Source organism: Streptococcus sanguinis (assembly GCF_003943655.1).
GTDB classification, from domain to species: domain Bacteria; phylum Bacillota; class Bacilli; order Lactobacillales; family Streptococcaceae; genus Streptococcus; species Streptococcus sanguinis_F.
Map to the genome: position 1 here is coordinate 1 of NZ_RJMM01000013.1, position 57671 is coordinate 57671.

Annotated in this window: 57 protein-coding genes, 1 tRNA gene, 1 other RNA gene, 2 pseudogenes and 1 riboswitch (1 of these 62 running past the window's edge); of the genes and pseudogenes, 52 read left to right on the forward strand and 9 right to left on the reverse strand. The window is 44.6% G+C overall.

The annotated features are described in order from the left end of the window. The 28 genes and pseudogenes from D8886_RS06610 to D8886_RS06750 form a co-directional block, all read left to right on the forward strand. Positions 1–328: pseudogene (locus D8886_RS06610) on the forward strand (TetR/AcrR family transcriptional regulator); the annotation flags it as partial. 190 nt (positions 329–518) lie between these two features. Beyond that, positions 519–782: a phosphocarrier protein HPr gene (locus D8886_RS06615; protein WP_002929889.1), complete on the forward strand. Its 264-nt coding sequence runs from the start codon at positions 519–521 to the stop codon at positions 780–782. 1 nt (position 783) lies between these two features. Then, positions 784–2517 carry a phosphoenolpyruvate--protein phosphotransferase gene (gene ptsP / locus D8886_RS06620; protein WP_002900755.1) on the forward strand — a complete coding sequence of 578 codons (1734 nt, stop codon included), beginning with the start codon at positions 784–786 and terminating at the stop codon, positions 2515–2517. Positions 2518–2749: 232 nt separating this feature from the next. Further along, positions 2750–4174: an NADP-dependent glyceraldehyde-3-phosphate dehydrogenase gene (locus tag D8886_RS06625; RefSeq protein WP_125434723.1), complete on the forward strand. Its 1425-nt coding sequence runs from the start codon at positions 2750–2752 to the stop codon at positions 4172–4174. Positions 4175–4560: 386 nt separating this feature from the next. Next, complete coding sequence (glgB, locus tag D8886_RS06630; RefSeq protein WP_125434725.1) at positions 4561–6471, forward strand: 1,4-alpha-glucan branching protein GlgB; 1911 nt, start codon at positions 4561–4563, stop codon at positions 6469–6471. A 6-nt stretch (positions 6472–6477) separates the two neighbouring features. Then, a complete protein-coding gene (locus D8886_RS06635) occupies positions 6478–7620 on the forward strand; it encodes a glucose-1-phosphate adenylyltransferase (protein ID WP_002904142.1) in 1143 nt (380 codons plus the stop codon). Further along, positions 7610–8749 carry a glucose-1-phosphate adenylyltransferase subunit GlgD gene (gene glgD, locus D8886_RS06640; RefSeq protein ID WP_125434727.1) on the forward strand — a complete coding sequence of 380 codons (1140 nt, stop codon included), beginning with the start codon at positions 7610–7612 and terminating at the stop codon, positions 8747–8749. The genes D8886_RS06635 and glgD overlap by 11 nt, the downstream gene beginning before the upstream one ends. After that, the gene (glgA, locus tag D8886_RS06645) at positions 8746–10176 is read left to right on the forward strand and encodes a glycogen synthase GlgA (protein ID WP_125434729.1); all 1431 of its coding nucleotides are present in this window, start codon (positions 8746–8748) and stop codon (positions 10174–10176) included. Before glgD ends, glgA begins: the two co-directional genes overlap by 4 nt. 213 nt (positions 10177–10389) lie before the next feature. Beyond that, a complete protein-coding gene (locus tag D8886_RS06650) occupies positions 10390–12786 on the forward strand; it encodes a glycogen/starch/alpha-glucan phosphorylase (RefSeq protein WP_125434731.1) in 2397 nt (798 codons plus the stop codon). 142 nt (positions 12787–12928) lie between these two features. Then, positions 12929–13429, forward strand: a complete 501-nt coding sequence (locus tag D8886_RS06655) for a phosphatase PAP2 family protein (RefSeq protein WP_125434733.1) — start codon at positions 12929–12931, stop codon at positions 13427–13429. A 125-nt stretch (positions 13430–13554) separates the two neighbouring features. Continuing rightward, positions 13555–14496 carry a mannose-6-phosphate isomerase, class I gene (gene manA, locus D8886_RS06660; RefSeq protein ID WP_125434735.1) on the forward strand — a complete coding sequence of 314 codons (942 nt, stop codon included), beginning with the start codon at positions 13555–13557 and terminating at the stop codon, positions 14494–14496. A gap of 263 nt (positions 14497–14759) precedes the next feature. Further along, the gene (locus D8886_RS06665) at positions 14760–14960 is read left to right on the forward strand and encodes a F0F1 ATP synthase subunit C (RefSeq protein WP_002897908.1); all 201 of its coding nucleotides are present in this window, start codon (positions 14760–14762) and stop codon (positions 14958–14960) included. Between the two features lie 35 nt (positions 14961–14995). Continuing rightward, positions 14996–15712: a F0F1 ATP synthase subunit A gene (gene atpB, locus D8886_RS06670; RefSeq protein ID WP_125434737.1), complete on the forward strand. Its 717-nt coding sequence runs from the start codon at positions 14996–14998 to the stop codon at positions 15710–15712. A gap of 18 nt (positions 15713–15730) precedes the next feature. Next, the gene (atpF, locus tag D8886_RS06675; protein ID WP_125434739.1) at positions 15731–16225 is read left to right on the forward strand and encodes a F0F1 ATP synthase subunit B; all 495 of its coding nucleotides are present in this window, start codon (positions 15731–15733) and stop codon (positions 16223–16225) included. Then, positions 16225–16761 carry a F0F1 ATP synthase subunit delta gene (locus D8886_RS06680; RefSeq protein ID WP_002904151.1) on the forward strand — a complete coding sequence of 179 codons (537 nt, stop codon included), beginning with the start codon at positions 16225–16227 and terminating at the stop codon, positions 16759–16761. The genes atpF and D8886_RS06680 overlap by 1 nt, the downstream gene beginning before the upstream one ends. A 15-nt stretch (positions 16762–16776) precedes the next feature. After that, entirely contained in the window at positions 16777–18282 is a 1506-nt protein-coding gene (gene atpA, locus D8886_RS06685; protein WP_002895997.1) for a F0F1 ATP synthase subunit alpha, read from the forward strand. A 15-nt stretch (positions 18283–18297) separates the two neighbouring features. After that, complete coding sequence (locus tag D8886_RS06690) at positions 18298–19179, forward strand: F0F1 ATP synthase subunit gamma (protein WP_002895995.1); 882 nt, start codon at positions 18298–18300, stop codon at positions 19177–19179. 38 nt (positions 19180–19217) lie between these two features. Next, a complete protein-coding gene (gene atpD, locus D8886_RS06695) occupies positions 19218–20624 on the forward strand; it encodes a F0F1 ATP synthase subunit beta (RefSeq protein ID WP_002895993.1) in 1407 nt (468 codons plus the stop codon). Positions 20625–20631: 7 nt separating this feature from the next. Next, entirely contained in the window at positions 20632–21054 is a 423-nt protein-coding gene (locus D8886_RS06700) for a F0F1 ATP synthase subunit epsilon (protein ID WP_002915580.1), read from the forward strand. A 175-nt stretch (positions 21055–21229) separates the two neighbouring features. Further along, positions 21230–21460, forward strand: coding sequence for a DUF1146 family protein (locus D8886_RS06705; protein WP_002897901.1), 231 nt, complete (start codon positions 21230–21232; stop codon positions 21458–21460). A gap of 67 nt (positions 21461–21527) precedes the next feature. Then, positions 21528–22808 carry a UDP-N-acetylglucosamine 1-carboxyvinyltransferase gene (gene murA / locus D8886_RS06710; protein WP_061602938.1) on the forward strand — a complete coding sequence of 427 codons (1281 nt, stop codon included), beginning with the start codon at positions 21528–21530 and terminating at the stop codon, positions 22806–22808. Beyond that, positions 22801–22983 (forward strand): DNA-directed RNA polymerase subunit beta, encoded by a 183-nt coding sequence (locus tag D8886_RS06715; RefSeq protein ID WP_002917490.1) that lies wholly within the window; start codon positions 22801–22803, stop codon positions 22981–22983. Before murA ends, D8886_RS06715 begins: the two co-directional genes overlap by 8 nt. 58 nt (positions 22984–23041) lie before the next feature. After that, positions 23042–23902, forward strand: coding sequence for a DNA/RNA non-specific endonuclease (locus D8886_RS06720; protein ID WP_061602939.1), 861 nt, complete (start codon positions 23042–23044; stop codon positions 23900–23902). A gap of 177 nt (positions 23903–24079) precedes the next feature. Continuing rightward, a complete protein-coding gene (locus D8886_RS06725; protein ID WP_002904157.1) occupies positions 24080–24799 on the forward strand; it encodes a matrixin family metalloprotease in 720 nt (239 codons plus the stop codon). Positions 24800–24803: 4 nt separating this feature from the next. Beyond that, positions 24804–25169: a hypothetical protein gene (locus D8886_RS06730; RefSeq protein ID WP_061602940.1), complete on the forward strand. Its 366-nt coding sequence runs from the start codon at positions 24804–24806 to the stop codon at positions 25167–25169. 252 nt (positions 25170–25421) lie between these two features. Beyond that, complete coding sequence (locus D8886_RS06740) at positions 25422–27317, forward strand: ABC-F family ATP-binding cassette domain-containing protein (RefSeq protein ID WP_061602941.1); 1896 nt, start codon at positions 25422–25424, stop codon at positions 27315–27317. Between the two features lie 458 nt (positions 27318–27775). After that, entirely contained in the window at positions 27776–28639 is an 864-nt protein-coding gene (locus D8886_RS06745; protein ID WP_125434741.1) for an Rgg family transcriptional regulator, read from the forward strand. Between the two features lie 78 nt (positions 28640–28717). Continuing rightward, the gene (locus D8886_RS06750; protein ID WP_125434743.1) at positions 28718–29899 is read left to right on the forward strand and encodes an MFS transporter; all 1182 of its coding nucleotides are present in this window, start codon (positions 28718–28720) and stop codon (positions 29897–29899) included. 18 nt (positions 29900–29917) lie between these two features. Here the strand turns inward: D8886_RS06750 and D8886_RS06755 are convergent, their stop codons facing one another. The 3 genes from D8886_RS06755 to murT are packed head-to-tail and all read right to left on the reverse strand — an operon-like array spanning position 29918 to position 32322. Then, positions 29918–30175: a lipopolysaccharide assembly protein LapA domain-containing protein gene (locus D8886_RS06755; protein ID WP_002910164.1), complete on the reverse strand. Its 258-nt coding sequence runs from the start codon at positions 30173–30175 to the stop codon at positions 29918–29920. 18 nt (positions 30176–30193) lie between these two features. Then, positions 30194–30979, reverse strand: a complete 786-nt coding sequence (gene gatD, locus D8886_RS06760) for a lipid II isoglutaminyl synthase subunit GatD (RefSeq protein ID WP_002910163.1) — start codon at positions 30977–30979, stop codon at positions 30194–30196. Continuing rightward, on the reverse strand, positions 30979–32322 hold the full coding sequence (murT, locus tag D8886_RS06765) for a lipid II isoglutaminyl synthase subunit MurT (RefSeq protein ID WP_002910162.1): 1344 nt from the start codon (positions 32320–32322) through the stop codon (positions 30979–30981). The genes gatD and murT overlap by 1 nt, the downstream gene beginning before the upstream one ends. A 232-nt stretch (positions 32323–32554) precedes the next feature. Here murT and cdaA point away from each other — a divergent pair, with 232 nt between their 5' ends. The 7 genes from cdaA (at position 32555) to D8886_RS06800 (ending at position 39220) form a co-directional block, all read left to right on the forward strand. After that, positions 32555–33403: a diadenylate cyclase CdaA gene (gene cdaA / locus D8886_RS06770; RefSeq protein WP_002902726.1), complete on the forward strand. Its 849-nt coding sequence runs from the start codon at positions 32555–32557 to the stop codon at positions 33401–33403. Then, positions 33391–34155: a CdaR family protein gene (locus D8886_RS06775; RefSeq protein ID WP_002902728.1), complete on the forward strand. Its 765-nt coding sequence runs from the start codon at positions 33391–33393 to the stop codon at positions 34153–34155. Before cdaA ends, D8886_RS06775 begins: the two co-directional genes overlap by 13 nt. 94 nt (positions 34156–34249) lie before the next feature. Then, positions 34250–35602: a phosphoglucosamine mutase gene (glmM, locus tag D8886_RS06780; protein WP_002910161.1), complete on the forward strand. Its 1353-nt coding sequence runs from the start codon at positions 34250–34252 to the stop codon at positions 35600–35602. A gap of 65 nt (positions 35603–35667) precedes the next feature. Then, the gene (locus D8886_RS06785) at positions 35668–37440 is read left to right on the forward strand and encodes an Ig-like domain-containing protein (RefSeq protein ID WP_002910160.1); all 1773 of its coding nucleotides are present in this window, start codon (positions 35668–35670) and stop codon (positions 37438–37440) included. A gap of 117 nt (positions 37441–37557) precedes the next feature. Beyond that, entirely contained in the window at positions 37558–37686 is a 129-nt protein-coding gene (locus tag D8886_RS06790; protein WP_002895969.1) for a DUF4044 domain-containing protein, read from the forward strand. 50 nt (positions 37687–37736) lie between these two features. Beyond that, positions 37737–39047: a GTPase ObgE gene (gene obgE / locus D8886_RS06795; protein ID WP_125434745.1), complete on the forward strand. Its 1311-nt coding sequence runs from the start codon at positions 37737–37739 to the stop codon at positions 39045–39047. An 11-nt stretch (positions 39048–39058) separates the two neighbouring features. After that, positions 39059–39220, forward strand: a complete 162-nt coding sequence (locus D8886_RS06800; RefSeq protein WP_081102879.1) for a hypothetical protein — start codon at positions 39059–39061, stop codon at positions 39218–39220. A gap of 87 nt (positions 39221–39307) precedes the next feature. On the opposite strand, the gene D8886_RS06805 is transcribed toward D8886_RS06800, so the two are convergent. Beyond that, the gene (locus tag D8886_RS06805; protein ID WP_004187607.1) at positions 39308–39859 is read right to left on the reverse strand and encodes an ECF transporter S component; all 552 of its coding nucleotides are present in this window, start codon (positions 39857–39859) and stop codon (positions 39308–39310) included. A gap of 13 nt (positions 39860–39872) precedes the next feature. Further along, a complete protein-coding gene (locus D8886_RS06810; RefSeq protein WP_125434747.1) occupies positions 39873–40844 on the reverse strand; it encodes a nucleoside hydrolase in 972 nt (323 codons plus the stop codon). A gap of 120 nt (positions 40845–40964) precedes the next feature. Then, a riboswitch (PreQ1 riboswitch) is annotated at positions 40965–41009 on the reverse strand. Between the two features lie 132 nt (positions 41010–41141). Here D8886_RS06810 and D8886_RS06815 point away from each other — a divergent pair. The 4 genes from D8886_RS06815 to whiA are packed head-to-tail and all read left to right on the forward strand — an operon-like array spanning position 41142 to position 44349. Further along, positions 41142–41522, forward strand: a complete 381-nt coding sequence (locus tag D8886_RS06815; protein WP_002902733.1) for a RidA family protein — start codon at positions 41142–41144, stop codon at positions 41520–41522. Between the two features lie 54 nt (positions 41523–41576). Continuing rightward, a complete protein-coding gene (rapZ, locus tag D8886_RS06820; RefSeq protein WP_002902734.1) occupies positions 41577–42467 on the forward strand; it encodes an RNase adapter RapZ in 891 nt (296 codons plus the stop codon). Further along, entirely contained in the window at positions 42464–43441 is a 978-nt protein-coding gene (locus tag D8886_RS06825) for a YvcK family protein (RefSeq protein WP_125348477.1), read from the forward strand. Before rapZ ends, D8886_RS06825 begins: the two co-directional genes overlap by 4 nt. Continuing rightward, positions 43438–44349, forward strand: a complete 912-nt coding sequence (gene whiA, locus D8886_RS06830) for a DNA-binding protein WhiA (protein ID WP_002912116.1) — start codon at positions 43438–43440, stop codon at positions 44347–44349. The genes D8886_RS06825 and whiA overlap by 4 nt, the downstream gene beginning before the upstream one ends. Before the next feature lie 33 nt (positions 44350–44382). Here whiA and D8886_RS06835 read toward each other — a convergent pair whose 3' ends face one another. Together D8886_RS06835 and D8886_RS06840 are read right to left on the reverse strand one after the other, a co-directional pair. Continuing rightward, positions 44383–45351, reverse strand: a complete 969-nt coding sequence (locus D8886_RS06835) for an NAD(P)/FAD-dependent oxidoreductase (protein WP_002912117.1) — start codon at positions 45349–45351, stop codon at positions 44383–44385. 111 nt (positions 45352–45462) lie between these two features. Next, positions 45463–46779, reverse strand: coding sequence for an FAD-containing oxidoreductase (locus D8886_RS06840; RefSeq protein WP_002912118.1), 1317 nt, complete (start codon positions 46777–46779; stop codon positions 45463–45465). A gap of 188 nt (positions 46780–46967) precedes the next feature. Here D8886_RS06840 and D8886_RS06845 point away from each other — a divergent pair, with 188 nt between their 5' ends. The 6 genes from D8886_RS06845 (at position 46968) to rpsU (ending at position 51418) form a co-directional block, all read left to right on the forward strand. Beyond that, positions 46968–47324, forward strand: a complete 357-nt coding sequence (locus D8886_RS06845; RefSeq protein ID WP_002912119.1) for a DUF1304 domain-containing protein — start codon at positions 46968–46970, stop codon at positions 47322–47324. Positions 47325–47439: 115 nt separating this feature from the next. Continuing rightward, a complete protein-coding gene (locus D8886_RS06850) occupies positions 47440–47817 on the forward strand; it encodes a BlaI/MecI/CopY family transcriptional regulator (RefSeq protein ID WP_002912120.1) in 378 nt (125 codons plus the stop codon). A 15-nt stretch (positions 47818–47832) separates the two neighbouring features. Next, positions 47833–49290, forward strand: coding sequence for a M56 family metallopeptidase (locus D8886_RS06855; protein WP_002912122.1), 1458 nt, complete (start codon positions 47833–47835; stop codon positions 49288–49290). A gap of 377 nt (positions 49291–49667) precedes the next feature. After that, complete coding sequence (locus tag D8886_RS06860) at positions 49668–50399, forward strand: polyphosphate polymerase domain-containing protein (protein WP_125357078.1); 732 nt, start codon at positions 49668–49670, stop codon at positions 50397–50399. An 11-nt stretch (positions 50400–50410) separates the two neighbouring features. Then, positions 50411–51094, forward strand: a complete 684-nt coding sequence (locus tag D8886_RS06865; RefSeq protein ID WP_125357077.1) for a DUF4956 domain-containing protein — start codon at positions 50411–50413, stop codon at positions 51092–51094. Positions 51095–51241: 147 nt separating this feature from the next. After that, positions 51242–51418, forward strand: a complete 177-nt coding sequence (gene rpsU / locus D8886_RS06870) for a 30S ribosomal protein S21 (protein ID WP_000048054.1) — start codon at positions 51242–51244, stop codon at positions 51416–51418. A gap of 113 nt (positions 51419–51531) precedes the next feature. Here the strand turns inward: rpsU and mscL are convergent, their stop codons facing one another. After that, the gene (gene mscL / locus D8886_RS06875; RefSeq protein ID WP_002913711.1) at positions 51532–51915 is read right to left on the reverse strand and encodes a large conductance mechanosensitive channel protein MscL; all 384 of its coding nucleotides are present in this window, start codon (positions 51913–51915) and stop codon (positions 51532–51534) included. Positions 51916–52069: 154 nt separating this feature from the next. Here mscL and dnaG point away from each other — a divergent pair, with 154 nt between their 5' ends. From dnaG to D8886_RS11950, 7 genes and pseudogenes are all read left to right on the forward strand, one after another. After that, positions 52070–53854, forward strand: a complete 1785-nt coding sequence (gene dnaG, locus D8886_RS06880) for a DNA primase (protein ID WP_312023310.1) — start codon at positions 52070–52072, stop codon at positions 53852–53854. Between the two features lie 2 nt (positions 53855–53856). Then, the gene (rpoD, locus tag D8886_RS06885; RefSeq protein ID WP_002895944.1) at positions 53857–54969 is read left to right on the forward strand and encodes an RNA polymerase sigma factor RpoD; all 1113 of its coding nucleotides are present in this window, start codon (positions 53857–53859) and stop codon (positions 54967–54969) included. A gap of 119 nt (positions 54970–55088) precedes the next feature. Further along, positions 55089–55427: a metal-sulfur cluster assembly factor gene (locus tag D8886_RS06890; RefSeq protein ID WP_002897870.1), complete on the forward strand. Its 339-nt coding sequence runs from the start codon at positions 55089–55091 to the stop codon at positions 55425–55427. 81 nt (positions 55428–55508) lie between these two features. Beyond that, positions 55509–55857: a transfer-messenger RNA gene (gene ssrA / locus D8886_RS06895) on the forward strand. A 166-nt stretch (positions 55858–56023) separates the two neighbouring features. Then, on the forward strand, positions 56024–56872 hold the full coding sequence (locus D8886_RS06900) for a DUF695 domain-containing protein (RefSeq protein WP_125434751.1): 849 nt from the start codon (positions 56024–56026) through the stop codon (positions 56870–56872). A 38-nt stretch (positions 56873–56910) separates the two neighbouring features. After that, a tRNA-Ser gene (locus tag D8886_RS06905) sits at positions 56911–56998 on the forward strand. Positions 56999–57207: 209 nt separating this feature from the next. Next, positions 57208–57447 (forward strand): annotated as a pseudogene (locus D8886_RS11950) (accessory Sec-dependent serine-rich glycoprotein adhesin); the annotation flags it as partial. 41 nt (positions 57448–57488) lie between these two features. Here the strand turns inward: D8886_RS11950 and D8886_RS11955 are convergent. Beyond that, positions 57489–57671: the 3' portion of a hypothetical protein gene (locus tag D8886_RS11955; RefSeq protein WP_032909516.1), read on the reverse strand. It continues 63 nt past the right edge of the window; only the last 183 of its 246 coding nucleotides appear in the window; its start codon lies beyond the right edge, outside the window; its stop codon occupies positions 57489–57491.

Consider the following 57671-nt stretch of genomic DNA (forward strand, 5'->3'; position numbering starts at 1 on the left):
AAAGGAGGGGCTGTCTAAAGCTTTGAAGGCAGTCTTTAAAGAGTATGAAAAAAGTACATTTGTCTTTGATACAAAGAATCCTGATTACTTAAACTTTAATAATAAACTTAGTCTTGAACAGCGACACGAAATTGATGCTCAAACGGCTCGTCTGAATGAAGAAATTTTTTCTCAGTCTTTTCTAAGTTTAAAGATTGATAAGGATTTAGCTATTTCCGTTTTATTTGCAACTATGTCTACCATTACACATAAGGATCAGTTACCTGTTGATATTGAACAAGTTTTTGATTTTATGATTGAAAATTTGGTGGAAGTCATTTTTGAATAAAAGCTGAAAGATGGGGCTTTGGCTTGGAAATTCCACCTTCAATATAATAAGAAGTGCTTTCATTTCCTAAGAAATATTTTGTAAGCGAGCCATAAAATTCTTGAAAAAGATTTCAAAAGGTGATATAATATCAACTTGTAAGGGTTATCACAATAACTCAAAAAGAATTATTTAAAAGGAGAGTCTAACTATGGCTTCTAAAGATTTCCACATTGTAGCAGAAACAGGTATTCACGCACGTCCAGCAACTTTGTTGGTTCAAACTGCTAGCAAATTCGCTTCAGACATCACGCTTGAATACAAAGGTAAATCAGTAAACCTGAAATCAATTATGGGTGTTATGAGTCTTGGTGTAGGTCAAGGTGCAGACGTAGTTATCTCAGCTGAAGGTGCAGATGCAGACGATGCCATCGCTGCAATCTCCGAAACAATGGAAAAAGAAGGATTGGCTTAATATGACAGAAATGCTTAAAGGAATTGCAGCATCTGACGGTGTTGCCGTTGCTAAGGCATATCTATTAGTTCAACCGGATTTATCATTTGAGACTGTTTCAGTCGAAGATACGAATGCAGAAGAGGCTCGTTTGGATGCAGCTCTTGAAGCTTCACAGAACGAGCTTTCTGTTATCCGTGAGAAAGCAGTAGATAGCCTTGGTGAGGAAGCCGCTCAGGTATTTGACGCTCACTTAATGGTACTTGCTGACCCTGAAATGGTTGGGCAAATCAAAGAAACAATCCGTGCGAAAAAGACCAATGCAGAAGCTGGTCTGAAAGAAGTAACGGACATGTTTATCACTCTCTTTGAAAACATGGACGACAATCCATACATGCAGGAACGTGCGGCTGATATCCGCGACGTGACAAAACGTGTTCTTGCTAACCTTTTGGGCAAGAAATTGCCAAACCCAGCGTCTATCAATGAAGAATCAGTTGTCATTGCTCATGACTTGACTCCTTCTGATACTGCACAGCTGGACAAGAAATTTGTTAAAGCTTTTGTAACCAATATCGGCGGCCGGACAAGCCACTCTGCTATCATGGCGCGTACGCTTGAAATCGCAGCAGTATTGGGAACTAATAACATTACTGAGCTTGTAAAAGACGGCGATGTGATTGCAGCTAACGGTATCACTGGTGAAGTGATTATCAACCCAACTGAAGAGCAAATCGCAGCATTCAAGGCAGCTGGTGAGGCTTATGCTAAGCAAAAAGCTGAATGGGAATTGCTTAAAGATGCTCAGACTGTGACTGCAGATGGCAAGCACTTCGAATTGGCTGCCAATATCGGTACGCCAAAAGACGTTGAAGGTGTCAATGCTAACGGTGCAGAAGCAGTTGGACTTTATCGGACTGAGTTCCTTTATATGGATTCTCAAGACTTCCCGACAGAAGATGAGCAGTATGAAGCTTACAAGGCTGTACTTGAAGGAATGAATGGAAAACCAGTTGTTGTTCGTACTATGGACATCGGTGGAGATAAGGAGCTTCCTTACTTCGATATGCCGCATGAAATGAACCCATTCCTTGGTTTCCGTGCTTTGCGTATTTCTATCTCTGAAACTGGCGATGCTATGTTCCGTACACAAATTCGCGCTCTCTTGCGTGCTTCTGTACATGGACAATTGCGCATCATGTTCCCAATGGTAGCCCTTCTGACAGAATTCCGCAAAGCTAAAGCGGTTTATGACGAAGAGAAAGCTAAGCTGCAGGCTGAAGGCGTTGCAGTAGCAGACAATATCCAAGTGGGTATCATGATTGAAATTCCAGCAGCAGCTATGCTGGCGGATCAATTTGCTAAGGAAGTAGACTTCTTCTCTATCGGTACCAACGACTTGATCCAGTACACTATGGCAGCTGACCGGATGAATGAGCAAGTCTCTTACCTCTATCAACCTTACAACCCATCTATCCTTCGCTTGATCAACAATGTTATCAAGGCAGCTCATGCTGAAGGCAAGTGGGCAGGTATGTGTGGAGAAATGGCCGGCGACCAAACAGCGGTACCATTGCTCGTAGGTATGGGCTTGGATGAATTCTCTATGAGTGCGACTTCTGTTCTTCGGACTCGTAGCCTCATGAAGAAGCTGGATACGAAGAAGATGCAAGAACTGGCTCAGCGTGCACTGACTGAATGTGCAACGATGGAAGAAGTTCTTGAGCTTGAAAAAGAATATCTTGACTTCGATTAATCTGAAAAATTAAGATCAGGAAAAATTTCCTGGTCTTTTTTTGTTGTAGCTTCATAGTAAGAGGGAGCAAAAAGTGGAAACCAAAGAAAAAATTGCAAATAAGCAAGTAGAATATGAACAAACTAAGATTATCTATTTAATTTGTGAAAAAATTCCTTAAATTTACGGATTTTAGTTGAAATTTTCAGAAAATTTGGTAAAATAATATTTAATAAAATTTTGGAGGGGACACGTGACACAATATAAAAACTATGTAAATGGAGAGTGGAAAGTTTCTGAAAATGAAATTGCCATTTCATCTCCCATCAATAATGAGACTTTAGGAACTGTTCCTGCTATGACTCAGGCAGAGGTTGACTATGCTATGGCGAGCGCTCGTGCGGCTTTGCCAGCTTGGAGAGCTCTTTCAGCAGTTGAACGTGCAGCTTATTTGCATAAGGTTGCGGATATTTTGGAGCGTGATCAGGAGAAGATTGGTGAAATCCTTGCTAAAGAAGTTGCCAAGGGGATCAAAGCGGCAGTCGGAGAGGTAGTCCGGACAGCAGACTTGATTCGCTATGCGGCTGAAGAGGGGATTCGTATTCACGGTCAGGTTATGGAAGGCGGTGGCTTTGAAGCTGCCAGCAAGAAAAAACTGGCTGTGGTCCGCCGTGAGCCTGTAGGAGTTGTATTGGCTATTGCGCCATTCAACTATCCAGTTAATCTGTCAGCTTCTAAGATTGCTCCTGCCCTTATCGGCGGAAATGTCGTGATGTTTAAGCCACCTACTCAAGGTTCAATCTCTGGTTTGCTCTTGGCTCAGGCTTTTGCTGAGGCAGGTCTGCCTGCTGGTGTTTTCAATACCATCACTGGCCGCGGTTCAGAAATCGGGGACTACATCATTGAGCATAAGGAAGTAAACTACATTAACTTTACTGGCTCCACTCCAATCGGTGAACGCATCGGTAAGTTGGCTGGCATGCGTCCCATTATGTTAGAATTGGGTGGTAAGGATGCTGCAGTCGTGCTGGAAGATGCTGACTTAGAGCATGCAGCTAAGCAGATTGTTGGTGGGGCATACAGTTATTCCGGCCAGCGCTGTACGGCTATTAAACGTGTTATTGTTATGGAGAGCGTAGCAGATAAATTGGCAGCGCTGATTAAGGCAGAGGTAGAGAAACTGACGGTTGGTGATCCCTTTGATAATGCGGATATCACACCAGTCATTGATAATGCATCAGCAGATTTCATCTGGGGCTTGATTGAAGATGCTCAAGAAAAAGGAGCGTCAGCCCTGACAGAAATCAAACGTGAAGCAAATCTCATCTGGCCTGCCTTGTTTGACCATGTGACACTGGATATGAAAGTAGCTTGGGAAGAGCCATTTGGTCCTGTTCTTCCGATTATTCGTGTGACTTCCGTTGAAGAGGCTATCCAAATCTGTAACCAGTCAGAATTTGGTCTTCAATCTTCAGTCTTTACAAATGATTTCCCGAAAGCATTTGAAATTGCTGAAAAACTGGAAGTGGGTACTGTACATATCAATAATAAGACCCAACGCGGCCCAGATAACTTCCCATTCCTTGGTGTTAAGGGATCTGGAGCTGGAGTGCAAGGGATTCGTTACAGTATCGAAGCCATGACACAAGTGAAATCCATCGTGTTTGATGTGAAATAATGAGAAAGGCGGCTTTGTGCGGCCTTTTTTCTTACCTTGATGAACTTGTAAATCTAACAAAGTTATCGAACTATTTGAAAAGGAACCAACTATTTATATTTTTAAGTGCTTATTATTTTAAAATGTAAATTTACATATTGGTCTATATCTTTATGAAAATTTTCATCCTCTGCTTGTTTGGGATAGCTCCTATATTTAGCGAAAAAGGAATTAAAAGATATCGATAGGCACAAAATGCAGTGGTTTCTATCTTATTTATTACTAATTTCAGCTAATGTTCGGTTCTGGTAATTTTCCGTAAGGATATTTGAAATTTACTTGAAAAAGATATAAAAATAATGTAGAATAGTATTATAGAAAACGCTTACAAATAGAAAGGTGATCGCATGGATAAGAACGAAGCATTAAGAACCTTTACAACAGGTGAAAACTTTCATTTACAGCATTATCTAGGGGCGCATCAGGATGAAGTGGACGGCAAGTCTGGCTATTCTTTCCGCGTTTGGGCGCCTAATGCTCAGAGTGTCCATTTGATTGGAGATTTCACCAATTGGTATGAAGAGCAGATCCCTATGGTCCGAAATGAAGCGGGCGTTTGGGAAGTCTTCACAGAACTGCCTAAGGAAGGAGATATTTACAAGTACAATATCAAGCGCAGCAGTGGTCAGGAAATTTTGAAAATTGATCCGCTGGCTATCTATATGGAAGAGCGTCCGGGCACGGGAGCAGTTATTCGCACTATTCCTGAGAAGAAGTGGAAAGATGGTCTTTGGCTGGCACGCCGGAAGCGTTGGGGTTTCTTCTCTCGGCCAGTCAATATCTATGAAGTGCATGCCGGCTCGTGGAAACGCAATGAAGACGGCAGTCCTTATAGCTTTGCCCAGTTAAAAGAAGACTTGATTCCTTATCTGGTGGAGATGAACTACACACATGTGGAATTCATGCCGCTTATGGCTCATCCGCTGGGACTTAGCTGGGGCTATCAGCTTATGGGCTACTTCGCCTTTGAGCATACCTATGGAACACCAGAGGAATTTCAAGACTTCGTTGAAGAATGTCACTTGAACAATATCGGTGTCATTGTGGACTGGGTACCAGGTCACTTCACTATTAATGATGATGCTTTGGCCTACTATGATGGGACACCGACTTTCGAGTATCAGGATCACGACCGGGCTCATAACTATGGATGGGGAGCTCTCAACTTTGATTTGGGCAAGAATCAAGTTCAGTCTTTCTTGATTTCCAGTATTAAATTTTGGATTGATTTTTATCATCTGGATGGGATTCGGGTTGATGCGGTCAGCAATATGCTCTATCTGGACTATGACAGTGGTCCATGGCAGCCAAATAAAGATGGCGGCAATCGCAACTATGAAGGCTATTACTTCCTGCAGCGTCTCAATACGGTTATCAAATTAGCTCATCCTGATGTCATGATGATTGCAGAGGAAAGCTCCTCAGAAACCAAGATTACTGGTATGAGAGAGCTGGGTGGTCTTGGATTTGACTACAAGTGGAATATGGGCTGGATGAATGATATCCTTCGCTTCTACGAAGAAGATCCGATTTATCGTAAGTACGATTTTAATCTAGTGACCTTCAGCTTTATGTACGCTTTCTCTGAAAACTTCCTCCTGCCATTCTCGCATGATGAAGTGGTTCATGGCAAGAAGAGTCTCATGCACAAGATGTGGGGTGACCGTTACAATCAATTTGCGGGGCTCCGCAACTTGCTGACCTATCAGATCTGTCATCCGGGCAAGAAACTACTCTTTATGGGCTCGGAATTTGGTCAGTTCCTAGAATGGAAGTCAGAAGAGCAGCTAGAATGGTCTAATCTGGACGATCAGATGAACAAGAAGATGCAGGGCTTTACTGCTGCACTCAATGCCTTCTATAAAGACAATCGTCCGCTTTGGGAAATTGATCTGAGCTACGATGGTATCGAAATTATAGATGCGGATAACACCGATCAAAGTGTCCTCTCCTTCATCCGTAAGACGGAAAAAGGAGATATGTTAGTTTGTGTATTCAATATGGCGCCGGTAGAGCGGAAGAACTTTACCATCGGTGTTCCAGTGGAAGCCATTTATGAAGAAGTATGGAACACGGAATTAGAAGAATGGGGAGGTGTTTGGAAGGAACATAACGAAACAGTTCAGTCTCAAGAAGGACTTTGGAAAGATTATCCACAGACCTTGACCTTTACCTTGCCGGCTCTTGGGGCCAGCATCTGGAAGATCAAGCGTCGGATTGCTCGCAAAAATGTTAAAAAAGATTCCACAAAGGAGTAGTAGTCTATGAAGAATGAAATGCTAGCTTTGATTCTTGCCGGCGGGCAAGGAACTCGTCTTGGAAAGCTCACACAGAGTATCGCAAAACCTGCGGTACAGTTTGGCGGTCGCTATCGTATTATTGACTTCGCCTTGTCTAACTGTGCCAACTCCGGTATTCACAATGTCGGTGTCATTACTCAATACCAACCACTAGCTCTGAACAGTCATATCGGAAATGGTTCTAGCTGGGGTCTCGATGGTATAAACTCAGGCGTGTCCATTCTTCAGCCTTATTCTGCGAGCGAAGGAAATCGTTGGTTTGAAGGTACCAGCCATGCGATTTATCAAAATATCGACTATATCGACAGCATCAATCCTGAGTATGTCCTGATTTTGTCTGGGGACCATATCTATAAGATGGACTATGATGACATGCTTCAATCTCACAAGGACAACAATGCCAGCTTGACAGTTGCCGTTCTGGATGTGCCTCTCAAAGAAGCCAGCCGTTTTGGTATCATGAATACAGATGCTAATAATCGGATTGTTGAATTTGAAGAAAAACCAGAAAATCCTAAGTCCACCAAGGCTTCTATGGGGATTTATATCTTTGACTGGCAGCGTCTGCGCAATATGCTGGTAGCTGCTGAAAAGAGCAATGTGGATATGTCTGACTTTGGTAAGAATGTTATCCCTAACTACCTTGAATCTGGCGAAAGCGTTTATGCTTATGACTTTGCAGGCTATTGGAAAGACGTTGGTACAGTAGAGTCTCTCTGGGAAGCCAACATGGAATACATCAGCCCAGAAAATGCTCTGGATAGCCGCAATCGTCGATGGAAAATTTATTCTCGCAACTTGATTTCTCCACCAAACTTCATCAGTGAAAATTCCCACGTGGAAGACTCGCTGGTCGTTGATGGATGTTTCGTTGACGGTACAGTAAAACACTCTATCCTTTCTACTGGTGCTCAGGTCAAAAAGGGTGCAGTCATTGAAGACTCTGTCATCATGAGTGGAGCTGTTATTGGCAAAGACGCTAAGATCAAGCGGGCCATTATCGGCGAAGGTGCGATCATCTCTGATGGTGTAGAGATTGATGGTACAGAGGAAGTATATGTTGTCGGATACAACGAGAAAGTGGGGGTACCAAAAGATGAAGATTGATAAATACTCAGCAATTTTAGGAAACACAGTAGGCTTCCATGATATGTCAACTCTGACAAATCATCGTCCAGTAGCCAGCTTGCCATTCGGTGGGAAATACCGCTTGATTGACTTCCCGCTTTCAAGTCTTGCCAATGCTGGTATCCGCAGTGTCTTTGGTATCTTCCAACAGGACAATATCAGCTCTGTCTTTGACCATATTCGTTCCGGTCGTGAGTGGGGTCTATCTACTTTGCTCAGCCACTATTACTTGGGAATCTACAATACCCGTGTAGAAAGTTCTACAGTCGGTGAGGAATACTATGACCAGCTTTTGACCTACCTCAAACGTTCTGGTTCCAACCAAACGGTTGCACTTAACTGCGATATCCTGGTTAATATTGACCTCAATCAAGTTTTCCATTTGCACAATACAACAGAGCAGCCGATTACAGTTGTCTACAAGAAATTGCATAAGGAAAATATTTCGGATGTGAACGCTGTCCTAGATATTGACGAGACGGACCATGTCAGAGGACATAAACTCTTTGATGGTCGAGAAGATACTGAGCTCTTCAATATGTCTACAGACATCTTTGTGGTAGATACTCCATGGCTGATTGAAAAGCTGGAAGAAGAAGCTAAGAAAGAGCATCCGCAAAAACTGCGCTATGTCCTGCGTGATTTAGCAACTCAGGAAGGGGCATTTGCCTACGAATATACAGGCTATCTAGCTAATATCTATTCTGTAGAGACCTACTACCGTTCCAACATTGATATGCTTGAAAGCAAGAAATTCTACTCTCTTTTCAGTCCTAACCAAAAGATTTACACCAAGGTTAAGAATGAGGAGCCAACTTACTATGCTGAGTCTTCGAAAGTAGCTCGCTCCCAATTTGCGTCAGGAAGCATTGTGGAAGGTGAAGTTATCAATTCTGTGATTTCGCGGAATACCAAGATTAAGACTGGAAGCAGTGTTAAATCCAGTGTTCTCTTCCCTCGAGTGAAAGTTGGAGAAAATGCAAGTGTTGAGTACGCGATTGTGGACAAGGGAGTTGAAATTGCTGAAGGAGTGGTGATTCGCGGAACAGCAGAAGACCCAATCGTAGTCAAGAAGGGCCAAAAAGTTACAGAGGACATAATTCGATGAAGATTTTATTTGCAGCAGCAGAAGGAGCCCCATTTTCTAAGACAGGTGGTTTGGGAGACGTTATCGGCGCTCTCCCCAAATCACTGGTCAAGGCTGGCCATGAAGTTGGTGTTATTCTGCCTTACTATGATATGACCCATGCCAAATTTGGCGACCAAGTGGAAGACCTTTTCTACTTTGAAGTCAGCGTTGGCTGGCGCCGCCAGTACGTTGGGGTCAAGCGACTGGTCTTGAACGGTGTGTCCTTCTATTTTATTGACAATCAGCATTATTTCTTCCGCGGCCATGTTTACGGGGATTTTGATGATGGTGAGCGTTTTGCCTACTTCCAGTTAGCAGCCGTAGAGTTGATGGAGCGGATTGATTTCATTCCGGATGTTCTGCATGTTCACGATTATCATACAGCTATGATTCCTTTCTTGGTTAAGGAAAAATACCATTGGATTCAAGCATATCAGAATATCAAGACTGTCTTAACTATCCATAATCTGGAGTTCCAAGGTCAATTCCCTGACAGCATGCTTTGGGAACTGTTTGGAGTGGGCTATGAGCGCTATGCAGACGGAACCCTGCGTTGGAATGACTGTCTCAACTGGATGAAGGCTGGTATTCTCTATGCTGATCGAGTGACAACTGTATCACCAAGCTATGCAGGTGAAATCCGTACACCAGAATTTGGCTGTAATTTGGATCAAATCCTGCGGATGGAGTCCGGTAAGCTGGTCGGAATTGTCAACGGTATCGATACAGATATCTATAATCCAGAAACGGATCCACTCTTAGCCCACCACTTTGACAAATCTGACTTATCTGGTAAACTAGAAAACAAGCGGGCTTTGCAAGAGCGAGTTGGTCTGCCTGTGCGTGACGATGTGCCAGTGGTTGGGATTGTTTCCCGCCTGACGCGTCAGAAAGGCTTTGATTTGGTAGTGGAAGAGCTGCACAATCTCCTCCAGGAAGATGTGCAGATTATCCTCTTGGGAACAGGCGATCCAGTTTTTGAGCAGGCTTTCGCTTGGTTTGGTCATGCCTATCCTGATAAGCTTTCAGCTAACATCCTCTTTGATGTGACCTTGGCTCAGGAGATCTATGCTGCCAGCGATATTTTCCTCATGCCAAGCCGCTTCGAGCCTTGTGGCCTGTCACAAATGATGGCTATGCGCTACGGAACCTTGCCTTTGGTGCATGAAGTGGGCGGTCTGCGTGATACCGTAGAGCCTTACAATGCCTATACAGGACAGGGAACTGGCTTTAGCTTTAATAACTTTTCTGGCTACTGGCTGACTTGGACCTTCAAGGAAGCACTCAGGCTTTATGCCGATGACAAGGAAGCTTGGAAATCTCTGCAAGAGCAGGCCATGGAGAGAGACTTCTCTTGGGATACAGCCAGCCAGGCTTACAGTGATTTATATCAATCACTTCTATAACATTTACTTCGGAATCAGTGTAAACAAATCCTCTCTTGTCCATGGGACAAGGGAGGATTTCCGTGAGAATTACATTTTTATATATTATCATACTGTTTTGGAGCTCTGTTTTTAGCTTGTGGCTGAAGCGAGAGTTTCACATCTTGATTGAAAAAGTATTCCTGCGTTTAAAAACTGTTTCCCGCTATCAAGAAAGGGAGATAACCACCCACCATGGAACTGACAAAAGAACGTTTTATTCGAGATTTTAAGGATATTCTACATGAAAGACAGCTGATTAAGGTTGCTGATGCGACTTCAGTGGAGCTGTTTCAGGCTCTGGCCAGCACTGTCCGCAAGTATATCACGCCCCTTTGGCTGGAGCGCCGCAATCAGTTGATTGAGCAGCAGCAAAAGACAGCTTATTACTTTTCTATCGAGTTTCTTCCAGGACGCATGCTGGAAACTAATCTGCTCAACTTAGGTATCCTTGATACGGTCAAGGAAGGCTTTGCCGAGTTGGGCGTTGACTTTGAGGATGTTAAGAATGCTGAGTATGATATGGCCTTGGGGAATGGTGGTCTGGGCCGCTTGGCGGCTGCCTTTATGGACTCGCTGGCAACCACTGGCTATCCAGGATTTGGAAATGGGATTCGCTATCGCTATGGACTCTTTAAGCAACGCATCGTTGATGGCTATCAGGTAGAAATTCCTGATGCTTGGTTTGGCAGTCTGGGCAATGTCTGGGAAACCCGTAAGGACCATGATATTGTCGATGTTAAAATTTTCGGAAATGTCTCCCTCCATGCCAATGAAAAAGGTCGGATTGTGCCTCTTTATGAGAATTCCAAAATCTTGCGGGCCGTTCCTTACGATGTGCCACAGATTGGCTTTGGCAATGACAATGTCAACAATCTCCGGCTTTGGGATGTTGAAATTCCAGAAGAGCATGAACTGGACTATCCGACCATTGAAGCTCGTCGCCGGGTGCAAGATATCACTGCCATTCTCTATCCAGACGACTCTAGCTACGAAGGAAAAGAGCTGCGCTTGATCCAGGAATACTTCATGACCAGTGCAGGTCTGCAGACCATTATCAAATCCTACCTCAAGCAAGGTCGTCCGCTCAAGGATATTCATGAGAAGGTCTCTGTCCATATCAACGATACCCACCCAGCGGTTGCACCGGCCGAATTTATGCGTCTCTTGATGGATGAGTATGATCTGGAATGGGCTGATGCTTGGAATGCTACGGTTAAAACCATGAGCTACACCAACCACACCATTCTGTCTGAAGCCTTGGAAAAATGGGATGCAGAGCTCTTTAAGAATGTCCTGCCGCGGGTTTATCAGATTATCTTAGAGATTGACAACCGCTATGTAGCTGAAATGGCTGGGCGTGGCCTTGATCCGCAAGTCATCGAAAACACTCGGATTGTCAAGGATAATCAAATCCACATGGCCCACTTGGCTATTATTGGCGGTCACTCAATCAATGGGGTTGCCAAACTTCACACCGAACTGCTCAAAGAAGATACTTTGCGTGATTTCTATAGCATTTACCCAGAGAAGTTTAATAACAAGACCAATGGGATTATCCAGCGCCGCTGGCTGCAAATTGCGGATGAGCCTTTATCGGCTGAGATTGATAAGCTGATTGGTCAGGGCTGGAGAAGTGATATCCATGAGCTGCGCAAGCTCTTGGAATTCAAGGATGATCCGCAAGTGCTGGGCGATTTCTATCGAGTGAAGCAAGAAGCTAAGGCTCGACTGGCTGACTTCATCAAGGAATCAACAGGAGTAGAAGTTTCTACAGAAGCCATCTTTGATGTGCAGGTGAAACGCCTCCACGCTTATAAGCGTCAGCTGCTCAACCTGCTTCATATCATCAAGCTTTACTGGGACCTCAAGGACAATCCTGATAAGGATATGGTGCCACGTGTCTTTATTTTCGGTGCCAAGGCTGCTCCAGGCTACCACTTTGCCAAGTCGGTTATCAAGCTGATTAATGAAGTAGCCAATCTGGTCAACAAGGATGAAAGCCTGCAAGGAAAACTCAAGGTTGTCTTCTTGGAAAACTACCGCGTCAGCCTGGCTGAGCTCATCATTCCAGCTGCGGATGTATCAGAGCAGATTTCTCTGGCTTCCAAGGAAGCTTCTGGTACTTCCAACATGAAGTTCATGATGACAGGTGCCATTACCTTGGCTACTCTGGACGGAGCCAATATCGAAATCAAGGACGAGGTCGGTGACGACAATATTGTCATCTTTGGGATGGACAAGGACCAAGTTTATGAGCACTATGCCCGCCACGATTACTACTCACGCGGTGTCTATGAGAGCAATCCAGACATTCGCCGAGTGGTCGATACCTTTGTCAATGGTACCATTCCAAACGTCCGTGAAGAAGGCTCTGAAATCTACGAGGCCCTCATCACCCACAATGATGAATACTTCCTCTTGGAAGACTTCCATGCCTATGTAGAAGCTCAAGAGAAGATTGATGCTCTCTATCGTGATAAAGAAAAATGGGCCCGCATGAGTTTAATCAACATCGCTACATCTGACAAGTTTACCTCAGATGATACCATTGAGCAATATGCTAAGGAAATCTGGAACTTGGAGAAATAATCCTCTTCAGAAAACATGAACAATAAGAGATTGGGGCTTGGGTCTCGGTCTCTTTTGCTATCTATCTACCATCTTGTCTAGAAATATGCTATAGTAGAGAAAGTATGAGAGTTCAACTTTTAGAAAAGCAGGGTAAGCAAGCATGAAAGACTACACCATTTTTTATCAACAATTAATAGCTCCCTTTAGCAGTCGTCCTCAGTGGCTGAAGGGGCTGGTTTACTTTAATAGGGGAATGACCCTGTTCATACCTATTGTTTATGGTCTCGTTCTAATCAGTTCTTTTCTGACGGAAGGCTGGAAAGGGCTGCTTACTTTTTTCTTCTTACCAGCTATCGGATTCGGTCTGTTGTCAGCTATTCGTAAACGGCTGAATCAGCCACGCCCTTACGAAAAATGGCCAATTCAGCCCTTGTTGGCCAAGGATACATCAGGCAAGTCCATGCCCAGCCGCCATGTCTTTTCGGCGACAGTGATTTCCATGTGCCTGCTCTACTTTTTCTGGTTGCCGGGACTCTTCTGCCTCTTGCTTTCAGTAGGGCTGGCCGCAGTGCGCGTGATTGGCGGAGTGCACTATCCAAAGGATGTGCTGGTCGGCTATCTTTGCGGCATTTGCTGGGGAGCTTTACTCTTTTTATTATAAAGGACCTGTTTTCGGCAGAGAGTAGACAAAGAACCTCCAGCTATATTATAATAGAAGCAGCAACAACCGTTTCGACACCAAGGGCTATTCCTTGCTGGATGTAAAAAATATTTAAGGAGAATACTATGTCAGAACCATTATTTCTACAGTCTGTGATGCAGGAAAAGATCTGGGGCGGCACCAAGCTGCGCGATGTCTTTGGCTATGAAATTCCCAGCGACCATGTAGGGGAGTACTGGGCTATCTCGGCTCATCCCAATGGTGTGTCAACCGTCAAGAACGGACGATTTGCCGGTCAGAAGTTAGATGCGCTCTATGCCGAGCACCGTGAACTTTTTGGCAATCGTTCGGAACCTGTCTTTCCACTTTTGACCAAGATTTTAGATGCCAATGACTGGCTCAGTGTTCAGGTCCATCCTGATGATGCCTATGGACTGGAGCACGAAGGGGAGCTTGGTAAGACTGAATGCTGGTATGTCATTGCTGCAGACGAAGGAGCAGAGATTATCTATGGTCACAATGCAAAGAGCAAGGAAGAGCTGCGCCAGCAGATTGAGAGCAAAGACTGGGACCGTCTCCTGACCAAAATTCCGGTCAAGGCTGGTGATTTCTTCTATGTACCAAGTGGCACCATGCATGCTATTGGCTCAGGGATCCTGATTTTGGAAACTCAGCAGTCCAGTGACACAACCTATCGTGTGTATGACTTTGATCGCAAGGACGATGCTGGCAATCTTCGCGAGCTGCATTTGGAGCAGTCTATTGATGTTTTGACTATTGGTAAGCCTGCTAATAGCCGTCCTGTTACCATTCAGGCAGATAGTTTGACTTCTACTCTTTTAGTGGCCAATGACTTCTTTGCTGTTTACAAGTGGGATATTGCCGGTTCAGTTAATTTTAAAAAGACAGCAGATTATAGCTTGGTCAGTGTCTTGGAAGGTCTTGGTGAGCTGGAAGTTGATGGAGCTGTCTACGCACTTGAAAAAGGGGAGCATTTCATCCTGCCAAGCGATGTCACAGAATGGACCTTGTCTGGAGATTTGCAGCTGATTGTCAGCCATCCATAATCGTAGAAAAATCAAGAGCAAATAATCACTTTGCTCTTTTTTCTTTTAAAAATATCGGAAATAAGTAAAATTCTAGACAGTTTCTTCTTATTTATATAGCAGAATAGTTTGTATGTTGATAATTATTTAATTGCTTTTGGTAAAAAATTTTATATAACAAAAGAAAAAAATAAAAAACGCTTACAAGTGTGTAAAAGATTGACTATTCGATATTTTAGGAGTAAACTAAGGAAGTAATTTAAAAATATTAAGGAGAAGTCATCATGAATTTAACATATTTAGGACTTTGTTTTGCCTGCTTTGGCGTATCAATTGCTGAAGGTTTGATTATGAGTAATTTATTTAAGGCAGCGTCTCGTCAGCCAGAAATGATTGGTCAATTGAGAAGCCTCCTAATCTTGGGAATTGCCTTTGTCGAAGGTACTTTCTTTGTAACGCTGGCTATGGCCTTTGTTATCAAATAAGAAAGAATTCTCTTTAGAAAAGGGGGTGTCATCTGTTGGAAGAAAGTATCAATCCAACTATCAATGTCGGTCCTGTGACCTTTGATTTGACCCTGCTGGCCATGACTCTGCTGACGGTGTTTGTAACTTTTGGACTTGTTTATTGGGCAAGTCGAAAGATGACGATTAAGCCGTCAAGAAAGCAGAATGCTTTGGAATATATCTATGATTTTGTCATTGATTTTACCAAGGGAAACGTTGGCGAGCATTATATGAAGAATTACTCGCTTTTTCTATTCTCCCTCTTTCTTTTCGTGGCTGTGGCGAATAACTTGGGATTGATGGCTAAGGTTCAGACAACCAATGGTTTCAATCTCTGGACATCGCCAACAGCTAATCTGGCTTTTGACTTGGGATTCTCTCTTTTGGTGACGATTTTCTGTCATGTGGAAGGAGTCCGACGTCAAGGGATAAAAGGATATCTAAAAGGTTTTGTGACTCCGGGTATCATGACACCCATGAATATCTTGGAAGAATTTACCAATTTTGCTTCTCTAGCCTTGCGGATTTATGGAAACATTTTTGCAGGTGAAGTACTGGCTGGTTTGCTCCTCATGTGGGCAAATCAAGCGGCTTATTGGTATCCGATTGCCTTTATTATGAACATGGTTTGGACTGGTTTTTCCATCTTTATTTCCTGTATCCAAGCCTATGTTTTTACCATGCTAACATCTATGTATCTTGGTAAAAAGATTAATGGTGGGGAAGAATAAAAAGAAAGGATAGATAAAATGAATATAACCATAGGTGAAATTATTGGCAACTTTATCCTGATTGCCGGCTCCTTTCTTCTTTTAGTATTTCTCATTAAGAAGTTTGCTTGGGGCAATATTATCGGGATTTTAGACCAGCGTGCTCAAAAGATTTCAGACGATATTGATGGAGCAGAATCTGCTCGCAAAAAGGCAGAAGATTTAGCGCAAAAGCGCGAGGAAGCTCTGGCAGGAAGTCGTGCGGAAGCAGTTGCTATTGTTGAGACAGCTAAGGAGACAGCTGAGAAGAACAAGGCTGGAATCCTAGCTAATGCAGCAGAAGAAGCAGGACGTCTGAAGGTTAAAGCGAATCAGGAAATTGCCCAAAACAAGGCAGAGGCTATGAGTAGCATCAAAGGAGAAGTGGCTGACTTGACAGTGACTCTGGCTAGTAAGATTCTGAGTCAGGAGCTAGACAAGGAAGCTCAGAGCGATCTCATTGACCGCTATATCAAACAGTTAGGAGATGCCTGATGGATAAGAAGCAATATGCAATCATTGAGAAATATGCTTTGCCTTTTGTTCAGACGGTCTTTGAAAAAGGTCAGCAAGAAGATGTTTTTGAAAAACTGAGTCAGATTAAGGCTGTTTTCGCGGAGACCGGCCTTGCTGACTTTTTGTCACATATCGGCATCAGTGACCATGAGAAAGAGAAGAGTCTGAGACTCTTTCAAAACTCAGGTTCGCAATTGCTTGATAATCTGATTGAAATTGTCATTCTCAATCATCGTGAGGACCTCTTTTATGAGATTGTGCTGGAGAGTCAGCACCAGCTTGAAAAGATCAGCAATGAGTTTGAGGTGACGCTGCGCTCTGTTCAGCCTTTGACAGCCAGTCAGAAGGAGAAGATTCGGCCGATTATTGAGCAGAAGATGGGCCTAAAGGTCCGCTCGCTCAAGGAAGAATTGGACAGCAGCTTGATTGGCGGCTTTGTCATCTCTGCCAATAACAAAACAATTGATGCAAGTATAAAACGTCAATTGCAAGTCGTAAAAGAAAAATTGAAATAGAAAGTGGTGTGAATTTTGGCGATTAACGCACAAGAAATCAGCGCTTTAATTAAGCAACAAATTGAAAATTTCCAGCCAAATTTTGACGTCACAGAAACAGGGGTCGTCACTTATATTGGTGATGGAATCGCGCGTGCTCATGGTCTGGATAAGGCTATGAGCGGAGAGCTCTTAATCTTTGAAAATGGCTCTTATGGTATGGCGCAAAATTTAGAGTCAACCGATGTTGGGATTATCATCTTGGGAGACTTTACAGACATTCGTGAGGGAGATACCATTCGTCGGACTGGTAAAATCATGGAAGTTCCTGTGGGCGAGGCCTTGATTGGACGGGTTGTTGATCCGCTGGGGCGTCCTGTTGATGGACTTGGTGATATTGTCACGGACAAGACACGTCCAGTTGAAACGCCGGCTCCGGGTGTCATGCAGCGTAAGTCAGTATCTGAGCCTTTGCAGACAGGTCTCAAGGCAATTGATGCCTTGGTTCCGATTGGCCGTGGCCAGCGGGAGCTGATTATCGGGGACCGTCAGACTGGGAAGACGACCATTGCTATTGATGCTATCCTGAACCAGAAAGGTCAGGATATGATTTGTATCTATGTGGCGATTGGTCAGAAAGAATCTACAGTCCGTACTCAGGTGGAAACGCTCCGTCAGTATGGTGCTTTGGATTATACGATTGTCGTGACAGCCTCTGCTTCACAGCCGTCGCCTTTGCTTTTCTTGGCGCCTTATGCTGGTGTAGCGATGGCAGAAGAGTTCATGTATAATGGCAAGCATGTTTTGATTGTCTATGATGACTTGTCCAAGCAGGCGGTAGCCTACCGTGAACTGTCCCTCTTGCTCCGTCGTCCGCCAGGCCGTGAGGCCTTTCCAGGGGATGTTTTCTATCTGCATAGCCGTCTCTTGGAGCGTTCAGCCAAGGTTTCTGATGAGTTGGGCGGTGGTTCGATAACAGCTCTGCCATTTATTGAAACGCAGGCAGGAGATATTTCAGCCTATATCGCGACCAACGTGATTTCAATCACTGATGGACAAATTTTCCTCAGCGACAGCCTGTTCAATGCTGGGGTACGTCCAGCCATTGACGCAGGTTCTTCTGTATCACGGGTTGGGGGCTCTGCCCAAATCAAGGCTATGAAGAAAGTAGCTGGAACCCTGCGTATCGACTTGGCTTCTTATCGGGAGCTTGAGGCATTTACTAAGTTTGGTAGTGATTTGGATGCGGCAACGCAGGCCAAGCTCAATCGTGGTCGTAGGACTGTAGAAGTCTTGAAACAGCCGATTCATGAGCCGCTGCCGGTTGAAAAGCAGGTCGTGATTCTCTATGCTTTGACCCATGGTTTCTTAGACAGTGTGCCAGTAGATGATATTCTGCGCTTTGAGTCAGAATTATTTGCCTACTTTGATGCACATCAAGAAAGCATTTATGAAACCATTCGGACAACGAAAGACCTTCCAAGTGAGGAAGTCTTGGATGCTGCCATTACTGAGTTTATTGACCAGTCTAGCTTCAAATAAGAATCGAGGTGTCAGATGGCAGTTTCATTAAATGATATTAAAAATAAAATTGCGTCCACGAAAAACACCAGTCAAATCACCAATGCCATGCAGATGGTTTCTGCTGCTAAGCTGGGAAAGTCTGAGGAAGCAGCTAAGAACTTTCAGGTCTATGCCCAGAAAGTGCGTAAGTTAGTTACGGATATGCTGCATGGCCACGAGGCAGAAAATGCCCGTCATCACTCGATGTTAATCAGTCGGCCAGTTAAGAAATCAGCCTATATCGTCATTACTTCTGACCGCGGTCTGGTTGGCGGCTATAATGCGACCATTCTCAAGGCTTTGATGGAGCTGAAAGCTGAGTACCATCCGACGGGAGAGGACTTTGAAGTCATCTGTATCGGAAGTGTCGGTGCTGATTTCTTCCGAGCTCGGGGCATTCAGCCAGTTTATGAGCTGCGTGGTCTAGCCGACCAGCCTAGTTTTGATGAGGTTCGTAAAATCATTAGCAAGACCATTGAGATGTATCAGAATGAGCTCTTCGATGAGCTCTATGTCTGCTATAACCACCATGTCAACAGTCTGACCAGTCAGATGCGGGTGGAGCAGATGCTGCCAATCATTGACTTGGACCCTAATGAAGCTGATGAAGATTATACGCTGAATCTGGAACTGGAGTCCAGTCGGGATTCTATCTTGGACCAACTGCTGCCCCAGTTTGCGGAGAGTATGATTTACGGTGCCATTATTGATGCCAAAACAGCTGAGAATGCTGCTGGTATGACTGCTATGCAGACAGCGACAGACAATGCTAAAAAAGTCATCAGTGATTTGACTATTCAGTACAACCGCGCTCGGCAGGCTGCCATTACGCAGGAAATTACTGAAATCGTGGCGGGTGCAAGTGCCCTGGAATAAGGCCACAAATGAATTAGAAATTAAACGAGGGAAAAAACATGAGCTCAGGCAAAATTGCTCAGGTTATCGGGCCGGTCGTAGACGTTGCGTTTGCTGCCGGAGACAAGCTACCTGAGATAAATAATGCACTTGTAGTCTATAAAAATGATGAGAAAAAATCAAAAATCGTCCTTGAAGTAGCTCTTGAGCTTGGTGACGGTGTGGTGCGGACCATTGCCATGGAGTCGACCGATGGTTTGACGCGTGGTTTAGAGGTCTTAGATACTGGTCGTCCGATTTCTGTGCCGGTCGGCAAGGAAACTCTGGGCCGGGTGTTCAATGTCCTTGGGGATACTATTGACTTGGATGCGCCTTTTGCAGAAGATGCAGAGCGCCAGCCGATTCATAAAAAGGCACCGACCTTTGATGAACTATCGACTTCATCGGAAATACTGGAAACAGGGATCAAGGTTATCGACCTTCTGGCACCTTATCTGAAAGGTGGGAAAGTTGGTCTCTTTGGCGGTGCCGGAGTAGGGAAAACAGTCCTGATTCAGGAATTGATTCACAATATTGCCCAAGAACACGGGGGGATTTCTGTCTTTACGGGTGTTGGTGAACGGACGCGTGAAGGGAATGACCTCTACTGGGAAATGAAAGAGTCTGGCGTTATCGAAAAGACGGCTATGGTCTTTGGTCAGATGAATGAACCGCCAGGAGCTCGGATGCGGGTTGCTCTTACCGGACTGACTATCGCGGAATATTTCCGTGATGTGGAAGGCCAGGACGTGCTGCTCTTTATTGACAACATCTTCCGCTTTACGCAGGCTGGTTCGGAAGTGTCTGCCCTATTGGGCCGCATGCCGTCAGCCGTTGGTTACCAACCAACACTTGCGACAGAAATGGGACAGTTACAAGAACGGATTACCTCAACCAAGAAAGGTTCCGTTACTTCAATTCAGGCTATTTATGTGCCAGCCGATGACTATACTGACCCAGCACCAGCGACAGCTTTTGCTCACTTGGACTCTACGACCAACCTAGAACGGAAATTGGTTCAGCTGGGGATTTATCCAGCCGTGGATCCACTCGCTTCCAGCTCTCGTGCCCTTTCACCAGAGATTGTCGGAGAAGAGCACTATGCAGTGGCAGCAGAGGTTAAGCGGGTCTTGCAACGTTATCATGAATTGCAAGATATCATTGCTATCCTTGGTATGGATGAGTTGTCAGATGATGAGAAGACTTTGGTTGCACGTGCGCGGCGGATCCAGTTCTTCCTATCACAGAACTTCAATGTGGCAGAGCAGTTTACCGGCCAGCCTGGCTCTTATGTACCAGTAGCTGAAACGGTTCGTGGCTTCAAGGAAATCCTTGAAGGTAAGCATGATAAGCTGCCGGAAGATGCCTTCCGTGGTGTAGGCTCCATCGAGGATGTATTGGCCAAGGCTGAGAAAATGGGATTCTAAGAGGTGAATGATGGCTCAAATGACAGTACAAATCGTGACACCGGATGGTCTTATTTATGATCACCATGCTGCATTTGTTTCCGTAAAGACCATTGATGGTGAGCTGGGGATTTTGCCCCGCCATATCAATACCATCGCTGTTTTAGAAGTGGATCAGGTTAAGGTGCGCCGGGTTGATGATGACAAGCATATCGACTGGATTGCGGTCAACGGCGGAATCATTGAAATTGCAGACAATGTCATTACCATTGTGGCGGATTCGGCTGAGCGTGCGCGTGATATCGACATTAGCCGGGCTGAGAGAGCTAAGCTCCGAGCTGAGCAAGAAATCGAAGAAGCCCATGATAAGCACTTGATTGACCAAGAACGCCGGGCTAAGATCGCCCTGCAGCGGGCAATCAACCGGATCAATGTCGGAACAAGAATCTAAGAAGCTATTCTTGCCTAGAGATAGAAGTCATCCTTCATCTGACGAGACTTGGCTTCATGAATACAAACTGAACACGCAAAACTGGGGCAGGAATGTCTCAGTTTTCTTTTCCAAAGAAAAAGGGCAGGACTGTTTAGTTCGTCCCTGACTGGAGTCTTGTGGTATAATAAAAGTTATGGTAGAAGTTATTTTTAAATTATGCAGTCATTTGCTCTTTATTTTCTTTGCCTTTCATCTGCTGTCAACGGTTGTTGAGTGGGAGAGGTTTTTCAAGGTTAATGCCGATAATGCGATGAAGATTCGCTTTTTGATTCTCTTGTTTAGTATCGCCTTAGGCTATTTAGTCAGCCTTTTCTTCATTGGTATTTACGATATGAGCCGGGCGATTTTTAACGGTACTTTATAAGGTCATATTTTTGATTTTATGGTATGATAGTATGGATGATTTTAAAAATTTAGAGTAAGGAATCGGTATGGAAAAAATTATTATTCAAGGTGGAGATAATCGCTTGGTCGGAAAGGTCAAGATTGAAGGAGCAAAAAATGCGGTCCTGCCTCTTTTAGCAGCGACAGTATTGGCCAGCGAGGGCCAGTCAGTTTTGAAAAATGTTCCGGTCTTGTCTGATGTCTTTACCATGAACAATGTGGTCCGCGGTTTAAACACTCAGGTGGATTTTAATCAGGAAGAAAATACAGTTGTTGTGGATGCCACCCAGACCTTGTCTGAGGAGGCACCTTACAAATACGTCAGCAAAATGCGGGCGTCTATCGTTGTTTTGGGTCCAGTCCTGGCTCGTAATGGCCATGCTAAGGTTTCCATGCCAGGGGGCTGTACGATTGGCAGTCGGCCTATTGACTTGCACCTGAAGGGCTTAGAAGCCATGGGAGCTAAGATTACCCAAACAGCGGGTTACATCGAAGCGAAGGCAGAGCGGCTCAAGGGTGCCCACATTTACATGGACTTTCCCAGTGTGGGAGCAACGCAAAACATCATGATGGCTGCAACGCTGGCTCAAGGCACGACAGTGATTGAAAATGCTGCTCGGGAGCCTGAAATTGTTGACCTAGCTCTCTTTTTAAATGAAATGGGAGCCAAGGTCAGAGGAGCAGGTACCGAAACTTTGACCATTGTCGGAGTGGATCAGCTGCGAGGTGCCAAGCATAATGTGGTTCAAGACCGTATCGAAGCAGGAACTTTTATGGTTGCTGCGGCTATGACCAGCGGTGACCTGCTGATTGAGGATGCCATTTGGGAGCACAATCGTCCCTTGCTTTCCAAAATGCAGGAAATGGGAGTGGAAGTGACAGAGGAAGATGAAGGGATTCGGATTCGTTCCGATGTTTCGAAGCTCAGACCGGTTTCGGTCAAGACCCTTCCTTATCCGGGCTTCCCTACCGACATGCAGGCTCAGTTTACGGCGCTCATGGCTATGGCCAAGGGCGAGTCTACGATGATTGAGACTGTTTTTGAGAACCGTTTCCAGCATCTGGAGGAAATGCGTCGGATGGGGTTGCACTCTGATATCATGCGTGACACAGCTCGCATCTGGGGTGGCGGCAGTCTTCAGGGAGCTGAAGTCATGTCAACAGACCTCCGAGCTAGTGCGACTTTGATTCTGATGGGCTTGATTGCCGAAGGCGAGACCAAGGTCAGCAAGCTGGTACACTTAGACCGAGGCTACTATAAATTCCATGAGAAATTGGCAGCCTTGGGAGCCAAAGTGAAGCGTGTAAAGGAAGAAGACGATGAGTGAAAATCTTAAATATTTAGGCCGGCAGATTGGCCTTGTTTTACTGGTTCTCCTGGTAGCTGTGATTCTCTTTTTTGTGGCTTTGATGATTGGTTATAATGTTATCGGAAACGGTAAGGGATCTATCTGGTCACCAGAAACCTGGCAAGAATTAATCGGGAAGTTTACTGGAAACTAGCTCCTAGTCGAAAAGACTGGCTGAAATGAATCCAGTTTGCTAAGTTGAAAGAAAGAAGATGAAAAGAAAGACTAGTCAGAAAAGGAATTCTAAGAGCTTGCAAGGCTGGGCTGGGCTGACTCTGGCCTTGATTTTAGCTCTGGCTGGCTATTTCTGGGGACAGGATGGTCAGCAGCCACTTCAGAGTCCAAATTCAGAAATTAGAGTTGGGCAAGTCCAAGATCAGGGCACCCCTAGTCAGGAACTGGCTGAGAGTGTTCTGACGGATGCTGTCCGAGCTCAGCTCAAAGGTAGCATTGAATGGAACGGGGCTGGCGCCTTTATCGTGAATGGGAATAAGACGGATTTGGATGCGGGGATTTCTAGTAAGCCCTACGCTGACAATAAGACCAAGCTTGTTCAAGGGAAAACCCTTCCGACGGTGGCGAATGCCTTTTTATCGAAGTCTACCCGCCAGTACAAAAAACGGGAAGAAACTGGAAATGCCAACACTTCATGGGTACCGGCAGGTTGGCATCAACTCAAGAACCTCCCTGGTGAGTACAATCATGCTGTGGACCGCGGACATCTCTTGGCCTATTCGCTGATCGGTGGTTTGAAGGGCTTTGATGCCTCTACCAGCAATCCTGCCAATATTGCTGTGCAGACGGCTTGGTCCAACCAAGCCAATGAAGCGGATTCAACAGGGCAGAATTACTATGAGACAAAGATCCGGAAGGCTTTGGATAAGAACAAGCGGGTGCGCTACCGGGTAACCTTGATTTATGCTACCGAGACTGATTTAGTGCCGGTTGGGTCACATTTAGAGGCCAAGTCCAGTGATGGCAGTCTGGAATTCAATGTCTTTATCCCGAATGTGCAAAAAGGGATTCGCCTAGACTATAATAGTGGCAGGGTCAGTCTGGATAGAGGTTCTTAATTTTATACTCAAAAATGGATTTGCAAAGAGTATTCATTAGAATGAAAAGAAATGGTTGCAGATTTGTAGTCATTTTCTTTTATACTAATAGATAGAAAGAAGTCGGACTTTTCAGTCTTCTTTAAGAAAGCGGTGGTAAAATCAACGTTCTCTTACAATCTAGTAAAGGAGGTTGCAATGGGACTTATTTTTAAAAGTATCCGGTTCCTCATGCGTCTGATTGGGCGCGTGGTTTGGGGGCTTGCCTGGTCCTTTGTCCTGAGCTTTATGGTTATTGTCGGAATTTTCTATTTTACCACTTCGACAGAACCGGGTACAGAGGGACTGACGCAGGCTGTTCAGACAGCTGTTGGCAGAGTGGATCAATTTTTAAATCACCAAGGCATTTCCACGGGGCTTCACAGCAGTGAGGAGACGCAGACGGATCAGCTGACAGATGAGCATGCAACAACAGGGGCTCGTTGGGATCAGCCAAGCGCCACGATTTATATCGATACAAATAATGAAACCTTCCGTTCAGCCTATAAGGAGGCCATTGATTCTTGGAATCAAACAGGTGCCTTCACCTTTCAAATCATCAATGACAAAGACAAGGCGGACATTGTCGCGACGGAGATGAACGATGGCAACATCAGTGCAGCTGGTGAAGCTGAGTCGCAGACCAATCTTCTAACCAAGCGGTTTACCCATGTCACGGTTCGCCTTAATAGTTACTACCTGCTGGACAGTCGTTATGCTTATTCTCATGAGCGGATTGTCAATACAGCAGCGCACGAATTGGGCCATGCTATCGGATTAGACCATAATGAGGAGGAATCAGTAATGCAGTCAGCAGGCTCATTTTACAGTATCCAGCCGACAGATATCCAGGCTGTAAAAGACTTGTATCAATCGTAAGCCTATGTTAAAATCTATTTTTTACTTGATTCGACACTTTCCAGAGCAAGTTTTTCTCTTTGTTTTTAACTCAGGAATCTTTGTCTGGCTATGGAAAAGCGGCAATGAGATTGCCAACCAGCTAGGAGTGACAGCGGCTTGGGAAAATCATGTTCCGGCGCCCATTCAGCTCTTCTTCGGCCAGAATATTGAGGCAGTTCAGGGATTTTTTCACAATTCCGCCTTTATGTGGCTAGTCGGGTCCATGATTATCCTTCTGGTTATTCGTCTAATCAAGGGAATGATTAAATTTGTTGTCTTTGCGGTTCTGATTCTGCTGGGAATTTATCTGATTTTGCAGAATCAATCTATTCTCAATAGTTTTATGTAGAGGCTGGGACAAAAGTCCTAGCCTCTCAATTGTCTTTGTATTGTCAAGCAAGACGCAGTGGTTGAGTGGGCTCTACTACGCTGATTTCATCAGCTTTTACAGCCCTACTCAACTGTGCGGAGGTGGGACGACGAAATCGAATTCTAACGAATTACCGATTTCTGTCCCACTCTCTTTTTCTTTTGGGAAGCTGAGTTCGCTTTCTCTTGAATTCTGATAGCTGTGCTTCTGGAAATCTGCTATAATGGTCTTATGATTATTTTACAAGCAAGCAAGATTGAGCGCTCTTTTGCAGGGGAGCTTCTTTTTGACAATATTAACCTGCAAGTGGATGAGGGTGATCGGATTGCTCTCGTCGGTAAAAATGGAGCTGGCAAGTCAACCCTGCTCAAGATTTTGGTGGGCGAGGAAGAGCCTACTTCTGGTCAAATCAATAAAAAACGAGACCTGTCTCTGTCCTATCTGGCTCAGGATAGCCGCTTTGAGTCGGAGAATACTATCTACGATGAGATGCTGCTAGTCTTTGATAGTCTGCGTCAGCAAGAAAAACGCTTGCGGCAGATGGAGCTGCAAATGGGAGAATTGTCAGGGGAAGACCTGACTGCTCTCATGACCCTGTACGACCAGCTGTCAGAGGACTTTCGCCAGAAAGGTGGTTTTACCTACGAGGCCGATATTCGAGCTATTTTGAATGGCTTCAAGTTTGACCAGTCCATGTGGCAGATGAAGATTTCTGAGCTTTCAGGTGGGCAGAATACCCGTCTAGCTCTGGCTAAGATGCTTTTGGAAAAGCCAGAACTGCTGGTCCTGGACGAGCCGACCAACCACTTGGATATCGAGACCATTGCCTGGCTAGAGACTTACTTAGTCAACTACAGCGGTGCCTTGATCATTGTCAGTCACGACCGCTATTTCCTAGACAAGGTTGTGACCATCACGCTGGATTTGACCAAGCATTCCTTGGACCGCTATGCGGGCAATTACTCTAGCTTTGTGGTCCAAAAGGAGCAGAAGCTGGTCACTGAAGCCAAGAACTATGAAAAGCAACAGAAAGAAATCGCTGCTTTGGAGGACTTTGTCAATCGCAATCTGGTCCGGGCCTCCACTACCAAGCGAGCTCAGTCCCGCCGTAAGCAGCTGGAAAAGATGGAGCGTTTGGACAGACCCGAAACCGGCGGTCGCTCGGCCAATATGACTTTCAAAGCCGATAAAGTTTCAGGAAATGTCGTTCTGACTCTGGAAGATGCAGCTATTGGCTACGGAGAGGAAGTCCTGTCGGAGCCGATTAACCTCGACATTCGCAAGTTCAATGCGGTAGCTATTGTCGGACCAAATGGGATTGGAAAGACGACCTTAATTAAGTCACTAATCGGTCAAGTGCCCTTCATCAGAGGCAAGGAGCAGCTGGGAGCTAATGTGGAAGTGGGCTACTATGACCAGACCCAGAGCAAACTGACTGCCAGCAATACGGTACTTGACGAGCTATGGAATGACTTCAAGTTGACGCCAGAGGTCGAAATTCGCAATCGCTTAGGCGCTTTCCTCTTCTCGGGAGACGATGTCAAGAAGTCTGTCGGCATGCTATCGGGTGGAGAGCGGGCGCGGTTGCTTCTAGCCAAGCTGTCTATGGAAAACAACAACTTCCTCATCCTGGACGAGCCGACCAACCACCTGGACATTGACAGCAAGGAAGTGCTGGAAAATGCCCTGATTGACTTTGACGGCACCCTGCTCTTTGTCAGCCACGACCGTTACTTTATCAATCGCGTAGCCACCCAGATCATCGAGCTTTCTGAGACAGGCTCCACCCTTTATCTGGGTGATTATGACTACTATTTGGAGAAAAAGGCAGAGCAGGAAGCCTTGCGTGAGGAAACAGAGCAGACTAGTCTTGACAAACCTGCCCCGGCCAATGACTATCAGCTTCAAAAGGAAAACCAGAAAGAACAGCGCCGGCTGGCCCGCCGCCTAGAACAACTGGAAGCGCAAATCGAGGACTTGGACAGCCAGATCAGTCAGCTTCAGGAAGCCATGCAGGCCACTAATGACGCTGCCGAACTCATGGAGAGCCAGCAGCAAATTGACCAGCTGACTGCTGCCCAAGAAGAAGCCATGCTAGAATGGGAAGAACTGGCGGAGAAGGTGTAGAAGGAGCCAATCGAACCTGCGCAAAGATGCCTAGTTTCCATGTAAAATGAGCTCCCCAGAGCTCATAATACTTAATTCACATGTGAAATCAGCTAAAAAAGAGTAAAAAACGAATTTTTACATGTGCTCTGAGATTTTTTCGAGGAAAAGAAAGCATTCTTCATGCAATCTAAGTTCTTTTAAAGACAAGTCAGTCCGTCAGATTTTCTGAAAAGCTATTTTGGAGCAAAATGACTCTGTCAGATTTTCTGACAGTTGGTCTGAGAGCAAATCCCGAACTTTCTATTTTCTGACGAGTTCTTTTAGCAGAATCTGCCTTTTCTGATTTTCAGTCGATAAGATTTTGACGAAAAGAGCCTCGTCTGAAAATAAAATCCGAACAAGGGGCGGTGAAGATAGTTTTGAAAGAGCGACTAGGAAAGCGAAACAGCAATTAAAGGAATTGAAGTGGTAAACAAATGGAAAATTTAGGCAAAGTTTTTCGCGATTTTCGTTTAAATGGACATTATTCTTTGAAGGAAGCAGCTGGTCAGGTTTGCTCGACTTCTCAGCTGTCTCGTTTTGAGCTGGGTGAGTCGGATATGACTCTCTCGAAATTTTTAGATCTCTTGGATAATATCCATATGACTCTTGAAAATTTTATGGACAAGGCACGGAATTTCCAGCAGCATGAGCACGTGTCCATGATGGGTCAGATTATCCCTCTTTACTACTCAAATGACATCAAGGGATTTCAAGACTTGCAAGCAGAGCAGTTGGAAAAGGCCAAGGCCAGTAACACGCCTCTTTACTATGAGCTGAATTGGATTTTGATGCAGGGCTTGATTTGTCAGCGAGACAGCCAGTTTTGTATGAGGCAAGAGGATTTAGATAAGGTGGCCGATTATCTCTTTCAAGCGGAAGATTGGACCATGTACGAGCTTATCCTCTTTGGCAATCTCTATAGTTTCTATGATGTGGACTACGTCTACCGTCTGGGCAAGGAAGTCATGGAGCGGGAGGACTACTACCAAGAAATCGGTCGCCATAAGAGGCTAGTCTTGATTATAGCGCTCAATTGTTACCAGCATTGTTTGGAAAGTCGTTCTTTTGATAAGGCTAGTTATTTTGAGGCTTACGTGGAGAAAATCATTGGCAAGGACATTAAACTCTATGAACGCAATGTGTTCCTCTATCTCAAGGGGTTTGCTGCTTATCAGAAGGAGCAGAAGAAGCAGGGCATCAAGCAAATGCAGGAAGCCATGCATATCTTTGAAGTGCTGGAACTACCTGAGCAAGTCGACTATTATCAAGATCATTTCCATAAGTTTGTAAAAGTATGATTTCCCAAATATGGGAAAAACAAAGAACCTCTCTCCATTCCTGATACAATAGTTTCAGAAATGGAAGGAGGTATTTTTATGAATCGACAGGCAGTACAGCTGATTACACGGGCTGCTATTAATAAAATTGGAAACATGCTTTATGACTATGGAAACAGCATCTGGCTTGCTTCTTTAGGAGCTCTGGGGCAGACGGTGCTGGGCATTTACCAGATATCGGAGCTAGTCACTTCCATCTTATTCAATCCTTTTGGGGGAGCCATTACGGACCGCTTTTCCAGGCGTAAGGTTTTGATGGTAACAGATTTGATTTGTGCTGGTCTTTGTCTGCTGATTTCTTTTATATCTAATGACCAGCTCATGATTGGAGCACTGATTTTTGCCAATGTGGTTCAGGCTATAGCCTTTGCTTTTTCTAGGCCAGCTAATAAGTCTTATATTACCGAAATTGTGGACAAGGAAGACATCGTGGCCTACAATTCTCATCTGGAACTGGCCTTGCAGGTTATCAGTGTTTCAGCTCCAGTTTTGTCTTTTATCGTGATGCAGTATGCAAATCTTCGCGTGACTCTTCAGCTGGATGCGCTGAGCTTCTTTCTGGCTTTTGCCCTGGTTTATTTTCTGCCTAATCATGAGCCAAGCAAGCAAAAGTCGCCCATCAATCTTGGAAATATCCTGAGAGATATCAAGGAAGGTTTAGTTTATATCCGTCAGCAAAAAGAAATTTTCTTTCTGCTCTTGGTAGCTTCTGCAGTCAACTTTTTCTTTGCGGCCTTTAATTATCTATTGCCTTTTACCAATCAGCTCTATGAAAAGACGGGATCTTATGCAAGCATTCTGAGTTTGGGTGCTATAGGCTCAATCATTGGAGCCATTCTAGCCAGCAAGGTTAAGGCCAGTATGGGCAACTTACTTGTAGCCCTGCTATTGACCGGTGTTGGAGTTGCAGTCATGGGCGTCTCTGCCTTGCTACCGGTTCATCCATATTTTTCTTATTCTGGTAATCTTATCTGTGAGCTCTTTATGACTGTTTTCAACATTCATTTCTTCAGCCAGGTTCAGACTAAGGTGGACAAGCAGTACCTAGGAAGAGTTTTCTCGACTATCTACACGCTAGCAATTCTTTTCATGCCTCCTGCGACGTTTCTGATGACTCTTCTGCCGAGTGTCCACACCCTTTCCTTTCTTCTGATTGGTTTCGGAGTGATGGGATTGGCTTTGATTTCCTACCTTTATCAAAAGAAAATAGAAAAAAACTAGGCTGGAGTGATTTCCAACCTAGTTTTCTGTATGGGAATTTTTAAGTGCTTCTTTGGTTTTCTTAAGCTCTTTTTTCAGTGAGAAATTTTTCACCATGCTGATGAGAAAAGTCGTGACAGAACCCAGGAGCACTGAAATTAAAATCAATATAATCAAGGGTAGTTTGAAGCTGAACAAGATAAAGCTAACATTGACACTCTGCATATTGGCCAAGGAAATACTGGCCACCAATAGAATGGTAATTAAAAGCAGAATATAGTGCAATTTTTCTTTCATAGTGATTCTCCTGTTTATTTATTCAAACTCTGCCTTGCTTTTGATATCTCCGTATTCTTCTGGGATTTCTTGGGCTAGGATATCTTCATAAGCCGCCAGTTCAATATCTGAGCCATATTTGTTTTTCAGAGCGGTGGTCACCAGACGGTAGGCCAAGTTCGCATTGCGGGACAAGATGGGACCATGGAAGTAGGAGCCAAAGACATTTTTATAATGAACACCCTCGCAACCATCCTCTTGATTGTTGCCATTTCCATAGACAACTTTGCCCAGAGGTTTCTCGTCGTCCGAGAGGAAAGTCCGTCCTTGGTGATTTTCAAAGCCGTAGTAGGTCTCATCGAATTCATCATTATGAATCTTAATATCACCAATATAGCGATTATTGGTCTGGTTGAGGGTATAGTGACCCATGATGCCCAGACCTTCAATTCGACGGCCAGAAGCTTCGATATAGTATTGGCCTAAGAGTTGGAAGCCACCACAGATGGCTAGCACTACGCCGTTTTCATTAATAAAGCTTTCCAAAGCTTCTTTTTTAGCTGGCAGGTCACGAGCCACGATCGTTTGCTCATAGTCTTGACCTCCGCCAAAGAAGACGATGTCGTAGCTGTCCTTTTCAAAGTCATCTTCTAGAGAAACGATATCGACTTTAACTCTAGCGCCTAGCTTTTCAGCCACATACTTGAGCATGAGGACATTGCCATTGTCGCCGTAGGTATTCATGAGATTGCCATAGAGGTGGGCAATCTTTACTTCGTAGCGATAGTCCTGGTTTTCAGGAGAAGTGAGGGATCTGTATACCATTAGTTCATCTCCTTTCTGACCACTTGTCGTTCTGCCAGCAACTCACGGAATTCCAGCATGGCAGTATAAGTTGCTAAGATATAGGCATGCTTGGTTTCTTGCTGTTCAATGGCCTTAAAGACTGCTTCCAAATCTTTGACTTCGGTAATCTGATCTGCTGGATAGCCCGTTACCCGCAGTCGACGAGCAATCTCAGAGTGGCGGACACCGCCAGCAATGACATGAGGGATCTCCATCTCTAAAATCCTCTCAAAATCAGCATCCCAGATCCAGCTGGTATCAATGCCGTCTGCATAGTTTGCATTGAGCAGAACGGACAAGCTAAAGTCAAAAGGTGCCAGTCCAATCATATCCAGTGCTTGGGTCGCCCCAACCGGATTTTTAATCAAGACTAAGGTACATTCCTTATCGCCGATTTTGAAAGTTTCCTGACGGCCAAAGACAGCTCGGCTCTTGTCAAAGCCAGCCTTAATAGTAGCCGGCTCGACATCAAAGAACTGAGCTACTGATACAGCGGCTAAGGCATTGTAGATATTATAAAGGCCACCGATATTGATTTGATAGTCTTGACCATCAATGGTAAAGGCAGAGCGGTTATGCTCAAGCGTTTTTAGAGCGGTCAGGCTGTAGTCAAGCTTAGGACGCTTGAAGCCGCAGTCCTCACAGATATAAGCTCCCAGATTGGCATAGGTGTTGAGCTCATACTTTAGGATATGCTCGCACTTGGGACAGAGGATGCCCTCTGTATTGTAGTGAGCCAGCTGAGCCTGGCCTTTCTCGGTATCAAATCCATAGTAGCGGACAGGATTTTTCAGGCTGACCGAGTTAAAGAGAGGGCTGTCACCATTCATCAGTACAGTTGCTTCAGGTACTTTAGCTGCAGCATCCAGAATCATCTGGTAGGTCGTGTAGATCTCACCATAGCGGTCCATTTGGTCGCGGAAAATATTGGTGAAGACGAAGAGGCTGGGCTTGATATAATCACAAATCCGAGATAGGCTGGCTTCATCTATTTCCAGCACAGCGATATGTTTGCCAGATTTGCCTTTCTTAGCGGTCAGGAAGGTTGTGGTAATCCCCGTAATCATGTTGGCACCGCTAGGATTGGTCACCACTTCTCCAAAGGCTTCCTTGAGAATACCCACTGTCAGAGCTGTAGTCAGAGTTTTACCATTGGTTCCGGTAACAACCACAACCTCATAGTTCTTTGCTAGGTTTTGTAAAATATTTTTATCAAATGTCAGGGCAACTTTCCCTGGCAGGGTCGATCCACGCCCCATTTTGCTGAGAACAAAGTGGGAGGACTTGCCTGCCAAGAGGCCCAAGGCTGTATTTATCTTCATAAGAAATATTTTATCATAAAAAAGTAAAGAAGGTTACAGAAAAATATTGACAAACGTGATATAATGGGTTGGTAAGTCTTTAAGCATTAAGACCCACTGTAAAATAAAAAGAGAGAAGTTAATTGAGTAAACTCTAAGTGCAAGATAAAATCAGGCTGTTATAAGATTTAATAAGTTCGATTTGTTGCTACAGCTGTTGGACTTTGCTTGTAGAGGAGTAGGAAGTCTAAGTATGAATTTTCAACAACTAACCAATCTCCAATATTGGGCCAGTTTGTTTTCTGACCCTTGGAGGATTGTAATTAATATTATTGACGTCGCTATCGTCGCATGGATTCTATATTATCTAATCAAGGCCATTGCCGGTACCAAGATCATGATTTTGGTCCGCGGGGTGCTCTTCTTTATCTTGGCACAGTTTTTTGCCAATATCATCGGCTTGACCACCATTTCTTGGTTGATCAATCAGGTCATCACCTACGGGGTCATTGCGACCGTGGTGATTTTCTCGCCTGAGATTCGAGCAGGATTGGAAAAGCTGGGCCGGGCAACAGATATTTTTTCTACAACGCCCATCAGTAACGAAGAAAAAATGGTTCAGGCCTTTGTCAAGTCTGTTGCCTATATGAGTCCGCGGAAAATCGGGGCTTTGGTGGCCATTCAGGGAACCCGCACCTTGCAAGAGTACATTGCGACAGGGATTCCCTTGGATGCAGATGTGTCCGGAGAGCTGCTAATCAACATTTTTATCCCCAATACGCCATTGCACGATGGAGCAGTCATTATAAAAAACAATAAGATTGCGGCTTCCTGTGCCTACCTGCCTCTGACCGAAAGCAGCGGTATCTCTAAGGAGTTTGGAACCCGGCACCGCGCAGCTATTGGCCTTTCTGAAGTATCAGATGCGTTTACTTTTGTCGTTTCAGAAGAAACCGGTGGGATTTCCACCACGCACAATGGAATTTTCAAGCATGATTTGACTTTGGATGAGTTTGAGATAGAGCTGAGAAAGGTCTTCTTATCAGAGCAGGACAAGCCAGCGGGTTTGAAAAAACGCTTCATGGGAGGATGGAAGAAATGAAAAAACGTAAAAAAATTCTTTATATCATCTCTTCGTTTTTCTTTGCCCTAGTGCTTTTTGTCTATGCAACCTCCAGCAGTTATCAAAACAATACTGGAGTTCGACAGGTCACATCTGAAACTTATACCAATACGGTTTCCAATGTGCCGATTGACATCAAATATGACAGTGAGAATTACTTTATCAGCGGTTTCACTTCTGAAGTTTCCGTCGCTCTGACAGGCTCCAACCGGGTCAATCTAGCCAGTGAAATGCAGGAAAGCACTCGAAAATTTCGAGTCGTTGCTGATCTTTCCAAGGCTACAGAAGGCACAGTAGAAATTCCGCTAAAGGTTGAAAACCTGCCAAGCGGTCTGACTGCTACAGTGACTCCGCAGAAGATTTCGGTTAAGATTGGTAAAAAGGCTAGCAAGAAGGTTGAAGTCCGCTACCTCATCACAGACAGCCAGGTGGCTGAAAATGTGTCTATCAGTGGTGTGACCTTGGAAAATAAGGAAGCTACTGTAACTAGTGACGAGGAGACCCTTTCTAAGATTGAGTCTGTCGTAGCTATTCTCCCGACTAATGTCATTATCACTGGTAACTACAGCGGGACAGCGCCGCTGCAGGCGGTTGATGGACAGGGAAATGTTATGCCAAGCGTGGTGACACCATTTGAAACGACTATGCGTGTCAACACTAAAACAGCAGACAGCTCAGGCTCGTCCTCCTCTAATAGCAGCTCAAATACGAGCTCATCAAATAAAAACTAAATAAAATTTTGAAAATAAACTTGGATGAAGTCAGTCTGTCTTGCTTGCAGCCTAAATCTTTACATCCAGGTCTTATGAAAGGAAACTATTTATAATGGGTAAATACTTTGGAACCGATGGTGTTCGCGGAGAAGCAAATGTGGAATTAACGCCGGAATTGGCCTTTAAACTCGGTCGCTTTGGTGGTTATGTTCTGAGTCAGCACGAAAGTGAAGTTCCTCGGGTCTTTGTTGGCCGTGATACTCGAATTTCAGGAGAAATGCTGGAAAGCGCCTTGGTTGCAGGACTTTTGTCCGTTGGGATTCATGTCTATAAATTGGGTGTCATTGCAACGCCTGGTGTGGCTTATCTGGTCAAGTCAGAGAAAGCCAGCGCCGGAGTTATGATTTCTGCCAGCCACAATCCAGCTTTGGATAATGGTATCAAATTCTTTGGTGGTGACGGCTATAAACTGGATGATGAGCGTGAGTTGGAAATCGAAGCTTTGCTGGACGCAGCGGAAGACACCTTGCCACGTCCAAGCGCCGAAGGTTTGGGTGACTTGGTGGACTATCCAGAAGGGCTGCGCAAGTACCAACAATACTTGGTTTCAACTGGCTTAGAACTAGAAGGAATGCATGTGGCCTTAGATACGGCCAACGGTGCGGCTTCTACCAGCGCTCGTCAGATTTTTGCGGACCTTGGCGCTCAGTTGACCATTATCGGAGAAAATCCAGACGGCCTTAATATCAATCTGAATGTCGGCTCTACGCATCCAGAAGCTTTGCAGGAGGTTGTCCGTGAGTCTGGTGCAGCGATTGGTCTGGCCTTTGATGGAGATAGCGATCGCCTCATTGCCGTGGATGAAAATGGTGAGCTGGTAGATGGTGACAAGATTATGTACATCATCGGTAAGTACCTGTCTGAAAAAGGCGAGCTGGCACAGAATACCATTGTTACGACCGTCATGTCTAACCTAGGCTTCCATAAGGCTTTGGATCGTGAAGGTATCCAAAAGGCTGTGACAGCAGTTGGTGACCGCTATGTAGTAGAGGAAATGCGCAAGAATGGCTATAATCTAGGTGGCGAGCAGTCTGGACATGTTATCATCATGGACTACAATACGACAGGTGACGGTCAGCTTTCAGCTGTGCAATTGACCAAGGTCATGCAGGAAACTGGTAAGAAACTATCTGAATTGGCTTCTGAAGTAACCATCTATCCGCAGAAACTGGTCAATATTCGTGTGGAAAATAGCATGAAAAATAAGGCGATGGAAGTCCTAGCTATCAAGACAGTGATTGAGAGAATGGAAGCCGAAATGGCTGGTAATGGACGGATTTTGGTTCGTCCGAGCGGAACAGAGCCTTTGCTGAGGGTCATGGCTGAAGCACCAACTGACGAAGAAGTAAATTATTATGTAGATACCATTGCTAATGTTGTTCGAGCTGAAATTGGGATAGACTAATAAATGTAAAGAAACTGAGACATAATGTCTTGGTTTTTTTATATTCGTATGAATTTTTAAACACTTTGAATAAAAATGTTGATAAATTGCAATACTCTTGGTATAATAAGCTACGAAAGGAGAAAAAGATGAAAAATAAAAATACAATTATTTTTAAAATTCTTATCTTATTAACAGCTATTGTTACAGGTTTAGGTTTTGCTGCTCGAACTCAGGCTTCTGAAGTAACTGAATACAGTCAGCAAACCAGCATTACTAAGGATGGTGAGCCATTAACAAGTGACTCAACTGTTAAGACTAATGAAACCTTGTCTGTAACAACCAACTTCACATTTCCTGCGGCTCAAACGATCGCTGAAGGGGATACCCTGACTTTTAAACTTCCGGAAGAATTAAGTCTGATTACTGCCTTAAACTTCGATGTCTATGATGTTGTTAATCATACGGGAGAGTTAGTCGGTACAGCTCAAACTGACCCGGCGACTCAGTCAGTTACAGTGACTTTCAGTAACTACTTTACAAACTATACCCAAAAGAAAGAGCTATCTTTGGGCTTTAATGTTCGTATCAATAACGAAAAAGTCAAAGAAACAGGTCCTGTTTCCTTCAAATTTGGCCAGACAGACTTTTCTTTCCAATACCAGAAAGAAGAAGGAACTGCTGGTGAGTATGAAATGAAATATGGTTACCAGGACAGCACTGATCCGAGTATTGTTAAATGGCGCATTATCCTGAATGCAAGACAGGACATGCTTCGCAACATGGTGATTTCAGACACCTTTGGTGATGGTCTGACCTTGGTTCCTGGTACGCTGCGGGCGGTTCGTTATGCTCCAGTTGCTGGTGGTATCCGCAATGAAGCTCATATCCTGACGCTGCCTGTTGCTGATAACTTTACTAACAAAGCAGTCCTAACCCAAAACGCTAATGGCGATGCTAACGGTTTTACCATTAACTTTGGCGATAACTACAACTGGCCAATGTACATCGAGTACTCTACTCGCGTACCAGAAGGTACTAAAGTGGGTGATGTGGTTAACAACAAGTTATCATGGACAGCTAAAGGATTCCCAGAACGCACTATTACTAAGTCAGTCCGCTTGGAAGAGGGCTCTGGTAAAGGAAGCGCTGTGCTAGCAAAAGATGTGAAGATTCAGGCACAGAAAAAACTTGTTAATAAAGTGTTAGAGAAGGGTCAATTTACCTTTGGTCTCTTTGACGAAAACGGTGTTTTACTTCAAACAGCTACCAATGAAGCTGATGGTTCTATCAATTTCAAAGCCTTGAACTATAATGCAGCTGGTGACTACCGCTACAGCATTAAGGAAATTCCGGGCAATGATGCTAACTACATCTATGATGACAAGGAAGCTCAGCTGACAGTTACTGTTAAAGATGTGAATGGTGAGTTTTTGGGCTCTGTTAAATATGATTTGGATCCTGTCTTTACAAATACCTATAGAGGTAATGATCCAGGCAAGGCAGTTCAGCCACCTAACCCTGGAAATAACAACAATCCAAACAATCCAAATAACAACCCTAACAATAACCCAAATAATAATCCAAATAACAATCCAAATAACAATCCAAATAATACCCCAGGCAATGGTAACAATACCCCTAGTAACAGTTCCGACAATCCAAAGGGTGGAACAGACAATCCAGGGAATGGAAATAACAATTCAAACAATGGTACCAATGATCCGGGTGCTGCAGGAGGCAACAAAAAAGTTCTGCCTAAGACTGGTCAAGAAACGACACTTTGGCTGTCAGTTGCAGGTTTGGCAATCTTAGTTGGCTTTGGAAGCTATGTCTTTCTTCAAAAAAAGACTAGATAAAATTCAAAGGTTTTAAGAGTTTTCTCTTAAAGCCTTTTTGCATACTTTTCCATTTGAAAAAACGGAGCAATCGTGTTAGAATAGACCTAGTAATTTTTAAAGGATAGAGGTGTTATCGTGGCTTTTGGAGATAACGGACAACGCAAAAAAACAGGATTTGAAAAATTGACGATGCTGGTCGTGATTATCATGCTCATCGTGACAGTTGGAGCAATCTTTGCTTCCGCTCTCAGCGCAATCTTTTAATCCAAACGCTTCAGGGCGTTTTTTTAGACTAGAAAAAGAGAATAGAAAAAATGAGTATGTTTTTAGATACGGCCAAGATTCAAGTTAAGGCTGGCAATGGTGGCGATGGCATGGTGGCCTTTCGCCGTGAAAAATATGTTCCTAATGGCGGTCCTTGGGGCGGCGATGGCGGTCGTGGTGGCAATGTTGTTTTTGTCGTAGACGAGGGTCTTCGTACCCTGATGGATTTTCGCTACAATCGCCATTTCAAGGCTCAGTCTGGTGAAAAGGGCATGACTAAGGGCATGCATGGCCGAGGGGCTGAGGACTTGATTGTTCGAGTGCCGCAGGGGACGACGGTTCGTGATGCGGAGACTGGCAAGGTGCTGACGGACTTGGTAGAAAACTGTCAAGAATTTATCGTAGCGCGTGGTGGCCGAGGCGGTCGTGGAAATATTCGCTTTGCGACGCCTAAAAATCCTGCTCCTGAGATTTCTGAGAATGGAGAACCGGGTCAAGAGCGTGAGCTTCTGCTGGAACTCAAGGTCCTAGCAGACGTTGGTCTGGTCGGCTTCCCTTCTGTCGGGAAATCCACTCTGCTCAGCGTCATTACAGCGGCTAAGCCTAAGATTGGTGCTTATCATTTCACGACCATCGTGCCTAATCTAGGCATGGTTCGCACTCACTCTGGAGAATCCTTTGCAGTAGCAGATCTACCAGGTTTGATTGAGGGGGCCAGCCAAGGGGTTGGACTGGGAACCCAGTTTCTCCGTCATATTGAGCGGACACGGGTTATCCTGCATGTCATCGATATGTCAGCAAGTGAGGGACGTGACCCTTATGAGGACTATCTAGCTATCAATAAAGAGTTGGAATCCTACAATCTTCGTCTCATGGAGCGCCCGCAGATTATTGTCGCTAACAAGATGGATATGCCGGAAAGTGCTGAAAATCTCAAGGTATTCAAAGAGAAATTAGTGGCTAATTATGACGAATTTGCGGAACTACCGCAAATCTTCCCGATTTCCAGTCTGACCAAGCAGGGGCTTGCGACCCTCTTGGATGCGACCGCAGAATTATTAGATAAAACGCCTGAGTTCTTGCTTTATGATGAGTCTGAAATGGAAGAAGAAGCTTACTATGGCTTTGACGAAGAAGCACCAGCTTTTGAAATCTCTCGTGATGATGATGCGACTTGGGTGCTGTCAGGTGATAAGCTTGAGAAACTCTTTAATATGACCAACTTTGATCGAGATGAGGCAGTTATGAAATTTGCCCGTCAGCTGCGTGGTATGGGCGTTGATGAAGCCCTTCGTGCTCGCGGAGCCAAGGATGGGGATCTGGTCCGCATCGGCAAGTTTGAGTTTGAATTCGTTGACTAAGGAGGATTGCAATGGGTGATAAACCAATATCCTTCCGCGATGAAAATGGAAACTTTGTCTCTGCAGCCAACGTCTGGAATGCAGAAAAGCTAGAAGAGCTCTTTAATAAACTCAACCCCAAACGCAAGCTGCGTCTGGAAAGAGAAGCATTAGCGAAAGCAGAGGAGGAATAAGATAAAAAGCAGCTGAGCAGGAAATAATCCTACTCAGCTGCTTTTTTTGCGCTAAAGATGTATTCGTTAAGGTAATTAATCTTTGTTTTAAGCAAAGATTTTAGGACTGACTGCTTTTATTCGAGGGAGAGCAGCTAGGCAGACACCTAGAACGATAAGCTTGTCTGCATAATCAGTCAGTATTTGGACGAGGACGATACTAAGGACGGGGTTGACTCCCATTCCCCGCAGGGCTTGGACTATGAGGCTGGACCCGCTGGATGTTATGCCTCCGAAGAGCAGGACAGTGATTGCAGAGGCTACTAGGGTACCTGGAAGGGCTACCAATAGGGTTTTCCAGAGAAGACTGAGCTTTAAGCTTCCTTTTTCTTTAAAAAACCAAGCTGCTGAAAGAGCAATGATGATAGCGGCTGGCGAGTAGTAGAGAGAAAAGATATCGGTTGTCATCCAGCCAATGAGGGCGCTGAGAAACGCAACGCCAGCCCCAGCAAGAGGCCCTAAGGTTAAGCTAGCTAGAATCGTTCCAAAGGTATCTAGATAGATAGGTAATTTCAGAAAAAGTGCAATATTAGCTCCCACATAGTTAAGAGCGATACAGATAGACAAGAAGCTTAGGATAAGGGGTGTCGATTTTTTCATGATAAAATTTTCCTCATAAAAGTGATGATAGGTCTTGAGCAATCGTTTCCTTAGGCTGATTCAGGAGGATAGCTAAGAAGTCTTGGAAGAAGAGTGAGGGACTGACTTGAGTTGCAATATAGGCATTGGCTGGTTTATGATAGAAGTCATAAGCATCAACCACAGTCTGTCCAAGAGCAATGCCTTCGGTTACGACTTCAACATAGGAGTCGAAGCCCATACAAAGGTCCTCATGCAGAAAATGAGCAATAGCCAGGGGATCATTGATAACACAGCCGATGATGTGTTCATATTCCCAGTGGAAGTCCCAGTAGAAACGCGTGATACGGCCGACAAACTCAGCTACTTCTGGCTGTAGGAAACGCATGTACTCTAATAGATTGGGGGTGAGGACGATGGCGCGTGTGACATCCAGTCCCACCATCTCGATTTTTCGGCCTAACTTTTGATAGACAAATTGAGCGGCGTGTGGGTCACACCAGTAGTTATACTCGGCTACAGGTGAGCAGTTGCCATGAGATTTGTAGCTGCCGCCCATGCTGACAAAGCGTTTGATATGTTTTCCAATTTGGGGATTTTGCTTTATAGCCATTGCTAGATTAGTCAATGGTCCTAAGGTGATAAGGGAAGTGTCCTGAGTCTTCTGGAAATAGGTAGCCAGAAATTCAGAGGCTTTCTGAGATTGGGGCTGACAATTGCTTGTCCGATTGATTCTGCTCTCGCCTAAACCATCCATACCGTGGGTATCTTGAGCTGAAACGAAGTTACGGACTAGAGGCTTGTCTGCACCTGCATAGACTGGGATATCTAACCGATTCAGTTTTTCTAATATTTTAAAGGCATTTTCAACACCAAGGTCTACTGGGACATTTCCAGCAACGATGGTTAGTGCTACTACTTCTAGATCGGGATGTTGAATGGCATAGATTAGGGCTAGACTATCATCTATACCAGGGTCACAGTCGATAATGATTTTTCTTTTCATGAGTTCTCCTTTGCATATATAAAAATGAGGCTGAGACAATCGGTCTCAACCTCTTAACTGTCTGCCTAATCGATTAGACAGCAAAAAAACTATGCGCAAGACATTTTATATACAATATAAAGGCACTTAGTTTTTTATTCTGGGAAGTTTTCGAACCAGTCCAAAACCGAGGTTTTGATTTCTCTATTTTTCTATCATAAATAAAAATAAGGAAAAAGTCAATGGGAGTAAGCCTAACATGGTCACCCCCATCTTTTTATGGTATAATGAAAAAAATAAGTAGGAGAAGTGATAATTATGGCAAAAACGATTCATACAGACAAAGCACCAGCAGCGATTGGACCTTATGTTCAAGGAAAAATTGTGGGCAATCTTTTATTTGCGAGCGGGCAGATTCCTTTGTCTCCTGAAACTGGAGAAATCATTGGGACAACTATTGAAGAGCAAACCCAGCAGGTACTGAAAAATGTTTCAGCCATTTTGGAAGCTGCTGGAACAGACTTTGACCATGTAGTCAAGGCTACTTGCTTCTTGAGCGATATCGATGATTTTGTGGCATTTAATGAAGTTTATAAAACAGCTTTTACAGAAGCATTTCCAGCTCGCTCGGCAGTAGAAGTGGCTCGCCTACCTAAGGATGTGAAGATTGAGATTGAGGTTATTGCCGAGATTCTCTAAAAAGTGCTGGAGAAAACAGCTTTTTGACGGATTCTATCTGATGAAAGGATTATTATGTCTGAGAAGAAAATTCAGCTTGTCATTGTGACTGGAATGAGCGGGGCGGGGAAAACCGTAGCCATCCAGTCCTTTGAAGACTTAGGTTATTTTACCATTGATAATATGCCGCCAACTCTGGTGCCGAAGTTCTTGCAGCTGGTCGAAGGGACTACTGACAATGATAAATTGGCTCTGGTTGTCGATATGCGCAGCCGTTCCTTCTTTATGCAAATCCAGCCTGTTTTGGATGAATTAGAGCAAAATGAGAACATTGATTTTAAGATTCTTTTCCTAGATGCGGCGGATAAGGAGTTAGTAGCTCGTTACAAGGAAACGCGTCGCAGCCATCCGCTTGCAGCTGATGGACGGATTTTAGATGGGATTAAACTGGAGCGCGAACTCTTAGCACCTCTGAAAAATCTTAGTCAGAATGTTGTGGACACAACAGATTTGACACCACGGGAGCTCAGAAAGACCATCTCTGAGCAATTCTCAAATCAGGACGAGATGCACAGTTTCCGCATTGAGGTCATGAGTTTTGGTTTCAAATATGGTCTGCCTTTGGATGCAGACTTGGTCTTTGATGTGCGCTTTCTGCCAAATCCCTACTATAAACCTGAGCTGCGCAATCAAACTGGCTTGGACAAGGATGTCTTTGATTATGTCATGAACCATGCCGAGTCAGAAGAATTTTACCAGCATCTGCTGGGCTTGATTGAGCCAATCTTGCCGGGCTATCAGAAGGAAGGCAAGTCTATCCTGACCATTGCAGTGGGCTGTACGGGCGGTCAGCACCGCAGTGTAGCCTTTGCTCAGCGTTTAGCAGATGATTTGGCTAAAAATTGGCCGGTCAATGCCAGTCACCGCGACAAAAACCGACGGAAAGAAACGGTGAACCGCTCATGAGAAAGCCAAGAATTACAGTCATCGGCGGTGGAACAGGGATTTCTGTTATTTTAGACAGCCTGCGTAAAAAAGACGTAGAGATTACAGCTATTGTCACAGTAGCAGATGATGGAGGCAGTTCTGGTGAGCTGAGGAAAAACATCCAGCAGCTGACACCGCCGGGTGATTTGCGAAATGTCTTAGTAGCCATGTCCGATATGCCAAAGTTCTATGAGAAGGTCTTCCAGTATCGCTTTGCAGAAGGAGACGGCGTTCTAGCGGGGCATCCTTTGGGCAATCTGATTATTGCCGGTATTTCCGAAATGCAGGGCTCAACCTATAATGCCATGCAGCTTTTGACCAAGTTCTTCCATACGACAGGAAAAATCTACCCTTCTAGCGATACCCCTCTAACTCTGCATGCTGTGTTTGCAGATGGGACGGAAGTTGTAGGTGAGAGCAATCTGACCAGCAAGAGCGGGATGATTGAGCGGGTTTATGTGACCAATACCTATGATGACAAGAAGCCTGCTGCCAGTAAAAAGGTAGTCGAGAGCATCTTAGAGAGCGATATGGTGGTTCTGGGACCGGGTTCTCTATTTACCTCTATCTTGCCTAATCTCGTTATCGAGGAAATTGGCCAGGCTCTTCTAGACACCAAAGCAGAAGTGGCCTATGTCTGCAATATCATGACCCAGCGCGGCGAAACAGAGCATTTTTCGGACAGCGACCACGTCCAAGTCCTGCACCGTCATTTAGGCAGGAATTTTGTAGATACAGTCTTGGTTAATATCGAACCTGTCCCTCATGAGTATATGGACAGTAACCAGTTTGACGAATATCTGGTACAGGTAGAGCATGATTTTCAGGGGTTACAAGAGCAGGTTCCGCGCGTTATTTCTTCGAACTTTCTTCGTTTGGAAAATGGCGGAGCTTTCCATGACGGCGAGCTAGTCGTTGACGAATTGATGCAGATTATACAGGTACGCAAATGAGTTTTACAGTAAAAGTAAAAGAAGAACTGCTGAGTCTGGCAAGCAGAGATAAAAATGAGCTGTCAGCCATGATCAAGATGTCTGGCAGTCTGGGCTTGGCCAGCAGTGGTTTGACCCTGTCTGTCACAACAGAAAATGCCAAGATTGCTCGCCATCTCTATGAGTTGCTGTCGGACCTTTATCAGGTCAAGTCAGAAATCCGCCACCATCAGAAGACCAATCTGCGCAAGAACCGTGTATACACAGTATTTCTGGATCAGAAAGTGGAAGAAATACTTTCGGACCTGCACTTGGCTGACTCCTTTTTTGGTATCGAGGCAGGGATTGACCAGGCCATTTTGTCAGATGACGAAGCCAGCCGAGCCTACCTACGGGGAGCCTTCCTCTCAAATGGCAGCATGCGGGAGCCTGACTCAGGTAAGTACCAGCTGGAAATCCTGTCCGTTTATCTGGATCATGCTGAGGATTTGGCTGCCTTGATGCGCCGTTTTCTGCTGGATGCCAAGACCATCGAGCGCAAGAAAGGAGCTGTTACTTATCTGCAGCGGGCTGAGGACATCATGGATTTTCTCATTGTCATCGGTGCTATGGAAGCCATGGCTGAGTTTGAATCTCTTAAGCTTATGCGGGAAGCGCGCAATGACCTCAATCGTGCCAATAATGCGGAGACAGCAAACATCGCTCGAACAGTCACAGCCAGTATGAAAACCATCAATAATATTGCCAAAATCAGCGATAATATTGGCATTGAGAGTCTACCTGTAGACCTGCAGGAGGTTGCCCAGCTTCGCATCCAGCATCCAGACTACTCCATCCAGCAGCTAGCTGATAGTCTGAGCCGGCCACTGACCAAGAGCGGAGTCAATCATCGCTTGAGAAAAATCAATAAAATCGCAGATGAATTATAAAAGCTGCTGAGCTTGAGCTCGGCAGCTGTTTTTTTATAGGCTTGTAGAATGTTTGGGTTGGACTTTTTGCTCAGGATAGATATGGTTAATGGCATTGTTGACAGCAGTAGGTGCCTCACCTAGCCCAGTCGCAATCAGGTCAATCTTCCCCTCGTAGCTGCAGCAGTCACCAGCTGCATAGATACCTGGCACAGAAGTTTCTTGCTTGCTATTGACCAAAATCTTGTGACGGTTGAGCTCCAGGCCCCAATTTTTAAGATTGCCGACAGAGGATTTAAAACCGTAGTTGACAAAGAGGTGATCCAGAGGCAGAAGCTGACTTTCCTCTCCCTTGACTTGGCTGATTTCCAAGTGGGTTATCTTGCCATTTTCGCCGACCAATCGACTCGGAACAAAAGGTGTCTTAATCTCAACGCTAGAAGCCTTGAGTTCTTCTACGCTATGCTCCAAAGCTCGGAAGTTGTCCCGACGATGAACCAGACTGGTGTCTGCAATTTTTTCAAAAGCTAGCGACCAGTCAACAGCCGAGTCGCCGCCGCCCAGAACAACCACCTTTTTCCCAGCGTACTGGCTGATGTTTGAAACATGATAGTGGAGGTTGCTGTAGCTTTCAGCATCGTCTAACTCCAAAGCTCTCGGTTTGAAGGCGCCACCTCCCATTGCGATGATGATGGTTTTGGTCTGATGCTGGGCTTGAGAAGTCGTGATGGTGAAGCCATCATCAGATTTAGTGATATCCAGAACTGTTTCATTGAGGCAAATCTCAGTCTGGAAAGTTTCCAGCTGCTCAATCAGACGCTGTGTCAGCTCTTCGCCACTTAGATTGGTAAAGCCCGGCACATCCAGAATCTTCTTCTCTGGATAGAGAATGGCTGGCTGACCGCCCAGTTGAGGCAGGGAATCAATGATTTTAACCTTGGCTTGGCGCAGATGGGCGTAAAAAGCTGCGAATAGGCCAACCGGACCGCCACCGACTATCGTAATATCATACAGTTCAGACATAATCTTCCTCAATCTTTTTAAAATAAACTAGCATTATTGTACCACAAAAGGGGGTTGAAATGTAAGCAAATGTTTTAAAGACATCTAAAAAGCCCCATTAGGGGCTTAAAATTAGATAGCAAATAAATCATTAAGGTTTTCAGCCAGCGTTGGGTGGGTGAAGATTTGCTTGCTCAAGTAGGTGTAAGGAATCTTATTATCCATGGCTACAGTCAGGATATTGATAATTTCCTGAGCTCCAGCTGAGAAGATAGTTGCCCCGACAATTTCCTTGGTTTCAGTGTTGACAACAGCCTTGAAAGCACCGCGTAAGTCAGCATTGACATGTCCACGAGGCATTGCTGCGACTGGAATCTCCTTCACTGCAATCGGCAGTCCTTGCTCTTGGGCTTCCTTTTCAGTCAATCCGATTTGAGCCAAAGGTGGTGTGATGAACATGCTGGTAGGGACGTTTTTACGGTCTTCCAGTGTGTAGCTGCCATCGCCAGCCAGATAGCTATAAAGGATACGGAAGTCATCCAGTGAAATATATGTGAACTGCAGACCGCCATTGACATCGCCCGCTGCAAATACGCCAGGTACAGATGTTTCCAAGTGCTTGTTGACCTTGATAGCTCCGCGCTCTGTCAGCTCGATATCTGTATTTTCCAACTGCAATGGCTCAACATTGGGCTTACGGCCGGTAGCATAGAGCAGGGCGTCAAAACGAAACTCTCCATCCTCTGTCACAACGACAACTTCATCACCATCATTTTTGACCTGTGTGGTGCGTACATTTTGTAAGAGCTGGATTCCGTCTTCTTCCATGTATTGCTTAGCTAGAGCAGCGATAGAAGGCTCAACTCGAGGGAGAAAGACAGGAGCAGCATCCAGCACAGTCACCTGACTGCCCAATTTGTTGTAGAGTCCAGCGAATTCTAGTCCGATGTTACCGCCGCCCAGAACTCCTAAACGTTTAGGAAGTTCCTTCAGATTTTGGATGCCAGTTGAGTCATATACGTGCTCGGTTTCAGTCAGTCCTGGAATTGGCAGGACATTGGAAACAGCACCAGTATTGATGACAATAGTTTCAGCAGTCAGTTCCTCTTTCTCATCGCCAGCTGTGATTTCGATGACTTTATTGGAAAGGAAATGAGCTTCCGCATCGATGATGTCAACACCAGCACCACTGATTGCTGCATAGTTCTTCCCGTTGAGACGGCTGGTTACAGCATTCTTTTCAGCCATGACTTGGTCGAAATCCAGGCCTTTTTCAGCTGCGACAAGCAGGGTCTTGGTTGGGATGCAGGCTATATTGATACAGGTTCCCCCGTACATAGCCTTGCTTCGCTCAATCAAAGCAACTTTTTTTCCTTGAGCCGCCATTTTGGCTGCCAATGTTTTACCGGCCTTCCCAAAGCCGATGACAATTAAATCATAGGTTAACATAATTTACCTCCATTTTTCAAAAAAGATTGTATCATATCTAGTCAGAAATTGCTGATTTCTGCTACGCTTTTTTTCTTCAGTATTTTTAGTCTTGTTTTTATACAGAATGTCCATTTTTGAGCAAGATTTTCGCAGTTCCAGTCAGTCTGTGTTATACTGAGTTTCGTTATATATTTTAGGGGGTTAAAATGTCTATTATTACACTTATTTTGGCAAGCTTGGTTGCCTTGGAATTTTTCTATATCCTCTACCTGGAGACCATTGCAACGACTTCTGCAGCGACAGCTCGGGTTTTCGGTATGTCACAAGAGGAGTTGGAGCAGCAGTCAGTCAATACTCTTTTCAAAAATCAAGGAGTATACAACGGGCTGATAGCTGTTTTAGTGCTGATTGCGGCCTTTGTGCAGTCTAGTCCGGTTTGGCTGGGAATTTTTATGCTTTATATTATCTTGGTAGCAGCTTACGGTGCAGTGACCAGTGATCCCAAAATCCTGTTCAAACAGGGAGGGCTGGCTATGCTGACCCTGCTTAGTTTATTTTTCTAAATATAGTGAGGAAAATTGATTTCCCACTCTTTTTTTATATAATGATTGACTTTTGTGTTAGACAAGTGTAGAATGAAATTAGAAATAGCATTAATTTAGAAAGCGCGTGGGAACGATGAAAAGATCTATTAAACGTTTGCCAGACGGGGAATTTACTATTTTAAAGGTAATTTGGCAGCTGCCTACCCCGACGACCTCTGCCCGTATCATGGAAAAGCTGGGACCAGACAATCACTGGAAGCCCCAGACTTTGCTGACAGTCTTGGCTCGCTTAACAGAAAAGGGCTTTTTAGAAAGTGTCCGCAAGGGGCGTGAAAGGCAGTATACAGTCTTGATCTCAGAAGATGAGTATCTGGAAGTTGAGGCTTCGGATTTCTTGAAGCGTCACAGCGGCCGTTCTATGGGCGGGTTTGTCAAAACACTCTTTTCTTCTAACTCCTTTTCGGAAAATGAATTGGATGAGCTGCGTAGTTTGCTCAACCAAGGAAAGTAGGATGGAGGGATAAGCATGAAACAATTCCTTCTTTCTTTTCTGCTGACCAGTTTGTCAACTTCCATTTTGGTGCTTTTGCTTAGTCTGCTTTTTATGGCCTTTAAGACTAAGATTTCGGTCAGAGTGAAGTATTTTATTTGGTTTCTGATATTGCTGAGTTTTCTGTTTCCGTTCCGTCCCCAATTTGGCTCAGGCCTGATTCGGCTGAATACAGGATCGGTAGTTCAGACAGCAGTGACTGCCACCCAGACAGGTGGAACGCAGGGCGCCTCTCAAACTGTTGAAAAGGCTGCCCAGACAAATCTGTGGGAGGCTTTTCTAAACCTGCCTTGGTTTGAAATTCTCTTTACCATCTGGCTGATTGGCTTTGTCTTTAGCATAGGAAGATACGCCTATTCTTATATTCGCTTCAGAAAGATGCTGAAGCGCTGGGGCACGGAGTTTCAGGACGAAGAAGCGATGGCTCAGCTGCGGGCTGTTCAGCAGGAGATGGGAGTTAAGGGCCGGATTCGTCTGCTCCACTATCCTATGTCCCAAAGTCCTATGCTGCTAGGTTTCAGAGATATTTTAATCGTGCTGCCAGAGTTGGACTACACAGAAGAAGAGCTGCAGCTGATTTTCAAGCATGAGCTGACTCACTATAAGCACCGCGATGTTTTAGTTAATCTTTTGGGAATTTTTGCCAAGAGTCTGCACTGGTTTAACCCGGTTGTCCGCTTTGCCTGCCGGGAAACCCAGGAAGCAGGAGAAATGTACTGTGACTACGATGTTCTGAGCAGTAGAGATACAGAGTATCGGACTTTCTACGGTGAAACGATTTTGACCATGATAGACCGCAGTAAGAAGACCCCAATTGCTCTGACGACCTGCTTTTACTCTGACAAGTTTAATCTCAAGCGGCGGATTGTTGGTATTATGGATAACCGCCTGCCTAAGAGGTTTCTGTCTGCTGCTTTTGTAGTGGCCGTTCCTCTCCTTTTGCTTTTGACTAGCTCGGTCTTTGCTCTAGAAAGTCCAGCTGCTCAACAAAGCAGACCTGTTGAAGGGCAAAAACAGTCTCAAGGGCTCAGTCAACGTCAGGCTCTAGCGTCCGTCTTAAAAGAGCTGTCTCTTTCTGAAAAAGATATTAAAGATTTACAAATTTCGCGTGAAAAAGATACCTATAACATTCGCTTCTCACACGGTCAAACAGCTCATGAAACCATTGTCAATGCTAAGGATGGAAAACTAATCCAATCCAAGCAGCATACCATTGTCGAAAAGACGGTAACGGTTGAAAAAGAAGTCAGTCCATCCTCGTCTGCTGCATCAACTCCAGCTGATAACAGCTCTACTGCAGGTACAGGAAATACGGGAGCAGCGGGCTCTACAGGGGCTAGTACAGCGACAGTTCAAACTCCGTCTCAGAACAGTTCCTCTCATACGACAGACACCGATGATTCGGAAGATGATGATGACCATGATGACGATTAAATAAAGGATTCTGCCAGTTTAAGTTTCTTAAAAGCTTAGACTGGTAGAATTTTATTATCTTCTCAAAGGGAGATTTAGAAATCCTCCAAGAGCAGTTAGTCATCAGTTTATCTTTATTTTAGGACGATTTTGCTTACAGTTTGCATTTCGTTTCCTAATGCTAAAAAAGCTGAAAGATTATTTATCTTTTTTCTTGACATTCACAAACGACAATTGTAGAATATATTTATAAACTACATTTGTAGAATGTTTTTGAAAAATACTGCTTGGAAGGGAGAAGAAAGTAAAGCTTATCCAGACGCTTGTAGGATGCAGAGCGGAAGCTCTATTTCTTTTAAAAGCATAAACTACATTTGTAGAATCAAAGGAGAATTCAAATGAAACAAAAGCAAATCCAAACAAATTTCCAACGAATCGAAACGAAGTATATTCTTGACCGGGCAATGCTAGCTCGTCTTGAAGCTGACATGAGACCTTACCTCACCGCAGATGATTATGCGACATCAACCATTTCCAATGTGTATTTTGATAATGATGAGTTCCAGATGATCCAGGATTCCATTGCTAGAAAAGGCGGTCGCGAAAAAATGCGGATGCGGACTTATGCTGAGCAGCCGAATGATGATAGTCAAGTTTTCTTGGAAATCAAGAAGAAACGGGATGAAGTAGGCTTTAAATACCGTTTGGTTTCGAATCCTCTCTCTGTGACCAACTATATTGTGAACGGTGTGGCAGACCATACTATTTCCGATGACCGGGTCAAGGCGGAAGTAGAGCAGTTGCAGGAGCGCTATATAGACTTGAAGCCAAAAATGGTGATTAGCTATGACCGCTACTCTATGAGAGGCTTGGAAGATAAAAAGGTACGTGTGACAGTTGATTCCAACATCCGTTATCGAGATTATGATGTAGACTTGGCTTTAGGCCGCTATGGACTGCCCTTGCTGGATGACGACAAGGTAATTATGGAAATCAAGGTTCCTGGTCAATATCCTCAGTGGTTGGCTGATATTCTAAATAAATACGGTCTTGAAGACCAGTCCTTCTCAAAATACGGCAATGCCTACCTGAAAACTAAAGAAAGGCTGACTCGAACAGTCAAGGCCTAAGGAGGTAGTCTATGATCAATCAGTTATTTAACAGTATCTACTCCTCTACGGAAGTCAAGATAAATCCTTTAGCATTGATTTTTTCACTAGCAACTAGTGTGGTTTTAGGAATTATCTTGGCCAAGGTCTATAAGCGCCAAACCATTTATACCAAGGAATTTGTCGTCACCCTCTCCCTTTTGCCAGCCATTATTTCCATTATCATCTTCTTGGTTAATGGAAATCTGGGTACGAGTGTCGCCGTAGCAGGGACTTTCAGCTTGATTCGCTTCCGGTCAGCTGCAGGTGGCTCCAAGGAGCTTCTAGCCATCTTTATGGCGACGGCTATCGGGATTACAACGGGGATGGGCTTTGTAGCACTGGGAATTGTTTTTACTCTAGCTATTTCAGGCATCTGGATGCTCTTTGAAAAGATGAGCTTTACTTCAGTCAGTCCGACCAGACGTTATGTCCAGGTTCAGGTTCCAGCTGACTTTGACTACGAAGTACTCTTTGATGCTATCTTTGAAACGACTTGTAAATCGGCTGAACTGACATCTCTCAAGTCGGCTGAAAAGAAGTCTATCAAGCTGGACTATGTTGTTGACTTGAATCCTGACATGAGCGACAGAGAGCTCATTCAGCAGTTCCTGTTCTATGATAAGGTGCAGGACATTTCCCTTTCCAAAGCTGCTAAGAAGCGTAAAACCCTCTAAGCAAAAGAAGACCAGCTGCAGCAGAGCAGTTGGTCTTCTTGTTTGTATCATAAAAAGGGGATACATCATACTTACAGAAAATACTTGACACTCTTTTCTATATGTGGTATGATTATATAGATTTTGGACTTGAAGGGAGTGAAAAAAATGTCAAAAACAGTAGTACGCAAGAATGAATCACTTGATGATGCACTTCGTCGTTTCAAACGTGCGGTTACTAAAGCTGGTACTCTTCAAGAAACACGCAAACGTGAATTCTATGAAAAACCTTCTGTAAAACGCAAACGCAAATCAGAAGCAGCTCGTAAACGTAAAAAATTCTAATTGAACAAAAAAGCAGACTCCGGTCTGTTTTTTGTTTTCACTCTTTGGAGAGAAGGGGATGATTGTGAGCAATAGGCAAGAAAAAAACACTGATTTTCATCAGTGAATTCTCTTTATTTTTTCTCAGCCAACAAAGCTTTGATTTCTTGCAGGACTTCCAATTCAGTTGGTCCAGCTGGCGCTTCTTCAGCTTCTTCCTTCTTCTTAGCAAGGCTTTGTGCTTTTTCAGCAGACTTAACGATGAAGAAGAGAACAGTACCGATTACCAAGAAGTTAATTACAGCGCTCAAGAAGTTACCATAGGCAATCCCGTTCCATTTCAGATCAGCAATTTGATTCAAGTGTGCAGCATCCAAAATTGGTTTGAGGAAGAGAGGAGTGATTACGTCAGTAATCAATGAAGTGACGATTGCTCCAAAAGCGTTGGCGATGATCACACCGACTGCCAAATCAATCACGTTCCCGCGCAGCAAGAATTCTTTAAGATCCTTTAACATTCTTTCTTTCCTTTCAAGAATTTATTAATGAGATTATATTATAGCTTATTTATATGACATCTACAAGATATTTGTTTGTCAAATATTTTACATTTGCTTCATTTTAGTATAAAATATAGAATGATATTCTATGATAAATTGGAGGTATTGTCTCTTGATTGATAAAGAAATCATTTCTGAAATTAAAAACAGCGTCAATATCGTCGATGTCATAGGAGAAACGGTGGCCTTGACCAAGGCTGGGCGGAATTTCCTGGGACTCTGTCCCTTTCATGGCGAAAAGACGCCCTCTTTTAACGTTGTAGAGGACAAGCAGTTTTATCACTGTTTTGGCTGCGGCAAGTCGGGCGATGTCTTCAAATTCATTGAGGATTATCGAGGCGTTTCCTTTATGGATGCTGTGCAGATTGTAGCAGATCGGGCAGGGATTCCCTTGGCTGTAGAGACAGCGGGCAATGACCGACTGAGACAAAGCCATCCGCACCAGGCTCTCTACGATATCCATACCGAGGCAGCGAAATTTTATCATGCGGTTCTGATGACGACCAAGATGGGAGAGGAAGCGCGGGCTTATCTCTACCAGCGGGGTCTGACAGATGATGTTCTTAAGCATTTTCAAATCGGCCTGGCTCCAAATGAAGGCAATTATCTTCATAAGAGTATGGCTGGAAAGTTTGATGAGAATACCATCATGAACTCGGGCCTCTTCAATCTGGCGGAGAATAATCTGGTCTATGATGCCTTTCAGAATCGGATTATGTTTCCCCTGACCAATGACAGTGGGCAGGTTGTGGCTTTTTCCGGACGGATTTGGCAGGCAGTGGCTACTGATGGCCATCAGGCCAAGTACAAAAACAGTCGCAGCACCGCTATTTTCAATAAAAGCTACGAGCTCTATCATCTGGATAAGGCCAAGCCGGTTATCAAGAAGAGCCATGAGGTTTATCTGATGGAGGGTTTCATGGATGTGATTGCGGCTTATCGGGCCGGAATTGAAAATGCGGTTGCCTCGATGGGAACAGCTCTGACGCCTGAGCATGTTCAGCATCTGAGCAAGTATTGCAAGAAGATTATCCTGTCTTACGATGGAGATCGGGCAGGGCAGGCAGCGACTGCTAAGGCTTTGGATGAGCTGGGAGATATGACGGTGGAAATTGTTCGGATTCCGGATAATTTGGATCCGGATGAGTTTCTCGCTAAAAATTCTGAGGAAGATTTGCAGCATTTACTGAGCAAAACGCGAATAAGTAATGTGGAGTTTCTGCTGCATCATCTGAAACCAGATAATATTGAAAATCTACAGGCTCAGATTGAGTTTGTAGAGAAGATGGCACCGATTATTGCGAAGACCAAGTCCATCACAGCTCAGAACTCCTATATTTACATGCTGGCTGAGCTGCTGCCTGACTTTGACTATCAGCAGGTGGAGCAGACGGTAAATAACAGCCGACTGGCTGAGCGCTCTAGTCGCAGTCAGGAGGCGCCCACTCAGCAGTCTCAACCAGTCGTTATGCAGTTTTCGCCTTCGAACCGGCTGAATCGTCTCATGAGGGCGGAAAATCATATCTTCCACCGCATGATACATCATCCTTTGATATTGAACCAATATAGGTTAAGAGAAGACTTTGTCTTTGACTCGGAGGACTTGCAGGCCTTGTATGAGATTTTGCTGGCAAATGGTGAGGTGACACCGCAGGACTTGTCCCAGCTGCCAGATCATGTCCAGCAGGCTTGGTACCGCGTTTTAGAAGAAGACTTGCCTGATGAGGTTTTGGAAGATGAATTGAAAGAAGTGGAAGAAACAAGAGAGCGGGAGATTTTGCGCAAGCATAATCAGTTTATTAGTAAGAAGATTCGAGAAGCCTCTCACAGCGGAGATACGGATACAGCCCTGTCCGAGTTGGAGCGCTTGATTGAGCAAAAAAGAAGAATGGAGTAGGAATGGCTACAAAACAAAAAGAAGTAACAACATTAGACGTTCAAATTGCAGAATTTATCCGTAACCACAAGCAGACAGGAGTTGCGACAGATGATGAAATCAATGACCAACTGGTCATTCCTTTCACTTTGGACGCCGATGGGATTGAGGATTTGCTGCAGCGTATCCAGGATGCTGGCATCTCAATTACAGATAAGGAAGGAAATCCCAGCGCGCGCGTCTTGAATACTGAAGAGGAAGAAGCGGAGCTGACGGATGAAGAGCTCTTGGGCAGCAATTCAGCCAAGGTTAATGACCCAGTCCGCATGTATCTGAAAGAAATTGGGGTTGTGCCCCTTCTCAGCAATGAAGAAGAGCAGGAGCTGGCTATCTTGGTAGAACAGGGAGACTTGGAAGCCAAGCAGCGTCTGGCTGAGGCCAACCTTCGTCTGGTTGTTTCCATTGCTAAGCGCTATGTCGGCCGTGGCATGCAGTTCCTTGACTTGATTCAAGAAGGAAATATGGGGTTGATGAAGGCTGTTGATAAGTTTGACTACACCAAAGGATTTAAGTTCTCAACTTATGCGACTTGGTGGATTCGTCAAGCCATTACCCGTGCGATTGCTGACCAAGCTCGGACTATTCGGATTCCGGTCCATATGGTGGAAACCATTAACAAGCTGGTCCGCGAGCAACGTAATCTCTTGCAGGAATTAGGGCAAGACCCAACACCAGAGCAAATCGCTGAGCGGATGGATATGACACCTGACAAGGTTCGTGAGATTCTCAAGATTGCTCAAGAGCCAGTATCCTTGGAAACACCTATCGGTGAGGAAGATGACAGTCATCTGGGAGACTTTATCGAAGACGAAGTGATTGAAAATCCAGTTGACTATACAACTCGTGTCGTTCTTCGTGAGCAGCTGGATGAGGTCTTGGATACGCTGACAGACCGCGAGGAAAACGTCTTGCGTCTGCGCTTTGGTCTGGACGATGGAAAAATGCGGACACTGGAAGATGTCGGCAAGGTCTTCAATGTCACTCGCGAGCGGATTCGCCAGATTGAAGCCAAGGCCCTGCGTAAACTCCGCCATCCAAGCCGCAGCAAACCACTCAGAGATTTTATCGAAGATTAAGAAATGAAAAGCAGCGTGGGGGCAGAGCAGGGAAGCGTCAAGTCGGCAGTCCTAGCTGAAAGCAAAAGCCCCCTCGAGCTAACTTGAAATTTCTGCTATATCTATAAGGAGGATATTGCATGTCAGAACAAAAATACAGCCCTGAAGAAGTTGAAAAAATCAAAACGCGTATTTTAGAGAGCTTGGAGCAGGTCATCGACCCAGAGTTGGGGATTGATATTGTTAATCTAGGTCTAATCTATGAAATCCGTTTTGACGAGACCAATGGGGAAACGGAAATCGATATGACACTAACAACCATGGGATGCCCTCTGGCGGATCTTCTGACTGACCAAATCTATGATGCTATGTCAGATGTTCCAGAGGTTACCAAGACGGATGTTAAGTTGGTTTGGTACCCAGCTTGGACGGTGGAAAAGATGAGCCGTTATGCTCGGATTGCTTTGGGGATTCGCTAAGAACTTATAGTAAGTACTAGCCTGCTGCGTGCAGGCTTTTGCTTTTTTTAGTAGATTCTGTTATAATGTTCCTATTGTCTTGGGGTCGTTACGGATTCGACAGGCATTATGAGGCACATTTTGCAACCCATCTAGCGGATGTAAAACGCCAGTTAAATATAACTGCAAAAAATAACAATTCTTACGCTGTAGCTGCCTAAAAACCAGCCAGCGTGACCCGATTCGGATTGCTTGTGTCTGATGATAGGTCTTATTATGAGCAAGCTACGGCAAAATCTGGTCTAGGGATTTTGTAAGAGAATTATAGACTCGCTTGACTTGGGCTTGAGCTATGTGTCAAAGTTAAGTTAAATCAATACATAGCCTATGGTTGTAGACAAATGTGTTAGCAGGTGTTTGGACGTGGGTTCGACTCCCACCGGCTCCATTATTTTAAAGTCTTTCTAAAACGTTGAGAAATCAGCGTTTTTTGCTTTTACGATGTTCAGGAAATCTTGATTTCTATCTGAAAAAGTAATACAATGATGTTAGTGATGACAAAGGAAATATTTGTATTTCTATTGGGTTGATTTCATAAGTATTAAGGGAAGTTGGATATGAGTTTTTTTAAGAATCTGTTTGGTAAGAAACAAGAGCAAGAGGAAGAGAAAGTAGAAAAGGTGGAAGAATCAGCAGTGCTTGATATGCCTTCTGAAGATCCTTTTCCGAGTGAGTGGGGATCTTTCTCGACCTATATAGATGACAAGTTGGCTAGTATCCGTCTGAATCTAGCTCTTGCTGATGAGGCACCCTATCCTCTATACGCCTATGCTATGAGGCTTAAGATTTCGCTCCTCCAGTACGATGGGGAGACAGGTTTTCCATCTAGCAGCGAGTTTGAAGAGCTGAATGTGATTGAGGATCGGCTTTCTGAGGCTTTAGGGCAAGTCGGTGGCATTCATGTTGGTGTGATTACAACAGATGGAAATATTGAGTTTTATTACTATTTGCAAGACAAGAAAAGCCATCTGGAGCCAATTGCCGAAGTGATGCGCGACTTTCCAGACCGCCGCTATGACTCGGCAACCCTGGAAGACGAGGAATGGAATCAGTACTTTGATTTTCTCTATCCTAATGAATACGAGTATCAGACCATTCTCAACCAGCGGGTCTGGTACCAGCTGGAGCAGGACGGCGATGACCATAGTCAGGAGCGCGAGATTGACCATTGGGCCTATTTCGCGTCAGAGGAAGACCGAGATGGTTTCCTAAAGGAAGTCGAAGAACTGGGTTATAGCCTCGTATCGGCTGAAAAGATAGAAGATGCTGACAAACCATATCAGCTGCATGTGATTCGTATGGATACGACAGAAATCTTTGATTTGAACCAGAATGTTTGGACTTTGGTTGAATTTGTGAAAAAATTTAACGGAAACTATGGCGGTTGGGGCTGTAATGTGGTATAATGGTTAAAGTTTTGAGAAAGCTGGGCTTTCTCTTTTGTGGAAGATTACTCAAGAGGCTTAAGAGGCTGTGTTGGAAACGCAGTAGGCGTGTAAAAGCGTGCGTGGGTTCGAATCCCATGTCTTCCGTCATAAGTTGCAAGAAACGCTGTTTGGCGTTTTTTCTATTTGAAAAATGTTATGAAAGAAAGGCGATTCTTTTTGAAAATGAGTTTTTTGGAAATGCTTGAAAACAATTTCAGCAAAAAAAATAAGTAAATTATTGTTCATTTTATATAATAGTGTGGTAAAATGGGATTAATGGATTTTTAAAAAGGATATAAATTAAAGGGAGAATTATGTTTTTTAAACGTCAAAAAGGTAAGTACCACGAAGTAGAGCGTGTGACTCGTTTTAAGCTGATTAAATCGGGTAAGCATTGGCTGCGTGCTGCGACATCACAGTTCGGCCTTTTTAGATCAATGAAGGGGGGAGGCCTTTCATCGATCGAGCTTAAGGTAACGGAAGAACAAGTTACCGATAAAAAGAGCGGCATAGACTTTTTGAGGGGCATTGTCGCCACGGGAGCCGTGCTGGGTGGAGCTGTTGTGACAAGCACAACTGTCCATGCAGAAGAAGGTCAGGCTCTGGAAAAGGTCATTGACACGACAGACGTTTTAGCGACACGTGGTGAAACAGTTTTAGGAGAAGAAAGCAGTGCTGCTGAAGCAGCAACCGCAACGGCAAGCTCACATACTGAGTCAGAGTCTGTATCAGATACATCTTCAGCCAGTGCCAGTGCTTCTGTCAGTGCATCTATCTC

Bases quoted from the DNA above. Each gene is read 5' to 3' on its own strand.
- D8886_RS06615 (WP_002929889.1), top strand. From the start codon at position 519: ATGGCTTCTAAAGATTTCCACATTGTAGCAGAAACAGGTATTCACGCA.
- ptsP (WP_002900755.1), top strand. From the start codon at position 784: ATGACAGAAATGCTTAAAGGAATTGCAGCATCTGACGGTGTTGCCGTT.
- glgB (WP_125434725.1), top strand. From the start codon at position 4,561: ATGGATAAGAACGAAGCATTAAGAACCTTTACAACAGGTGAAAACTTT.
- D8886_RS06635 (WP_002904142.1), top strand. From the start codon at position 6,478: ATGAAGAATGAAATGCTAGCTTTGATTCTTGCCGGCGGGCAAGGAACT.
- glgD (WP_125434727.1), top strand. From the start codon at position 7,610: ATGAAGATTGATAAATACTCAGCAATTTTAGGAAACACAGTAGGCTTC.
- glgA (WP_125434729.1), top strand. From the start codon at position 8,746: ATGAAGATTTTATTTGCAGCAGCAGAAGGAGCCCCATTTTCTAAGACA.
- D8886_RS06650 (WP_125434731.1), top strand. From the start codon at position 10,390: ATGGAACTGACAAAAGAACGTTTTATTCGAGATTTTAAGGATATTCTA.
- D8886_RS06655 (WP_125434733.1), top strand. From the start codon at position 12,929: ATGAAAGACTACACCATTTTTTATCAACAATTAATAGCTCCCTTTAGC.
- manA (WP_125434735.1), top strand. From the start codon at position 13,555: ATGTCAGAACCATTATTTCTACAGTCTGTGATGCAGGAAAAGATCTGG.
- D8886_RS06665 (WP_002897908.1), top strand. From the start codon at position 14,760: ATGAATTTAACATATTTAGGACTTTGTTTTGCCTGCTTTGGCGTATCA.
- atpF (WP_125434739.1), top strand. From the start codon at position 15,731: ATGAATATAACCATAGGTGAAATTATTGGCAACTTTATCCTGATTGCC.
- D8886_RS06680 (WP_002904151.1), top strand. From the start codon at position 16,225: ATGGATAAGAAGCAATATGCAATCATTGAGAAATATGCTTTGCCTTTT.
- D8886_RS06690 (WP_002895995.1), top strand. From the start codon at position 18,298: ATGGCAGTTTCATTAAATGATATTAAAAATAAAATTGCGTCCACGAAA.
- atpD (WP_002895993.1), top strand. From the start codon at position 19,218: ATGAGCTCAGGCAAAATTGCTCAGGTTATCGGGCCGGTCGTAGACGTT.
- D8886_RS06700 (WP_002915580.1), top strand. From the start codon at position 20,632: ATGATGGCTCAAATGACAGTACAAATCGTGACACCGGATGGTCTTATT.
- D8886_RS06705 (WP_002897901.1), top strand. From the start codon at position 21,230: ATGGTAGAAGTTATTTTTAAATTATGCAGTCATTTGCTCTTTATTTTC.
- murA (WP_061602938.1), top strand. From the start codon at position 21,528: ATGGAAAAAATTATTATTCAAGGTGGAGATAATCGCTTGGTCGGAAAG.
- D8886_RS06715 (WP_002917490.1), top strand. From the start codon at position 22,801: ATGAGTGAAAATCTTAAATATTTAGGCCGGCAGATTGGCCTTGTTTTA.
- D8886_RS06720 (WP_061602939.1), top strand. From the start codon at position 23,042: ATGAAAAGAAAGACTAGTCAGAAAAGGAATTCTAAGAGCTTGCAAGGC.
- D8886_RS06725 (WP_002904157.1), top strand. From the start codon at position 24,080: ATGGGACTTATTTTTAAAAGTATCCGGTTCCTCATGCGTCTGATTGGG.
- D8886_RS06730 (WP_061602940.1), top strand. From the start codon at position 24,804: ATGTTAAAATCTATTTTTTACTTGATTCGACACTTTCCAGAGCAAGTT.
- D8886_RS06740 (WP_061602941.1), top strand. From the start codon at position 25,422: ATGATTATTTTACAAGCAAGCAAGATTGAGCGCTCTTTTGCAGGGGAG.
- D8886_RS06745 (WP_125434741.1), top strand. From the start codon at position 27,776: ATGGAAAATTTAGGCAAAGTTTTTCGCGATTTTCGTTTAAATGGACAT.
- D8886_RS06750 (WP_125434743.1), top strand. From the start codon at position 28,718: ATGAATCGACAGGCAGTACAGCTGATTACACGGGCTGCTATTAATAAA.
- D8886_RS06755 (WP_002910164.1), bottom strand. From the start codon at position 30,175: ATGAAAGAAAAATTGCACTATATTCTGCTTTTAATTACCATTCTATTG.
- gatD (WP_002910163.1), bottom strand. From the start codon at position 30,979: ATGGTATACAGATCCCTCACTTCTCCTGAAAACCAGGACTATCGCTAC.
- murT (WP_002910162.1), bottom strand. From the start codon at position 32,322: ATGAAGATAAATACAGCCTTGGGCCTCTTGGCAGGCAAGTCCTCCCAC.
- cdaA (WP_002902726.1), top strand. From the start codon at position 32,555: ATGAATTTTCAACAACTAACCAATCTCCAATATTGGGCCAGTTTGTTT.
- D8886_RS06775 (WP_002902728.1), top strand. From the start codon at position 33,391: ATGGAAGAAATGAAAAAACGTAAAAAAATTCTTTATATCATCTCTTCG.
- glmM (WP_002910161.1), top strand. From the start codon at position 34,250: ATGGGTAAATACTTTGGAACCGATGGTGTTCGCGGAGAAGCAAATGTG.
- obgE (WP_125434745.1), top strand. From the start codon at position 37,737: ATGAGTATGTTTTTAGATACGGCCAAGATTCAAGTTAAGGCTGGCAAT.
- D8886_RS06800 (WP_081102879.1), top strand. From the start codon at position 39,059: ATGGGTGATAAACCAATATCCTTCCGCGATGAAAATGGAAACTTTGTC.
- D8886_RS06805 (WP_004187607.1), bottom strand. From the start codon at position 39,859: ATGAAAAAATCGACACCCCTTATCCTAAGCTTCTTGTCTATCTGTATC.
- D8886_RS06810 (WP_125434747.1), bottom strand. From the start codon at position 40,844: ATGAAAAGAAAAATCATTATCGACTGTGACCCTGGTATAGATGATAGT.
- D8886_RS06815 (WP_002902733.1), top strand. From the start codon at position 41,142: ATGGCAAAAACGATTCATACAGACAAAGCACCAGCAGCGATTGGACCT.
- rapZ (WP_002902734.1), top strand. From the start codon at position 41,577: ATGTCTGAGAAGAAAATTCAGCTTGTCATTGTGACTGGAATGAGCGGG.
- D8886_RS06825 (WP_125348477.1), top strand. From the start codon at position 42,464: ATGAGAAAGCCAAGAATTACAGTCATCGGCGGTGGAACAGGGATTTCT.
- whiA (WP_002912116.1), top strand. From the start codon at position 43,438: ATGAGTTTTACAGTAAAAGTAAAAGAAGAACTGCTGAGTCTGGCAAGC.
- D8886_RS06835 (WP_002912117.1), bottom strand. From the start codon at position 45,351: ATGTCTGAACTGTATGATATTACGATAGTCGGTGGCGGTCCGGTTGGC.
- D8886_RS06840 (WP_002912118.1), bottom strand. From the start codon at position 46,779: ATGTTAACCTATGATTTAATTGTCATCGGCTTTGGGAAGGCCGGTAAA.
- D8886_RS06845 (WP_002912119.1), top strand. From the start codon at position 46,968: ATGTCTATTATTACACTTATTTTGGCAAGCTTGGTTGCCTTGGAATTT.
- D8886_RS06850 (WP_002912120.1), top strand. From the start codon at position 47,440: ATGAAAAGATCTATTAAACGTTTGCCAGACGGGGAATTTACTATTTTA.
- D8886_RS06855 (WP_002912122.1), top strand. From the start codon at position 47,833: ATGAAACAATTCCTTCTTTCTTTTCTGCTGACCAGTTTGTCAACTTCC.
- D8886_RS06860 (WP_125357078.1), top strand. From the start codon at position 49,668: ATGAAACAAAAGCAAATCCAAACAAATTTCCAACGAATCGAAACGAAG.
- D8886_RS06865 (WP_125357077.1), top strand. From the start codon at position 50,411: ATGATCAATCAGTTATTTAACAGTATCTACTCCTCTACGGAAGTCAAG.
- rpsU (WP_000048054.1), top strand. From the start codon at position 51,242: ATGTCAAAAACAGTAGTACGCAAGAATGAATCACTTGATGATGCACTT.
- mscL (WP_002913711.1), bottom strand. From the start codon at position 51,915: ATGTTAAAGGATCTTAAAGAATTCTTGCTGCGCGGGAACGTGATTGAT.
- rpoD (WP_002895944.1), top strand. From the start codon at position 53,857: ATGGCTACAAAACAAAAAGAAGTAACAACATTAGACGTTCAAATTGCA.
- D8886_RS06890 (WP_002897870.1), top strand. From the start codon at position 55,089: ATGTCAGAACAAAAATACAGCCCTGAAGAAGTTGAAAAAATCAAAACG.
- D8886_RS06900 (WP_125434751.1), top strand. From the start codon at position 56,024: ATGAGTTTTTTTAAGAATCTGTTTGGTAAGAAACAAGAGCAAGAGGAA.